This window comes from uncultured Murdochiella sp., from assembly GCF_902488755.1.
Lineage (GTDB): Bacteria > Bacillota > Clostridia > Tissierellales > Peptoniphilaceae > Murdochiella.
The window spans coordinates 1-57671 of the sequence record NZ_CABTXF010000004.1 but is presented as its reverse complement, the minus strand read 5'-3'; the positions used below and the strand labels follow the sequence as shown (position 1 = coordinate 57671).

Below are 57671 nucleotides of genomic sequence, written 5' to 3'. Positions count from 1 at the left end.
ACTCGATGGTCAACGCTTTCATTGGACCGATGATGAAGGAAAGACCTGGTCAATTTCGCTTTCCCTGATGGGCGACTATCAGATGATGAATGCGATAATGGCGCTTAGTGCAATTACGCTGTTGCGTCGGAGAGGAAAGATTTCCGTTGACGATGAAACCATTCTTCGCGGACTGGAGAAAACCGCCTGGAAAGGGCGCTTTGAACGAGTGTTGGATGCGCCCCTCACCATATTGGATGGTGCGCATAATGTCGGCGGTGCAAGGGTGTTCGCCGAATCCGTGAAGGATTTTTTAAGCAATCGCGAGATTGTTATGGTGTTGGGCATATTGGCCGACAAAGAAATTGACAAAATGCTTGCTCTCTTTTTGCCGCTTGCCAAGCATGTGATTACGCTGACACCGGATAATCCGCGCGCGATGTCGGCAAAGGAACTGGCGGAAGAAATTCAAAAGCGTGGGGGCGAGGCAACACCATGTGAGAACCTCGATGAAGCATGGAGGACGACAAAATCGTTCTGCACGTCCAAGAATAGCGCCGTGGTATTCGTCGGTTCTCTATATATGGTCGGCTACGTGCGTAGCTTTCTAAAGCGATAAGGAGTAATTATGAACCAGGAACCTGTTTTTCAGCTGGGGAAACACAGCTTTACGCGGAATGACCGTTGCCGGATTTGTGCCATAGTTAACGTCACACCGGATTCCTTTTCAGACGGTGGCAATTGGGACACGACGGAAAAAGCGGTGAATCACGCACTTTCTCTCATCGATCAGGGTGCGGACATGTTGGATATCGGGGGAGAATCCACTCGTCCCGGATCACATTACATCGAGGTGGAAGAAGAAATTCGCCGTGTTGTGCCGGTAATTGAGACATTGCGCAAAAAGACGGATGTGCTTATTTCCGTGGATACGTGGAAGGCACCGGTAGCAAAAGCTGCCCTCGATGCAGGCTGCGATATGGTAAATGATATCACCGGTCTTATTGGTGATACGGGAATGGCGGAAGTAATTGCTAAGAATAACGCCGGGCTCATTGCCATGTTTAATCCGGTGGTGCTTCGTCCGGATCATCCAAACAGTAAAAAATTCCCCCAATTTGGAGAAGGTTCTGCCTTTACGAAAAAAGAGAAACGCGATTCCGCTAAGGAAGACGACATTCTCATTCTATTAAACCGTTATCTTGATCGCAGTTTGGAAGTAGCCAAAGCGGCAGGCATTGCGCAAAAACATATCCTGCTTGATCCGGGCATCGGTTTCGGCCTTTCAAAACGTGACAATTTACGTTTGATTCAACATTTACCGGCGTTGCATGAGAGAGGATATGGCATTTTCTTAGGCGTTTCGCGCAAACGCTTTATTGTCAATTTGTTGCAAGAGGCGGGATATTCGGTAGATCCGGATACGAAGGAAGGTTTCTCGAATCGTGATTACGCATCCGCCATGCTTACCGCATTGGCAGCCCGTGAAGGCGTCGAAGTTGTTCGTGTGCATACGATAGCGGAACATCGCATGGCAGCCTTAGTTGCCGATACAGTTCGACTGGCAGACCAACAGGAAGATATTAATTTTGCCGGGTATGCACGTTAATTCTCATGAAAAAACAAAGACGGCAGGGAAGATTTCCCTGCCGTCTTTGTTCGATCATTTTTCTTTCAAGGGATGCAATGCGCTATAGAGCTCGCGTATCGACTTTCTGCATACGGGATGGAGGAGGAATGGCGCAATTTCATTCAGTGGCTCCAGAACAAAGTCGCGCTCCGTCATGTAGGGGTGAGGGACGGTTAGTCTATCGGTTTGAATGATTTCGCGATCCACCAGAAGAATGTCGAGATCAATAGGGCGCGGTCCCCAATGCTCATGACGAATGCGACCCATTTCCGCCTCAATTTGCTGCAAAATCGTCAGCACATCTTCCGGTTCTTCAAAGCTTAATACTTCTACCACCTGATTCAAAAAAACGGGTTGATCGGTTTTACCCCAAGCCTTTGTCTCCAGAACGGAAGAGGATTTTTTTACCGTAAGACCGGATGCGATCAGAGCGTTCACGGCATTTTCCAAATTCGCCTGCCGATTCCCCATATTCGTACCAAGCGCAATCCAATACGTACGCCATTTTCGTGTGATGGAAACTTCGGGATAGGCTAGGGGAAGCCCGATGGGCGCGAAAGGTTTTTTGATGGATACGGTCGCTTCACGGACAAAGGGAAAAACGGAAAAGATGTGCTGGACGATGCGGTAAGCACAGGTTTCCAAGAGATCATAGGTATTTTCGGTGAGTAGACGTGTAATATCGTTACAAAGCAGACCGTAATGAACGGATTGTGTCAAATCCTCTTCCTTCGTTGCATTTTTCATATTATAGGCGCAATCCACAGAAACCAGGAATTTTTGCCCCAGTTTTTTTTCTTCCGGAAAGACCCCATGATGTGCCATGATTTCAAGATCCACTATGCGCAAATGATCCATGATGCCTCCTAATAGTGCAGGGTTCGGTTTTTTTTGTCTTCCTGCCAGTGACAGGAAGAAATCGCTGCGCAATAGGCGCAGGGACGGGAAAGTTTATCTGCGCGGTAAAACAGTTCTGTTAACGAATCCTTGCCGTGGGTTCTATGGCTGCGAATGAGGGAAAGAACCGTTTCCTTTTCGTCTTTCGTAAACGTGGAGTTGGCTAAAAACGGCTCGGCTATCTTCGCGGAAGCCTCAGCATGTGCCATACCGGAGGTTATTTCCTCGACACGACCGATATCATGAAGAAGCGCTGCGGTATAAAGCACATCTTTGGAAACGGAAAGACCTTCTTCCAAAGAAAGGATATAGGCGATACGTCCCACGCTTAAAAAGTGATCTAAATCATGCTTGCAGTATACGCGCTCTTTTTCCAGATCATTAAGACGGGTAAGAAGAGCAGCATAGCGAGGATCTCGATAGATACGATTCGCATTTTCCATTGGATTATTTACTGGTTTTACCATATTCATTAGAAATCCATTAACCGATACACTTCATTTTTCAAAGTTTCGTCCTCTTCAATATTGCCTAATGCACAGGCGGTGACGGTTTTTGTACCCGGTTTTTTTATACCGCGCATGGTCATGCAGAGATGTTCCGCCTTTGCGACCACCAATACGCCTTTTGCCCCTAAATAGTCGCGTATTGCTTCGGCAATTTGCTGCGTCATGCGCTCTTGAATCTGCGGGCGCTTGGCATATACTTCCACCGTTCGGGCAAGTTTCGAAAGACCCGCCACTTTGCCGTTGGGAACGTAGGCAATATGAACTTCTCCATAAAAGGGAAGAAGGTGATGTTCGCAGAGAGAATAAAACGGGATATTTTTTTCAATGACGAGATTGTCATTCACAAATTCAAAGGTTTTGGAGAGATGGTTTTCTGCCGTTGTTTCCAATCCGGCGAAAAGCTCTTCACAGGCGCGCGCCACGCGAGCAGGCGTTTCTAAAAGACCTTCGCGGTTTGGATCTTCACCAATGCCTTCTAACAGCAGGCGAACGCCTTGTTCAATCTTTTGGGTGTTCATAGGGTATCCTTTCTGTTGTCGATAGAAGCCGGATATGCCGCTTCTTGCAAAGTGCTTTAATTGTACTCTATTGTACGGTTTCTGTCGCATAAGAACAGAGTAAACCCGTGAATACGTATTCTGGATTCGTTCAAGCGGAGAAGAAGGGAAGTCTTGTTAATCCCCTAAAAATATGCTATGATAGCACCGATAGATGTTGACACGGAACAAGAGCGGAAACCCGCTCTTGTTTTTTTCAAACCGGAAGGAGGCGAGATGAAACAAAGCATGGTAAAAACCTGGCGACCTCGTTTTGATGAGGTAGTTCAAGAGGCTGGTTATGAGTTATTAGATGTCGAATTTGTGCATGAACAGGACGATGCCATTCTGCGCTTTTTCATCTATCATCCGGACGGCATTACCGTGGATGACTGCGAAATAGTAAGCAATGCACTCAGCCCGAAATTAGATGAATGGGACCCGATTGATCAGCATTACCTTCTTGAAGTCAGTTCACCTGACTTATCGCGACCGTTGAAAACCGACCGCCAACTGGAGCTTCATATCGGCGAGGAAGTGGAAATCGGACTGTATAAGAAGGAAAACGGGACAAAGCTGTTGGTCACACCCCTTATCGCGTTTGATGACGATAAAGTTGTGGTAATGGATAACGGGACAGAACGACAGATTTTACGCGCGGACATTGCACAAATTCGTCCGCATATTGCATTTCATGAATGACACATATTGAGGAGGAAAAGCAAGGCACATGAACAAGGAATTATTGCAGGCCCTGGATGAACTGCAGAATACGAAGGGCATAGCCAAAGAAGTCATTTTAGATGCTATGGCAAAGGCGTTGGAAAAAAGTTACGAGAAAAATTTTCAGGATGAAACAAATGTAGAAGTTATCGCGGATGAGATGACCGGTGATTTTCACGTGTATCAGCTGCGAGAAGTGGTGGAAAAGGTGGAAGACCCCATTCGACAGATTCGTCTTGAAGACGCGGTTGTGCGGTATCCCAAAGCGCAGGTGGGCGACAGTATTCGTATTGAAGTACAGCCGGATAATTTCGGGCGCATAGCCGCTCAGACAGCGCGAAACATCATTATTCAGAAACTGCGCGATGCGGAACGCGAAGCAGTATATGATGCCTATATTGACCGTATGAAGGAAATGATTGTCGGTACAGTTCAGCGTATTGATAACAACAATGTCTATATCAATTTAGGCAAGACAGAAGGGGTAATTACCAAGCGGGAACAAATCCCCAGAGAACGTCTGCACGTGGGAGATCGTGTAAAACTGTATGTATGCGATGTTCGAATCTCTTCCCGTGGGCCACAAATCCTGCTTTCCCGTGCGCATCCCAATTTGGTGGCACGTCTTTTTGAACAGGAAGTGCCGGAAATCAGCGATGGCGTTGTGGATATCTATTCGGTGTCTCGGGAAGCCGGATCCCGCACAAAAATCGCCGTTTGGTCGCATGACCCGAACATTGATCCCATCGGTGCTTGCGTTGGCTACAAGGGAAATCGCGTCAATTTGATAGTGGAAGAGTTAGTTGGCGAAAAAATGGACATTATTATTTACAGCGAGGATCCCAAACAATTCATTGCCAATGCGCTAAGCCCTTCCGCTGTGAACAAAGTAATTCTGAATGAAGAAGAACATGCCGCCGTGGTCATTGTACCGGATGACCAGTTATCACTTGCGATTGGCAAAGAAGGGCAGAACGTGCGCTTGGCTGCTCGCTTGACCGGTTGGAAGATTGATATTAAAGGACAGACACAGTACGATGCCGATCCCGTGGCTTTCGGAGAGGATGAACAGGAACAAGAGTCAATAGATCTGTTTGCCCTTCCGACAGAAAAAATCGAAGAAGCCGAAGAAGTAACAGATACGCCGGAAGAAGGGGGCGAGGATGCCTAAAAGAGAACCGCTTCGCAAATGCGTTGTCTGCGGAGAAAGAAAAGAGAAAGCCGATCTTCTCCGCGCGGTTCGTCTGCCTTCCGGGGAAGTCTGTATTGATGAAACAGGAAAAACGAACGGGCGGGGAGCCTATCTCTGCCGTTCTCTGGAATGTGTTGAAAAAGCGGAAAAAAAGAATCGTTTGAAAGCTGCGTTAAAAACGCAAATAGGAGAGACCTTTTATGAAGAGCTGAAACGATCGATTGAGGAATCGAGGTAATGATGAGAGTATATGAGTTAGCCAAAGAACTGGATAAACCAACGGGTGCTTTCCGCGCGCTGGTAAAAAAAGAGTTATCGCTGGAGTTTCCTTCCCATATGTCCGCCATCGAAGATGCCGATGTGAAACGGATTCGTTCGCTTTTTGCGGAGAAGAAGAAAGCCCCGTCTAAAAAAGACACGACGAGTGATGCAAAAAAAGACAGCAAAAAGGAAAGCAAAAAAGAAGCGAAAAAGGACAAGCGTCACGGGCAGAGGGAAGAGGAAGAAAAACCGGCTCATAAGCCGCACAGCGATAAGAAGAAAAAAGACAAGCAGCATGTGCCTGCTCGTGTAATGGAAGCGGAGCAGAAGAAAGAAGAAAATGCTTCTCCTCGTCGCAAACGGAAAAAGATGCCCAAGAAAGAACGGGATGTGGTACAGAATGTCGATACTTCCGAAGAGGTAGACAGCATTATTGAAATTCCTGCCGAAATAACGGTTGGCGATTTTGCTAAGGCGATTCATAAAAATTCGATGGAGATTATCACCGAGCTGATCAAAATGGGCATTATGGCTGGCTTGAATGAGTCCATCACCTTTGAAACCGCCTCAAAAGTCGCGGAAAAATTTGACGTGTTGATTACCGAACCGGAAGCGTCCGATGTGGATGAGATCTTTGAACCGCTCAACGTCCAGGATTCACCCGATCAATTAAAATCGCGTCCGCCGGTAGTGACCGTTATGGGGCACGTGGATCACGGAAAAACATCATTACTCGATGCCATCCGCAAAACGGCAGTTACACGCGACGAGGCAGGCGGCATTACACAACATATCGGTGCTTCGGTTGCTATGGTGGAAGGTAAGCCCATCACGTTTATTGATACACCGGGACATGAGGCGTTTACGCAAATGCGCAGCCGGGGCGCGCAGACAACAGATATTGTTATTCTGGTCGTCGCTGCAGATGACGGCGTTATGCCGCAAACCATTGAAGCGATCAACCATTCTAAGGCGGCGAAAGTGCCTATTATCGTTGCCATCAACAAGATGGACCGACCGGGCGTGGATCCCAATCGCGTGATGACGGAACTGGCGGAACAAGGGTTAGTCGCTGAAGAATGGGGCGGTGACGTGGTCATGATTCCGCTTTCGGCAAAAACGGGAGACGGAATTGACGATTTGCTGCAGATGGTGGTCATGGTCGCAGAGATGGAAGAGCTGAAAGCGAATCCGCATCGCGCTGCCGTCGGCGTTGTGCTGGAATCCCAAATTGAACGGGGACGTGGTGCAACAGCATCCGTATTGGTACAAAACGGAACGTTATATGACAAGGATTACGTTGTCTCCGGACAGGTGAGCGGTCATATTCGATCCATGTTTGATTCGCACGGCAAAAAAGTGCATAAAGCCGGACCGTCTACACCAGTTAAGATTACCGGCCTTTCGGATTTACCCGAAGCCGGTGATGCGATTTATGCGGTTGCCGATGAAAAAGTGGCAAGAAGCTATGCCGAAAAAGTGGCACAGCGTAATCGTGATGAACGCCTGAACAAAACAACGCACATCTCCTTGGATGACCTGCACATGCAGATTTCTGAAGAAGGATTAAAGGAACTCAATCTCATCGTAAAGACCGATGTAAAGGGAACGATTGACGCGCTGGCGGGATCGCTTGCCAAATTGGGCAATCAGGAGGTAAAGGTCAATATTATTCATGGCGCGGTCGGCGGTATCAGCGAAAGCGACGTTATGCTGGCGGTTGCCTCCAATGCGATTATCATCGGCTTTAATGTGCGTCCGAACCAAGGCGCTATCCGTCAGGCGGAACGCGATGAAATCGATATTCGCACCTATCGTGTTATTTACGATGCCATTGAAGATATCGAGCAGGCTATCAAGGGAATGCTTTCGCCGACGATTAAAGAAGAAGTGCTGGGACGCTGCGAGATTCGAGAAACCTTCAAAGTGCCCAATATTGGCACCGTCGCCGGAATCTACGTCACGTCCGGAAAGATTGTGCGCAACGCCGGTGTCCGCTTGTTACGAAATGACGTAGTTATACATGAAGGGACAATTTCCTCTCTTCGTCGATTCAAGGATGATGTGAAGGAAATTGCGACCGGTTTTGAAGGCGGCTTGGGCATTGAGCGCTATAACGATGTCAAAGTTGGCGATATGGTGGAATGCTTCCATGAAGTGGAAGTGCCTGCGGAATAGGCGTTTCGCGGACAGATAGAAAAAAGAAAGTGAGGACGCCATGAATGAAAAACGCTTAGGGCGTATCTCTCAGGAAGTGAAAAAAGCATTGTCGGAAGCGGTTTTTTTCGCCTTGAAGGATCCGAAAATTGCATCGGTGCTGACGTTGTCGGAAGTCCGTGTTTCCAGCGATCTTTCGTATGCTGATATTTACGTCAGCGTGATGGGATCGGATTGGGATAAACGCCAAACGCTGGAAGGTCTCAGCAATGCCGAAGGTTTTTTGAAAAATTATCTGGCGCATCATGTGAAGCTGCGCCAGATTCCGGAACTCCGTTTTCATCCGGATGATTCGATTGAGCACGGCATGTATATGGATAAGCTGATTGCGGATACCATGCGCAAGGATGAAGAAAGCCGTGCGGCAAGAGAAGAAGCAGAGAATCAAGCGGAGGAGGAAGCATGACCAACCGCGAGATGGTGCATCGTGTGCTACAAGAAGCCGAAACGATTGCTATAGCGGGCCACGTTCACCCGGACGGAGACAGTTATGCTTCCGTCCTGGGGCTCGGTCTTGTGTTGCAAGACGCAGGAAAAAAAGTAGATATGTTGGCAGAAGAGCAAATTGCTCATTTCTGTTACCTTCCCCGATTTGCATCGCTGCGGCCTGTTGACGAAGCGAGTAAATACGATCTCTTTATTCGCGTTGATTTAGGTGATACACAGCGTATGGGACGATCAGAAATCGCTCTGGCGAACAGCAAACACAGCATTAATTTTGATCATCATCTAAGCAATGACGGAAGCTGTGAATATGCAATTCTTGACCCAAAAGCCTCCTCCACCTGCGAAATTATTGCCGCTTTTCTTTTAGAACAGAATTGGACCATCTCTCCCGATGCCGCGACTGCCCTCTATGCCGGTATTATCACGGATTCCAATCGCTTTTTATATGATACGGCAAGCGCGCGTACCCTCCGTCTTGCTGCCGATCTCTTGGATTGCGGCGCGGATGCTAAACGCGTCTTTTTTCATGAGTATCAAAATGAGAAGGCGAACCGGATCGCTTTTGAAGGTGCAGTGGTGGAGCAAGCCGAAGCTTTGCACGGTGGCAGGATGCAATTAGCGAATATTACCCGAACGCTTATTGCGCATTACGATTTAGAGATGCCAGAAGCGGAAGGCGTGGTCGACACATTGCGCAATTTGCAGGGTGTTGAAGTGGCTGTTATTCTCAAAGAGCAGACGGAAAACATCCAAAAAGTGAGTTTGCGTTCAAAAGAATACGTGAACGTGGCGGAAATTGCCAAAATCTTCGGCGGCGGAGGCCATACGAAAGCTGCCGGCGCTACGATAGAGGGAACGAACAAGGAAGCGTACGCTGCGCTGCGTAAAGTACTGGAAGGGCTTGAAAAGCCATGATCGGCATTCTTAACGTATATAAAGAAGCAGACATGACCTCGTTTGATGTAGTGGCTATTGTACGTCGGGTTCTACAGACACGTCGTGTCGGTCATCTGGGGACATTGGACCCCATGGCGACGGGCGTTTTGCCCGTTCTGGTGGGGAAAGCCACGAGACTTTGCGAGTATTTTGATGAAAATGACAAGGAATATGTCTTCACTATGCGTTTCGGGCAGGAAACCGATACATTGGATTCCACCGGTACGGTTCTTCGCCAAAGAGACAAAACGCATATCCCAAAGGATTTGCTTCTTTTGCAGGCAGAGCATTTTGTAGGCACCTATACGCAAGAGACTCCTCTTTACAGTGCTGTGAAAGTGAATGGGAAAAAGCTCTATGAGTATGCTCGCCAGGGTAAGAGCGTTTCACGACCGATGCGCACGGTGACCATTTTTTCCTTGAACTTAGAAAAAGTGCTGCCAGACGGTGCTGTTTTTCGCTGTCGCTGTTCAAAAGGTACGTATATCCGTCAACTCATCGCCGATATGGGGCGCGCTTTGGACACATATGCCACAATGACCGCTCTTGAACGAACAAAAGTGGGCGCATTTTCGTTGCAAAATGCTGTACCCATTTCAGCAATCAAAGCGATGACCCGTGAAGAAGCACAACTGTGCTTGACTGGTGCGGATTCAGCGCTTCCGCAACTTCCTAAGGTGATGTTAAATGCCGAAAAGAGCCGGCGCGTGATGCAGGGGCAGGTCGTGTTTCTTACGCAAGACGATGAAAAGGAAGTGGACTCTTCCGCTGTTTTTTATACGTCACAAGACGCGCGGTTTACCCTTCCCGAAGGCAATAGAGAATGGGTTCGTGTGTATGAGGAGTGCCGTTTTCTCGGCATCGGGGTTCGCTGCAACGGATGCCTCAAAATGAAAAAGTTGATTGCCGAATAGCGTAGGAAACGGATAGGATAGCATGAAGGAATTGGATTACGACCAGAACGGATTTCGTCAGGAACAACCGACGGTAATTGCTCTGGGTAATTTTGATGGGGTCCATCGTGGACATCAAAAGCTTTTGGTTACCGCAAAAGAGATTGCGAAGAAACGTGGGCTTTGTCCGTCGGTTTTACTGTTTAAGAACCATACGTCGTCGCTTTTAGAGGCGAAAACGAAACGGTACTTAATGCAGGTAGAGGACAAAATGCGCCGTCTACATGCCTTTGGAATAGAAAACATCTTTCTTTGTACATTTAACGCCGCTTTTGCTGCACAAGAAAAAGAGGTCTTTATACGTGATATTCTGTATCGCGATTTTCAGGTTCGACATGTCATGGTGGGCAAAGACTATCGTTTTGGCGCTCACGCCGCCGGTTCTGTTGCGGATTTGTTGGCGGCAGAAAAGGAAGGTCTTTTTCGCGTGCGTGTGGTGGACGATGTTTGCTATGAGGGAGCGCGTATCAGTTCTACGCGCATTCGAGAAGCTATTCAACAGGGAGAGATTGATCGTGCCAACGCCATGTTAGGATTTCCCTATACGATTTCCGGCAAGGTTGTGCATGGAAAACGGCGTGGACATGGCTTGGGTTTTGCCACGGCTAACCTGGGTATTTCGTTTCCCTATCTGATTCCACATGAAGGCGTGTATTTGACCGAGGGGATCCTTCACGGCAAAAGCCATTTCGGCATGACTTCTGTGGGAACGAATCCCACGTTTCAAGATGGTACAGAAATTCGCATAGAAACGCACTTTTTTGATTTTACGGAAAACATCTATGATGTGCCCATGGAGCTTTCTTTTCTTCGTTTTGCCCGTAAGAATATCCGTTTTTCGGATCCGTTGCAATTGACGAAACAGATGCAACAGGATGAAGCGCTATTGCGCTCTTGGGCAAAAGAATGGCAGGATGCTTTACCTGCGTTACAGTAAGCGAATAAAATTTTGCAATTTACCAACGAATCCGGTATAGTGTACAAGTACTCTTTCTCGGAGACGGGTACTCCGACCCGCTCTTAGAAAGCAGCGAAAGAAAGGAAGAGGAGATGCTTACAAAAGAAAAAAAAGTAGAAATTATCAAAGAATACGGCAAAAATGAAAAGGACACCGGTTCTCCGGAAGTACAGATTGCTCTTTTGAGCTATCGTATTGCCGAGTTGACGGAACATCTTAAAGACCATGCAAAAGATAATCATTCCCGCCGCGGTCTGTATATGCTCATCGGTCAGCGCCGTGGGTTACTGAACTATCTTTACAAAAGGGATATTGAACGTTATCGCAATATCATTGCTCGCTTGAATTTGCGCGGCTAATCAAAGTGAATCTATGAAAGCGCTCGCTTGCCGATTTTGGCAAGCGAGCCTTTTTATGCTTATTTATGAGGAAAAGGAGAGGGAAAACGGCAACAACAAAATAAAAATCCCGCAGTAATTCGCGTCTTTTCGCGCAATTTGATATACTGGAAAGGTCTATGAAAAACGCGAACGACCTCGTCGCAGACGAAGGGTGAGTGTTCATCTAAACCAAGAGGAGGAAAGAATGAGAGAATTCGATTACCGTTCCGAGGTAACGAACAATGCCTTCCATGTTACGATTGGAAAAGTGGCAGAACAGGCAAACGGAGAATGTATTCTGCGTGCAGGAGACAGCGTCGTGTTAACGACTGCCGTTATGAATCGCAATGTCCGTGAAGGACAGGACTTTTTTCCGTTGACGTGCGAATATCAAGAAAAACTGTATGCGGTCGGTCGTATTCCCGGCGGCTATATTAAGCGCGAAGGACGCGGATCCATGGAGGCCACACTCAATGCGCGCCAGATGGATCGTCCGATTCGTCCTTTGTTTCCGGAAGGCTTTAAGAATGATGTGCAGGTGATTGCTACGGTATTGTCGGTTTCTCCCGATGATCCACCGGAGATTTTAGCAATGAATGGTTCATCCCTCGCACTTTCTCTTTCCGATATTCCGTTTGATGGACCGACCGGTGCGGTCATTGTCGGTTACATTGATGGGGAATATATCATCAATCCTTCCGAAGAACAAATGGAACATTCCGAGCTGAATCTAACCGTCTCCGGTACAGAAGAAGCCATTATGATGGTCGAGGCGGGAGCGAACGAACTTTCCGAAGAGCAAATGCTTGGCGCAATTCTCTTTGGTCATAAAGAGATTCAGTCCATCTGCCGATTCTTCAAGAAAATCGCAGCAGAAGAAGGAAAACCAAAATACGAATTTGTCAAGCACGAACCGAATGCCCAGTTGCGTGAACGTGTTGAAGCCTTTTCTAAGGATCGCCTGATTCAAGCATTGCGCTCCGATAATAAAATGATCCGTGAAGACGGCATTACCGAGATCAAAAACGAAACGTTTGAACTGTTCGAGGCCTCCGATGCCGATATCTTCCCAAGCATTCGCAACGATATTGATGCCATTATGGAAGAAATTGTTCGAAACGAAGTGCGTCGCCTGATTACCGAAGACAAGGTGCGTGCGGATGGACGCGCCATGGATGAGATTCGTCCGTTAAGCGCGGAATGCGGCTTGCTTCCTCGTGCGCACGGTTCGGGGCTTTTCAAGCGCGGACAGACACAGGTGCTTTCTGTGGTTACCTTAGGTGGCCCGCGTGATGTGCTCTACATCGACGGACTTCATCAGGAAGAAGTGGTCAAAAACTATTTCCATCAGTATAATTTTCCGCCGTTCAGCGTAGGGGATACTAAACCGCTGCGCTCGCCCGGACGCCGCGAGATTGGTCACGGCTTTTTGGCGGAACGTGCGTTGCTGCCGGTGCTTCCGGATTCGACCACTTTCCCGTATACCATTCGTGTCGTTTCTGAAGTGCTTAGCTCAAATGGTTCGAGTTCCCAGGCTTCTATCTGCGGGTCTACACTTTCTCTGATGGATGCCGGTGTGCCCATCAAAAAGCCGGTTGCCGGTATTGCCATGGGTCTCATTAAAGAAGGCGAGCACATGTCCATTCTTACCGACATTCAAGGGTTAGAGGATCATCTGGGCGATATGGACTTTAAAGTTGCCGGAACGAAAGATGGTATTACCGCTTTACAGATGGATATTAAGATCGAAGGCATCGATAAAGAAGTTATGGAAGTTGCGCTTGCCCAAGCAAAGAAAGCTCGTGCTGAAATTCTGACGGTTCTTACCGATTGCATTGCCGAACCACGCAAAGAGCTGTCCAAATACGCTCCGCGCATCTTGGCACTGGACATTGATCCTGAAAAGATTCGTGAAGTCATTGGTAAAGGTGGAAAAACGATCAATGGCATTGTAGAAGCCACTGGTGCGGTTATTGACACCGAAGATGACGGACATATTACGATTACGTCGCCGGATGGGGAAAGTGGTGAAAAAGCCAAGCAGATGATTTTGGATATCATCCGCGATGTGGAAGTCGGAGATGTTTACGAAGGAACGGTGGCGCGTATCATGAAATTTGGCGCCTTTGTTGACCTGGGCGGCAACAAAGAGGGGATGATTCATATCTCGAAGTTAGCAAATGAGCGCGTAGAGAAGGTGGAAGATGTTGTCGAAATCGGTGACAAAGTCAAAGTCAAGGTCATCGAAATTGACGATAAAGGACGCATTAATCTTTCGCGCAAGGCGTTGTTACCGCGTCATTAATGACACCCGATGCCCTATTACAACCGTAACACGATAAGGCACAAAAATGAGACGGCACCGACACAGATGATTCACTTTCTGTTGTCGGTGCCCCTTTTTATTCTCGTCGATATGGTATACTGATTGATGGTGAGGAGGCAGCATGGCAAAGACAACAAGACGTAGAAAAACGGTAACTAAAGACCAAAAAATGCAGTATTTTCTCGTTGCTTGCTTTATTGCACTCATTATCTGCGCAGCAACGATCTATTTTCGTGCGCAGACGGGCTGGTTTGGAAAAGCAATTGGCGGAGCGGTTTTTCGCCTTTTCGGCGTTACGACGTATGCCGTTCCTCCGTTGACCTTTTTGTTCCTCGTCTCCGCTGTCTCCGGTAATTTACACGGAAAATTGCTGCGTACACTTGTATTTCTCGCTTCTATTTTTTTATGCGTGGCGATGATTATCGGTGTGCGCGATTTGCCTGTAGCGACGGTCAATACGACGGTATCTCTTTCGGCGGAGCGAGGGGAAATCCTACGCGGCGCAGGCATCACCGGAGGACTGCTCAGTCTGCTTTTTCGACGCATTATTGGCGAAATCGGCATTTGGCTGCTTTTTGTCTTTGTGCTTTTTTTCTTTGTTCTGCACTTGTTTGATGTCAAGATGGTGGAATTTTTTACGATTTTAAGTGAATGGATTCGTTCCGGGTGGAAAAAGACAAAAATGACCGGTAAAGCGATGCGAGAAAAAGCGGAACTTCGTCGTCAGGAAAAACGTGTGCTACGTGAACAACAGCATAAGGAAGAATCTATCTCGTTTGATGCTGATCGAGCGACGAAACAAGAGGAACAAACTACTTCCTGGCAGGACGATTCTTTTACTTCTCCGTATATTCCCAAACCATTTGACGCGGATGTTCCTTCCGAGGATGTACCGCTTTCGCATTCCCGTAAACAAGAAAATGCGGTGCCATATGACGGGGCGATTTCGGCTATGGAAACCCCTCTCGAAAAAGAGAAAGAAGAACAGGTATCGGTTTCTTCTCGGAAAGCTTCTTCAACGTCTGAAAAGCAGGAGCAATTCAGCATGGAAAACTATGGTGTATCGATGGATGAAGATAGCGAGAACACTTATATTACGCCACCCATTGAATTGTTGAAATCCGGAAAGAAAAGTGGCGCTGCTCGTGAAACGGATTTGGAACAACGCGCTAAAAAGATTGAATCGACATTAGCGTCTTTTGGCATAGAAGCACACGTGGTCTCTATTCAGCGCGGACCGACAGTAACGCAGTTTGAGTTGCAGCCACAGGCAGGCATTAAGGTCAGTCGTATCACGAATCTCGCCGATGACTTGGCGTTGGCTTTGGCGGCGCAGGATATTCGTATTGAGGCGCCTATTCCTGGAAAGCCATACGTGGGCATTGAAGTACCTAACCGTGTTTCGGATACGGTTTCACTTCGTGATTTATTTCAGTGCGACGCATTTGTGCAAGAAAAGGACGGCATACCCATCGCGCTTGGCAAAAGCATTGATGGTCATCCGGTCATTGCCAAGATAACCAAGATGCCGCACTTGCTGATTGCCGGCGCTACCGGATCGGGAAAATCGGTATGTATCAACACCATCATTATGAGCATCCTCTACAAGTATTCGCCATCGGAAGTACGCCTCATTCTCATAGACCCGAAAGTGGTTGAGCTATCCGTCTATAATGAAATTCCGCACCTGATGATTCCGGTCGTAACCGATCCAAAAAAAGCGGCAAAGGCACTCTACACGCTTGTCAAAGAGATGGAACGGCGCTTCAAGCTATTCTCGCAGTTTTCGGTGCGTGACATCAGCGGATACCGCGAGCAGCAGAAGATTGACGAATCGATGGAGAATCTGCCCTATATCGTGCTCATTATTGACGAGTTGTCTGATTTAATGATGGTAGCCTCTAAAGATGTTGAGGCGCATATTACGCGTCTTGCGCAGATGGCGCGCGCTTGCGGTATCCATCTTATTATCGCTACGCAACGCCCTTCCGTCGATGTCATTACCGGAACGATCAAGGCGAATATCCCTTCGCGTATTTCTTTTGCGGTCTCGTCTTCTATCGATTCACGTACCATTTTGGATCAGAGCGGATCAGAGAAACTCTTAGGAAAAGGTGATATGCTTTATTATCCGTCACATTTTCCCAAGCCGAAGCGTGTGCAGGGAGCTTTTGTTTCCGATGCGGAAGTTTCACAGGTTACGCACTTTCTGACCGACCAGCATGACGTTTGCTATGACAAAGAGCTGATTGCTTCTCTTGAAAAGACGGCGGATGTCGTACAAGAAGACGAAGATGCGCCAAAAGACGCATTAATGGAAGAAGTGCTGGAATTTATCAGTCATGAGGAAACAACGTCCATCAGTGGTCTACAACGCCGTTTTCGGATAGGCTATGCACGCGCCGGACGTATTATCGATGATTTGGAGGCTATGGGAGCTATTTCTCCGCAGGATGGCTCGAAACCACGTGAAGTGTATATTCACGAACAGGAGGATGACGATGAATCTGCCCAATAAGTTGACGATGCTTCGTTTCGCTTTGATTCCTTTTTTCGTTGTGACCTACTTGTTGCTTGAGCCGTCGAGCCCCATTCCGGCGTTGTTATTTATCATCGCATCGGTTACCGACTTCTTAGATGGGTATATCGCCCGTAGAGATCATTTAGTTACTACCTTTGGAAAATTCATGGATCCTTTGGCAGATAAAGTGCTGACGCTTTCCGCCTTTATTCTTTTAGTCGGAAAGGGGCAATTGGCTTCGTGGATTGTGGTGATTATTGTTGCTCGTGAGCTGATGATTACCGGGTTTCGCACGGTGGCGGCATCGAATGGGGTGACGATTGCTGCTTCAAAATGGGGAAAATATAAGACGACATTTCAAATGCTAACCATTATTGTACTGTTACTTGCTCACAGCTGGTTATCATTTATGCAGGATACGCACATTACGGAAATACTCGTAATACTTACCCTGGGATTTACGATTCTCTCCGGCGTTGATTATTTGGTCAAAAATCGTAAGGTATTGGATCTAAACAACATCTGAATGGAGGAAATTATGGCCATTGCAAATATGAAGCAGGAAGACAAAGAAAAAGCGCTAAAAATGGCGTTTAGTAAAATTGAAAAACAGTTTGGCAAAGGTGCCATTATGAAGTTAGGCGAACAGACGGTGCAGGAGATTGATGCCATACCGACCGGTGCCATCAATCTGGATTTGGCACTTGGCGTGGGCGGATTGCCGCGTGGACGTGTCATTGAGATCTACGGTCCGGAAAGCTCCGGAAAAACGACGCTTGCGCTGGAAACCATCGCGCAGGCGCAGAAGCTCGGCGGCATCGCGGCGTTTATCGATGCGGAACATGCTTTAGACGTCGGTTATGCCAAACGTTTGGGTGTGGACACAGATAATTTGGTTCTTTCCCAGCCGGATGACGGCGAATCAGCACTGGAAATACTGGAGAGCCTCGTGCGTTCCAATGCCGTGGATATCGTTGTTTTGGACTCGGTTGCCGCCCTTGTTCCGCGTGCGGAAATCGAAGGCGAAATGGGGGATACGCATGTCGGACTTTTGGCGCGACTCATGAGCCAAGCCCTTCGTAAATTGACTCCGATTGTTGCAAAATCCAATACAACGGTTGTCTTTTTGAACCAGATTCGGCAAAAGATTGGTGTCACGTATGGCAATCCGGAAGTCACTACCGGCGGCGTAGCTTTAAAGTTCTATTCCACCATTCGACTGGATATTCGACGCGGCGAACAAATTAAAGAGGGGGAAAATGTCCTTGGCAATCGCACGCGCGTCAAAGTCGTTAAAAATAAGGTCGCTCCTCCATTCAAACGAGTGGAGTTTGATATTATGTACGGGACGGGCATCTCGAAAATCGGCACGCTGCTCGATACGGCATTGGATTTTGGTATCGTCGAACGCGCCGGTGCGTGGTATAGTTATGATGGAGAGCGTCTCGGACAGGGTAGGGAAAACGCCAAGAAATTTATTGCGGAAAATCCCGACCTGCACAAAAAATTGGAGAAGGACTTACGAGATACCCTCCACGAACAAGCTCAACGCGAAGAGGAAGGCGAGGGTTTTGCGAGCGGCAAACAGAGCGAAACGGTAGATAACGCCCCTCAAAAGGACAGTAAAACCATCACGTTGGACTAACAATGAATGTGTACGAAAAATAGTAAGGAAAGGAGGTACCATGGATAACCTGATTATTCCCGTAGTAGCATTTTTAATCGGCGCTGTACTATTCTTTTTTGTCGGCAATACGTATCGGGCAAAGCAAAACCGTGAAAAGATCGGTTCCGCGAAAACCTTAGCGGAGAAGATTTTGGATGATGCGAATCGCGATGCGGAAACGGCAAAAAAAGAAGCATTGCTTGAAGCCAAGGACGAAATTCATCGTTGGCGTGAAGAGCAGGAAGCGCAGTATGCGCGTCGTCAGAATGAATTGCAGGATGCGGAACGTCGCTTGAACAAACGTGAAGATCTTTTGGACGAAAAGTCCGTGCAACTGGAAAATTTAGAAAAGAAAGTTGCAAAGGATCAAGATCGCGTTAGAAGTAAAGAGCAGCGTGCCGACCAATTAATGACACAACGGCAGAACGAATTGGAGCGGATAGCGGATCTTCGCCCTGAGCAGGCGCGCGAAATGGTTTTAGAAAAAGCGCGTGAAGATGTTGTGCACGAGCGAGCGCAAATTCTTCGTGAAGAAGAAGCGAAAACGAGGGATGAAGCAGAAAGTCGTGCGCGGGAAATCATTACGCGCACCGTTCAGCGTTATGCGTCAGATTACGTTGCTGAAAGCACAGTGACCGTTGTCTCGTTGCCAAACGATGAGATGAAGGGGCGTATTATTGGCCGTGAAGGACGCAATATTCGCGCCTTTGAACAGCTTACCGGCGTAGATTTGATTATTGATGATACGCCGCAGGCAGTTGTTTTATCTTGCTTTGATCCGGTGCGAAGAGAAGTCGCCCGTGTAGCGCTTGAAAAGCTGATTGTTGACGGACGAATTCATCCGACTCGAATCGAAGAGCTGTATCAAAAGGCTGAACAGGAAGTGGAACACGCCATCCGTGAAGCAGGCGAGTTAGCTGTCGATGAGGTAGGAATTCGCAATATTCATCCGGAAATCATCCGCACATTGGGAAAATTGAAGTACCGCACTTCTTATGGACAAAATGCCCTCGGGCATACCATTGAGGTGGCGCAGCTTGCCGGAATGCTGGCCTTGGAGTTAGGAGCCAATGTCAAGATTGCGAAACGTGGCGCATTGCTGCATGATTTAGGCAAAGCGATCGATCATGAGATTGAGTTACCGCACGTGGAACTCGGGGTTCGTTTGGCAAAGAAGTACCATGAGAGCAAAGAGGTCGTTCATTGCATTGAAGCGCACCACAATGATGTGGAACCGACCACGTTAGAAGCCTTTATTGTAAAAACGGCGGATGCGTTATCGGCTGCCCGTCCGGGTGCTCGCCGCGAGTCAACGGAGAACTATATCAAGCGTCTTGAGGATTTGGAAGCCATTGCTAACGCATTCCAAGGCATTGATCAGTCCTATGCGATTCAGGCAGGACGCGAGATTCGTATCGCGGTTAAACCGGAAGAGGTTTCGGAAGATAAAATGGTGGTGCTCGCACATGACATTGCCCGAAAGATTGAGAGTGAACTCGAATATCCCGGGCAGATTAAGATCAATATCGTGCGTGAAACGCGCGCCAGCGACATCGCTAAGTAATCTATTTTCTATTCCAATTAGCAACATATTGAAAAGTCCTATAAGACCTTGTCTTATAGGGCTTTTGCTTTTTGGTTGAAAGTTGTTAGAATGAGTAAGGGAAAGATGTGCGTGCCGTATTGCGCAGACTAACGGGAGAGAAGCGGGAAGAACGATGATTGCTTTTTTTCAACAATTTTTGGTGTTTGCCTTCATAGCCGGCTTTGGCTATATGCTCGCTCGCCGTGGCGTGCTGTCTTCATCAACGACCAATGAGATGAGTCATATTCTCATTTCCTATATTCTACCGCTTTTGCTGTTTCATTCCTTTTTACGCCCTTATGACGCAAGGGAAGCCCTTTGGCTCGCAGGCATTATGCTTTTTACCGCCATTGTACAGATCATTTACATCGTTCTATCTCGTGTGATTTTTGGCGATGATCATCCTATCGATCGTTTTGCGGTTATCTTTAACAACAAGGCCTTTGTTGGTATCCCTATCGCTACATCGCTCTTTGGCCCATCTTGCACGTTCTATATTGCGCCATCCGTGGTGATGTCTACGCTTCTCATTATTCTCTACGGCTCGCCTCTTCTGGATAAAAAAGCAAAATTATCATTGAAATCTTTTCAGGGGATTTATCGTAAGCCAATCTTTCTTGCTTTCTTTTTTGGTTGGCTCATCTATCTCTGTCGGATTCCGATTCCCGATTTTCTCGTTCGTCCGCTAACGTCACTCGTCAGTATCAATTCCACGCTTGCCATGATTCTTCTCGGTGCTTTTATTGCCCAAAAGCCTCTTTCTGGCTTGTTCAGCAATAAACGCGTGTGGTGGGTATCCTTTGTGCGTCTTGTACTTTTTCCACTTATTCCCATCATCCTGCTGGTGCTTTTTCCCTTTGGGTCTTTGGAATTGCGCATGGTAACCGTAGTCGCCTGGAGCTGTCCAACCGCAATCAATCTGGCGCTACAGGCAAAAATGTATGACTATGATCCCTATTATGCGTCACAGATTATTATTGTGACTTGTATCGGATGCGCTTTGACCATTCCGCTGATGCTGAGTATTGCTAAACTGTTAATTCACTGAGTTTCTTTTTCTTCTTCCTCTGCTGCAGAGGAGAGCGTGCCAAGAAGAGTTTTTTGGTACGCCCGAAATGCACTTTTCGTCGGAACGTTGTCCGTTTGATGCAGTGTCTTTTTACAATGCGGACATACCGGGGGAAAGGGAAACATCCGTTTCCCAAGATGGCGATGGCAATATGGGCAACGCCAATAGCGATAATCCAATCGCGCGGAAACGCCAAGCAAGAGAAGGGATAAAAACAGAGGAATCCAAGGGTGTAAACCGGATATCGGAATGCAGGCAAGCACAAATAAAACACTGCCTGCAGTCCTTGATAATAAATTAAGAATTCGAAGTGCGGAATACGTCATCATTTTTGTATAGAAAGGTTTGTCACCATCTTTTGCTTTTTTGCTTTTCTCTCATTTTGCAAGAGAATGAGGAATAAAACGAAGGTGGTGATGGATAGGCTGATTCCCGGTAAAAGCAAAGGAGTACGGAAATGCATCTCTAGGGTATGCTTGCCCGGCGTAACAGGAATTGCCGTAAGGGAATCAAGGACAGAAATTGTCGAGATCTTCTTGCCGTCCAGTTTTGCTGTCCATCCTTCATCATAGGGAAGGGAAAGAAGCAGATAAGGCGTTCCCTCTGCCGCTGTAAACGTACCCGAAAAGGATGTCGATGAGAAATTCGTTAGCTTTAATCCGTGTTTTTGTTGAAAATCAACCGCCTTTCGCAGTGCGTCTTCATCCAAGGTAAACAGTGCGATGGTATTGAGTTGAAACGTATCCTTATCGCGGTGCATTTGAATCGAAAGTTTTTGTGTTTTTTCACCTTCATTTGCCGCAGCAACATTGAGAACTTGAGAAGTAGTGACATTTCCGGAACGCTTGTTGCCAATCTGCTCACCGTCCAAGTAGACAAAAGAGTTATAGGTATTAAAAGTTTCGGAGATGGTGAGATATGCAGAACGCTTGCCCGTGGTGTGAACCGTATAGTTTAAGCGCGCCTTGGTGTCCTTATCTTCTGCGACGCGATGATAGACTTTTATTGATCCTTTTCCGCTTCCTTTGGTGAGGTTCTCTAACTGCGGATGATGCAAGGCAAAATGTTCAAAATAATTGATTTCGCTTCCCGGCCGTCCATCCACCAAATTCGCAAGATGATCTTGAAAATCTAATGGATTCATGTGTCCGGCAGAAAAAGTGGCGATGCTTTCTTCTGCTAACATGCCAAAGGGCATACACCAGGGATTCTCATAAACGCGAATGTGGGGATAGTCGGCGACAAGCGGCATATCCAAAATATCCGGTCGATGGGATTTCGATTTGAAGGTGTTGATGCCTTCCACGAGCCCTTCATCTTGCGGATTATACTTTCCATCCAAATAATAGCGGATTCCAAATAGCGCATCCGTGAATTTTGTGGCATTTCCCCCTGCGGTCGAGGCGCGTCCACGAGAAAATCCCAAGCTGGAAAGCAATTCGATCGTGTTGTATTCGTATGTGGAGTTAAAATGCGTTAATCCGCTGTAATTAAACCGCATTCCATCATTGCTGTCGTGCATAAACGTCTTTTCTATACGATAAAATGAGCCGTTTTTTGGGCGGATGGGCTCCAATGCTTCACGCATTTGTTGATGAAAGAAAGCAAACTCGGTTCTTGTTTCGTATGCAAAACAGGCGGTATAAACCGCTGCATTTACAGAGAGATCGATACAGGTCAACAGTAAAAGGAAAAAGGCTGCCGAACCCATTCCGTGCCGGTTCTTGCTCCAATCCACAAATAAAATGAGAAACACGATGGCAGCAACAAAAGTGCCAATCAGGTGCGCATAAGTGAGAAAGGGAAAGAGCTTGCTGTCGCTATGCATCCGGATTCCGAGATAGATTGCCAACGCAACATAAAAGACAACAACTGCGATGAGTTGAACGAGCCTTATGCGATGCAGGCGCAAAAATCCGCGAAAGGCAATGAGCAGTGTAAAAAAACTGAATAACCAGGAAAAGCGATAATTGTACCATATCGGATATTGCATTCCATGCCAGAGGACATTGAGTTTTTTCATATTCATCGAGAGTAATAGAATAAGAAGAATGCCTAGGGAACAGATGCGTTCGCGGAGAGCAATACGGGGGTTGAAAAAGTAAAACAGTCCCAGGATTGCAGGGGCTATTCCGGTATAGATATTAGCAAATCCGTTGGAAACCTGATCATAGTCAAAGGCGGCGGGAATCAGGCGAGAAAACGGATCGCCCACAGGATAACGGAAGGCGCTATCGGCAACCACTTCATCTTGATAAGGCCCCTTACTGAGCAGGAGCGAATACATATTCGGAAAAATCAGCCATGCCGTCAGCGCACCTGCGATAAAGGAGTAGAGTGTAAAGCGTATAAAGAGCTTACAGCACTGTTTAACCATTTCTCTTCTGGTCTCGCGCATGGCGGAGGATCGGCGAACAATAGCCCAAATGGCATACAGTACAAGAAAAATACAGAGCATGTATGCCATGTAAAAATTAATGATGATGGATAGTGATAGACAAAGAACATAGGGAACGGCGCTTTTCCCATCCATCAACCGTTCCAAAAAGAGAACTACTAAGGGCGTCATATAAAGAAGATCTAACCACATGACATTGAGCATGTTCGCCATAGTGAAGGACATCAACGCATAGCAGGTGGAAAACAGCAGGATTCGCCAGTCGTCTCCGTGTTCACGTCGGATAAGCAGGATGGAAAAGAAGAGCCCGGAAAGGCCTATCTTCACAAGCTGAATAAGCTCTACCGCCAAGGGAAGATTCTCGGAGGGAAAAAGAAAAAACAGCAGATTTAGCGGACTGAGCAAATAATACGCATCCGTTGCACTCATAATCCCACCGGGCCCCTTGGTAAAGTTGTAGAGCAGACTTCCCGGATCAGCCGTAACACGACGCAATGCTTAAAAGAAGCCCACAATCTGATTGCGCAGATCTACCGCAAGTGTCGTATGGTCACCAAACGGGAAAATTCCCGAATACATAAAGGCAGGCGCCAACAAGAGAAGCGGAAGAATAAAACTCATCAGGACAAGAAAGAAGGTATTCTTTTTTGGCGTGATGGACTTGCGATGCGCAAGTAATACACCTCGTTTATCCCGTTGAATGAGCATTCGATAGGACGACATAGTTCCTCCGTTCCGTGTTGCGCCGTCTATTTTTCCGGTGTAAAGCTGTCCCGTAAGGTGACGACGCGATTGTAGATGTGTTTCTCGGCGGTCGAATAATGGCGATCTTCGCAGAAGTATCCTTTGCGCATGAATTGATAGCGGATAGCTTCGTCGTGTTTTTCAGCCAACCAAGGTTCCACTACGGCGTTCGAAATAATCGTAAGCGATTCCGGATTGAGCAGTTCACGATAGTCAGCCTCTTCTCCGTCCGGATTCTCCACAGTAAAGAGACGTTCATAAAGCCGTACTTCTGCGGTTACGCCTTCGCGCATCGGAACCCAGTGGATAGTACCGCGAATTTTGCGTCCATCCGCTGCCGTTCCGCCAAACGAATCGGGATCATAGGTGGCATGAACCACTTTGACATTGCCCACTTCGTCCAATTCATAATCGGTCGCTTTCACAATATAGGCATTTTGTAGGCGCACTTCATTACCGGGGAAGAGGCGATAATACTTCTTCGGTGGATCTATCATGAAATCTTCGCGTTCGATCCAGACTTTCTTTCCGAAGGGAATGGTATGTGTTCCCATGGAAGGATCCTTCGGATGGTTCGCAATCGTACAGATTTCCGTTTTCTCTTCGGGATAGTTATCAATCACGAGAAGGATGGGGTCCAATACCGCCATGGCACGGGGAGCATGGTCATTCAGGTCTTCACGCACGCAATAGTCGAGGAAGCGAGCATCTACCATGCTGTCTGTTTTGGTCATGCCAATTCGTTCACAGAAATTGCGAATACTCTTTGGCGTAAAGCCTCGACGACGCAATCCCTGAAGGGTCGGAAGGCGCGGATCATCCCAACCGTCTACAAGACCATCCTCTACCAGTGTACGCAGTTTTCGTTTTGACATCACGGTGTGACTGAGATTCAGACGTGCGAATTCAATCTGACGCGGTTTATGTGGCATATCTGTGTTATCCACTACCCAATCATATAACGGACGATGATTTTCAAATTCTAAAGAGCAGAGGGAGTGGGTGATGCCTTCCAGAGCATCTTCAATCGGATGCGCAAAATCATACATGGGATAGATGCACCATTTATCGCCTTGGCGATGATGATGCTGATGCGCAATGCGGTAAATAACGGGATCACGCATATTGATGTTTCCGGAAGTAAGATCTATTTTGGCGCGAAGCGTTTTTTCTCCATCTGCAAATTCGCCGTTGCGCATACGTTGAAACAGATCTAAATTTTCTTCTATGCTGCGATCACGCCAAGGACTTGGCTTTCCGGGCTCAGTGAGCGTTCCTCGGTAGGCACGCATCTCCTCTGCCGATAGATCATCCACATAAGCAAGACCTTTGTGAATCAATACGATTGCCGCTTCATACATACGCTCAAAATAGTCTGAGGCGAAATAAAAGCGGTCATCCCAGTCAAAACCTAACCAATGGATATCTTCCTGGATAGATTCTACAAATAGCGTATCTTCCTTGACCGGATTGGTGTCGTCCATACGAAGATTGCAAATACCGCCGTACTTTAGCGCTGTGCCAAAATCCATGTTAATGGCTTTTGCGTGTCCGATATGCAAGAAACCGTTCGGTTCCGGAGGAAAGCGGGTGACAATCTGCTGACCATGCACACGTCCGCCGGGGGCAGACTCTTCGTCAATAATTTGATGGATAAAGTTTGTTGTTTCCCAGTCCATAGTTTCCTCCTTGTTGATGACCATCCTTGCGATGCCCATATTATAGCATTAAATGTCCTGCTGCTTGTAGACGTTACTCTTCAAACGTTTCAACGGCACAAAATAATGGAAAACGGTTACAGAAAGAGTTTTCGCATGATAGATTTCGAGAATAGTCGAGTAAAAAGGTACAATATATTGTACGCTGCACTTGCCATTAATTATCAGAAATCGATGAGGAAAATAGCCGATTTGATGCGTTTTCTCTGTTTTTACAACGAATAAAAGGGAACTTGTCTTTACTTTTTCGCCCCTGCACAATATACTAAATCTGACTCTTAGAGGTCGATCCTCAAGAGGAAAATCGTTTTTTCAAGATAATCACGAAGATCGCATAAGCGATCAACCAGAGAAAGAAAGGAATGTTATGAAACCCATTCAAGTAACCAGTGAGATTCAGCCCCTCAGGAAAGTCTTAGTGCATCGTCCGGGCGAAGAGCTCAAATACCTTACGCCGGATACACTCGCCGAATTGCTCTTCGACGATATTCCGGATTTAGTGAAAGCGCAGAAAGAACACGATGCGTTTGCCGACATTCTTCGTAATGAAGGCGTTGAGGTGGTTTACCTTGAAGATTTAATGGCAGAAACCCTTGATGCGAATGAGGGACTCCGCGAAAAATTTATCGACGAATATCTGAATGATGCCGGTATTTATACCGAAACGTATCATAAGATTTTGAAGAACTTCTTTGCAGGCATTAAAGACACTAAAGAATTTGTCATGAAAACCATGGCAGGCGTTTCCTTCCAGGAATTAGGAGACATTGAAACGAACTTCCTGATTGATGAACTGGAACATCCGTATCTGCTCGTGAATCCGATGCCGAACCTCTACTTCACACGCGACCCGTTCGCTTCGGTCGGCAATGGAGCCGTCATCAACAAAATGTTCTCCGTTACCCGCAACCGTGAAACCATCTATGCGGATTACATCTTCAAATATCATCCGGAATACAAAGGACAGGTCAAAGACCTCTACGGACGTCATAACCACTTCCATATCGAAGGCGGCGATGTCTTTAACGTAGATGAAAAGACCTTATTCGTTGGTATTTCGCAGCGTACCACCGCCGACGCGATCCAGCAGTTGGCGATGAACCTCTTCTTTGATACGGTAGACAATAAGATTGAACGTATTTTTGCCTTCAATATTCCGGTATCTCGCGCATTCATGCACCTTGACACCGTCTTTACGATGATTGACAAGGATGCCTTCACCTATCATCCGGGCATCACCGCAACGCTTCGTGTGTTTGAACTGACAGCGGATAAAGCAAAGCATGATGTCAAGATTGAAGAGCATAAGGGATCGCTTGGCGAAATCCTTGCCGGCATTCTTGGCGTCGAAAAGGTTCGTTTGTTCCCCTGCGGCGGTGGAGACGACATGGCTGCCGAGCGTGAACAGTGGACAGATGGTTCCAACACCTTGACACTGGCTCCGGGAAAAATTGTGGTTTATAAGCGCAACTTTGAGACTAACAAGATGCTCAAAGAAGCCGGGTTTACTGTTATTGAACTCGATTCCGACAACTTGACCGTCGGTCGAGGCGGCCCGCGCTGCATGTCCATGCCGCTTGTCCGTGAAAACTAATAGAACAGAATAGCAATCCATTCCGTAGACCGGTACACCCCGTGGCGTACCGGTTTACGGCTTGATGGATTTATGATGGATTCGATTATGAAGGAGTTTTTATGACTAAAAAACGGATTGTTGTTGCTCTGGGTGGCAATGCACTGGGCAACACGCCGAGCGAACAGCTTCAGTTAGTGAAGCATACCGCAAAGACCATTGTGGATCTTGCCGAAACCTATGATGTGATTATCGGTCACGGTAATGGTCCGCAGGTGGGGATGATCAATAACGCCATGTCATATTCGGCAGAACACGGTGGCAATACGACGGAGATGCCGTTTCCGGAATGCGGTGCGATGAGCCAGGGATACATTGGCTATCATCTGATACAATCCATTCAGGCGGAGCTTGCTTCTCGTCAGCAAAGCGATCGCAAAGTCGCCTGTGTGGTAACGCAAGTCGTGGTAGACGAAAAAGATCCAGCTTTTGAAAAGCCAAGCAAGCCGATTGGCAGTTTTATGGATAAAGAGACGGCGGACAAATTGGCTGCGGAAACGGGTTATACCTTTGTAGAAGATGCCGGACGCGGATATCGTCGCGTTGTAGCAAGTCCTCTTCCGAAAAAGATTGTGGAACTGGATGTCGTGAAACAGCTTGTTGACCTCGGCGATATTGTGATTACCGTTGGTGGCGGCGGAATTCCCGTTGTGGAAGAGAACGGCGCGTATCGTGGCGTTGCTGCGGTAATCGATAAAGATCGTTCTTCTGCCCGTTTGGCGCTGGATATTGATGCGGACATGCTCGTTATTCTTACCGCTGTTGATCAAGTTGCGGTAAACTTTAATAAACCGGATCAGAAAGCCATTGCGAATATGGATGTTCAACAGGCGAAACAGTATATCGAAGAAGGACAGTTTGCTCCGGGATCAATGCTGCCGAAAGTGGAAGCCTGCTTAGATTACGTACAACAACGTGAGGGCGGCAAGGCGCTTATCACGTCTCTTGTGAAGGCAAAAGAAGCATTGGAAGGAAAGGCGGGAACCATTATTACACGGTAATCCGTCAGCAACCGAACATCGGTTCGGAGAAAAGAATTGAAAGGAGTTTTTTATGGCTGAAATGAATAAACAGCCGAACGCCGAAATGGCACCCGCAAAAAAGAAGCGTCACTCGCTATCGGCATTCACCATCCTTGTCATCATTCTTGCCGTTCTTTGCATTATTTCCGTTTTGTTGAACGGTGCAGAAATCAGCGATTCGATTATCAAAACGCTGGATCCGGAAAAATATGGGGATTTATTGGAAATGGTAGATGGCGGCGAACACGTGTCTGTGGTTGCTGCAAAATTACAGGACTTCGTCATGGCGATTCCGAACGGCTTTACGGATGCTTCGGACTTATTGATGTTCATCGTCGCCTTGGGCGGCTTCCTGAACGTCGTAATGAAGACCGGTGCCTTGGAAGCCGGTATCAATGCCTTGGTGCATAAGATGCACGGAAAAGAAGAATGGCTGATTGTTGTTCTGATGTTCCTGTTCTCCTTAGGTGGAACGACGTATGGTATGGCAGAAGAGACCATTGGTTTCTATGCCTTCATCACATCGGCTATGGTTATTGCCGGTTTCGATTCCATCGTTGCGCTGGCTACCGTACTTGTCGGTTCAGCATCCGGTTGCCTCGGTTCGACCATTAACCCGTTTGCGACGGGCGTTGCCATCGGCGGTCTGAATGCCATCGGCATTGAGCCGAACAGTGGTCAGATTTACCTCATCGGCGCGATTCTTTGGCTTGCCGTTGTCGCGATTGCCATTGCATTTACTCTTCGTTATGCGAAAAAAGTAAAAAGAGATAAAGGATCGACGATCCTCTCTCTGCAGGAGCAGGAGATAATGCGTGAACACTTCGGCGAAGAAGATCCGAATGCAAAGATTGAATTTACAGGTCGTCATAAGGCCATCCTTTGCGTCTTTGCTTTAATGTTCGTCGTGATGATCGTCTCCCTGATTTCCTATCAGGATCTTGTTTTCGGTGGTGATGAAGAAGCCTACCTCGCCGCATTGGGCTGGAGTGATTTCTTGACTGGTGAGCCTCTTGGCTGGTGGTACTTCCTGCACTTGGCGGCATGGTTCATCATCGGTTCCATTGTAATCGCCCTTATTGGCGGATACAGCGAACACAGCTATATCGAGACGTTTATTGATGGTTCGAAAGACCTTCTCTCAGTTGGTATCATTATCGCCGTTTCCCGTGGAATTACCGTTGTTATGGGCAAAACGCACATGGATTTCTGGATTTTGGATCAGTGCACACGCATTCTTCAGGGTGTTCCGGGCGCGGTATTTATCCCGCTGTCCCTCGTGGTCTATATCCTCTTGAGCTTCCTCGTTCCGTCGACGTCCGGTCTTGCCGGCTTGTCGATTCCGGTTATGGGCGGTCTTGCTGCGCAACTCGGATTTAACCCCAACATCATGGTCAATGTTTTCACCGCCGGTTCCGGTGTTGTGAATATGGCAACTCCGACTTCCGGTGTCGTCATGGGTGGTGTCGCGGCAGCGCGCGTCGAGTATGCGACATACTTAAAGTGGGTATTCAAGCTGCTCATTCTCATTGCTGTAGCCTGCGCAATCATCTTGACCATCGCAGAAATGATTCTGTAATTCGTTTTACAATGAAAATAGTTTCGCTGAGGGAACCTTGCCATCCGTCAGCGGAAAGGGGGGAGACTTCGGTCTCCTCCTTTTTGTATCCCCTTTGAAAAGGATGGGTATAAACAATAGAACAAGAAATGGAATCGATAGGGGGTTAACATGCTTGGACAATATGATGATTTTTGGCGACTGGTGACCGATACCACCATTGTGGACGAGCAGGATGGTGCCTATATCTTTGCGGATACGGTTTTTTGGGGAGAAAAAGGCGGAATGCCTGCGGATCGCGGTACTATTAATGGATTGACGGTAACCGATTTGTTTTGGCAGGATGGAAAATTGTGGCATCGCGTAGAGGGGACACTTTCCGACCCGATACACATGGAGGTGGATGAAGATACGCGCCTCACCAATACGGCTGCACAAAGCGCTCTACATTTGTTTGACGGCTACTTTCGTCGACGTGGACATGTCATGATCGCAGTTGGCGTGCATGAAGAGAATCAGTGGTTTGAGGTTGATCGTGGAGAATTTAGCGAAGAAGAAATGGCGGATATGCAAGAGTACATTAATCAGGCTATTCGTGATGCTGTACCGCTTTCCATTACCTATGTAAAGGGAGAGGAATACTCGGATCCGGCATATCAGCAATTCGACACGGTACGTATGGTGCGTTATGGGAATCTTGATGAGCAGCCTTGCGGTACGCCGCATTTGCATAACACAGTAGAAATTGGAAGTTTTGTCTTGCTGGGGCAGGAAAAGACTTCACGAGGGGTTCGTGTGCATGTCGCGATTGGTCCGGTAGTAGGAAGAGCCTTGAAAGAAGCGCATGATTTGTTGCGCAACCTCGAAGGAACATTAAAAGTCAGCCGTAAAGAATTGGCGGATCGCGTGTTGGCGATGGCGGAAACCGAGCGAAAGCAAAAAGAGACGATCAAATCGTTACAAGAGGCATTAGCCGAAGCCAAGGCAACGATGCTCGCTAAGCAAGATGATTTTATCGTAATGTTATCTGCCGAAGAAGCGGAAATCCTTCGTCCGATCGGGCAAAAGCTCTATTCCGAACATAAGTGTTCAAAAATACTATTGGCAGAAAAACAAGGGGGTTCGTCAATTGTATTCGCCTCTTGTGAAGGAAAAGCTCGTGATTGGCTTGCTTCGGTAAAAGACATTGGACAGGTGCGCGGCGGAGGAACGCCGCAGTTCGTGAATGGACAGTCTGCGCTTGTACCAGAAGAGCTAAAGAAAATCCTATGCGATACAGTGGAAGATGTGCGGCAATAGAATGTTTTCTACGCCGCACCTTCTTCTTTTCGGACATTTTGGAATCAGAGGGAAATATTGGTATCTACGCTGCCATCTGCTTGCTGAAAATGGACTTGCTTGCGAAATTCGGTAGGGGAGGTGGAAAAGGTCTTACGGAAATAGCGATAGAAGGTTTTCAGTGTTTTGAATCCCACAATCAAAGCAATTTCCGTTATCGGCAATTCGGAACGGAGGAGAAGTTCAGAGGCGCGGTTAATGCGCAGCGAAGCGATAAACTCCGTCGCGGAGCGTTCCACATAATACAGAGTAATTCGATTCAGCTCTGCAAGGGAAAGTTGGTGTTTTTCCGCTATCGCTTGCGGGGTGAGCAAGGGATTCTGATAATTGAGAAGTATATCATTGACAACTTTCAAGGCGGAGGACGATTCTGATGCTTTCAAATGGGTTTTGCGTTCAATGGCGGATGTGAAATTCTGCCGAAATTCGTTAGGAGTCATGTCTTCCATCGCTTCAAAAGAGTGCACAAGGTGGGCGGCATCATTCATGCCGACTAATTTCGCAATCTCTTGAAGGCTAAAATCGGTATACGTGAGAAGATCCATCGCTTTGTAGATGCGCATGGCGGTGATGAGCTCCTGGAAGGTGTACCCCAAGGTTTCTTTTAGACGTTTGGAAATGGTAGATTGGCTGACAAAGAAGATTTTGTTAAGCCGTTCCAGCGTAATTTTCTCCTGCAAATGGCTGTAGAGAAAATTGAGCAAATCACCGATAAAGAAGGTGGAGCCACTGGGATCTGAAGAGCAATCGGTATTTGGTTTGTCGCCTTCTTTTGTAGCATCTAATGTGCGAACAAAAAGAACGAGCAGCTCAATGACCAAAGAGACGGTATACATTTCACTGAAGGTCTCTTTGTCCTGCGTCTTCTGCTGATCGGAAAATACGCTCTCCACGCCGACTTCGTTGCGCAGGCGTTCAATGGCGCAATGAATGTGCTGCGCTTGCTTTTTGTCCGCATGAATGACTGGGTTTTGGCGGATGCGATGCCAAAGAGCGAAAAATTGCTTATTTGGGTTATAGTCAGAACGCAGATAGAGATTGATGAAATTCAGATTATAAATGATGCGTTCATAGGTAATGGGCTTTTCAATGGCGATAATTTGTGTTACATCCCAGGGAAGGATAGCAATCATGGTACCCGGTGTCATGGAATAATCGTTGCCGTTAATACGAATGGTCGCTTTTCCTTCGGTTACGTAAAGAAAACGGCTCATGCTGTGAATAAGCATCATCGTGGTTTCGTGATTGGTTTCCTGGTCGTAACTCGCAATACGATCGGGGTTCAACAAGGACGTAAATTTCGATTGAATGATACTGATACTCATGCCGGCTCCTGTAGTACTTTCTTATTTCTATTACTTATACAGTATACGTTTTTTTTATTCGTTGTTCAAAAATTTGTTTTTACTACAAAAGTGTGTTATCATATCCAAGTCGGGTGCCATTAGCTCAGCTGGATAGAGCGTCTGGCTACGGACCAGAAGGTCTGGGGTTCGAATCCTCAATGGCACGTCGTCGAGTCGCAACGGTTGTTGCGGCTCCTTTTTTTTGTCTTTCCGTCTGTCATAGGGCATGGAATGCGTACGTCTTGGTGTGGTACAATAATAGTGTTTATCGATTTAGGTACTCTTTTCGTGGAAAAAGAGAAAAGCAAAGGAAAAGGCGGAGAAATATGACGAATGAAGAAAAACTGAGCAAACTGATCAGCGATGTTCTCGAAGAACACTATTCGTTGAAGCTGGATTCGATTCCGATTGAAGTACCGCGCAATACGGAATTCGGCGATTATGCAACCACCGTTTGTATGCAGCTTGCCAAGCAATTAAGGCGTGCTCCGCGTCAAATCGCCGAAGAGCTGGCACAATTGCTCCTGGAAAAGTCGGATTTGCTGGAAACGGCAGAAGTGGCGGGTCCGGGCTATTTGAATTTCCGATTAAAAAAAGACTCCTTGGCGCAGGTTGTGAATAAAGTTCTTGAACAGGGAGATAAATATGGGCAAAACTACAGTGGAAAACGGCTGCCTATCTTAGTGGAGTATGTCAGTGCAAACCCGACGGGAGACTTGCATCTCGGGCATGCGCGCGGAGCTGTTTGGGGAGATGTCATCTGCCGTCTCTTAAAGGCAAGCGGTTATGATGTACTGCGTGAATACTATATTAATGATGCCGGCGCACAGATGACCAATCTCGGTTTATCAGTTTATGCACGCTACGCACAGTATTTCGGCCGTGATGTGGAAGTGCCGGAAGATGGCTATAATGCGGAAGATGTTAAACAGATTGGCGAGAGATTAGCGAAAGAATTAGGCGATGTTTGGCTCGATAAAGAAGAAGGCCGTACTGAGTTTTTCAAGCAAAAAGGATATAAGGAAGAGCTGCAGAAGATTGAAGAAGTTCTTCGCGATTTCCGCTGCGAATTTGATTCGTGGGTCAGCGAACAGTGGCTCTATGATTCCGGAAAAGTGGATGATGCCATTGAGAAGATGAATGCCTTAGGCATCGTTTACGAAGAAGATGGTGCGCTTTGGTTAAAAACAACGCGGTGGGGGGATGATAAAGATCGTGTTCTCCGCAAGGCAAATGGGCTGTTAACCTATATGACGCCGGACATTGCAAACCATTTGTACAAATTCGACCGTGGCTATACGAAACTGGTCAATCTGTGGGGTGCCGATCATCATGGCTACATTAACCGCATGAAGGCAGCATTGATGGCATTTGGCTATGAGCGCGACGACCTTGAAGTGGATATTATTCAGATGGTTCATCTCGTGGAAAACGGGGAAGAGGTGAAAATGTCGAAGCGTTCGGGTAATGCCGTAACGATTCGTGAACTCATTGATGATGTCGGCGTGGATGCAGCGCGTTATTTCTTCATTAGTCGTGCGGTAGAAGCCCAAATGGATTTCGATATTGGACTGGCCAAGAAAGCTTCGAACGAGAACCCGGTCTATTACATTCAGTACGCCCATGCCCGCGCCGCCGGTCTTTTGGATCGTGCGCCGCAGTTTAAGGCACAGAAAACCTATACGCATTTAACGAGTGAAAAAGAAGTGGTTTTGCTTAAGCTGCTGGATTCTTTTCCGGATGTCGTGGCAGAAGCGGCAAAATTGCGTCAACCGAATAAGATGACGAATTTCCTGATGCAGCTTGCCTCGGCGTTCCACAGTTTCTATGGGGAAACAAAAGTGGTGGATGAAAACGATCCGGAAGCGACCAACGAGCGCATCGGTCTGGTTTTGGCGGTAAAAAACGTATTACACAACGCTTTAGACCTGATTGGTGTATCGTCACCGGACAAGATGTGATATAAAGACATTGGTGCGTTTTCTCTTTACAGCGCATAGATCATTCAACTAAACTACGATAAAAGGAGTACAGTATGCCAATCAATCTGCAAGGAAGAAGTTTTCTCACATTGTCGGATTACACGCCGGCGGAGATTCAGTATCTCATCGATCTCGGTCAGAAGTTCAAAGATTTGAAGATGACCCACACGCCGCATCGTTATCTCGAAGGAAAGAACATCGTTCTTTTGTTTGAAAAAACCTCTACGCGTACGCGCTGCTCTTTTGAGGTTGCCGGACGCGACCTTGGCATGGGCGTAACGTATTTGGATCCGGGTTCGAGTCAGATGGGCAAGAAGGAATCCATTTCCGATACCGCCAAGGTTCTCGGTCGTTTCTACGATGGTATTGAATATCGCGGCTTCGATCAGAAGATGGTGGAGACCCTTGCTGAAGATTCCGGTGTTCCGGTTTGGAACGGCTTGACGGATGATTTCCATCCCACACAGATGATTGCGGACATGTTGACCGTTCAGGAAAACTTCGGTTATTTGAAGGGACTCAATTTTGTCTTCATGGGCGACTGCCGCAATAACGTGTCCAACTCATTGCTGGTCACCTGCGCAAAATTAGGCTTGAATTTCACCGGTTGCGGCCCGAAAGAATTGATGCCGACGGAAGAGTTGATTAAGAAGGCGGAAGGATTTGCAAAAGAATCCGGCGCTACCATCCGTTTCACCGAGAACGTTGAAGAAGGAACCAAGGATGCCGATGTTATTTATACGGATATCTGGGTCTCCATGGGCGAACCCGATGAAGTTTGGGAATCTCGCATTCACCAGCTCTATCCTTATAAGGTCAACCAGAAGGTGATTGATAATGCTTCTGATGATGTTATCTTCCTGCACTGCCTGCCGTCGTTCCACGACCTGAATACCACCATTGGAAAAGAAGTGAACGAAAAATTCGGCAAAGACTTTGATCTCGATGGCATGGAAGTTAACGATGAAGTATTCCTTGGCAAACACTCCAAGGTCTTTGATCAAGCGGAAAACCGTATGCACACGATCAAAGCCGTAATGTTCGCTACGTTAAAGTAGTCGAAGGCAACCGTTCAAGCGTTTAAGAAAGAATAGACGCTTGAAATGGTAGTTTAAAATCGATACTGTTGTACAAGAGGGGAGTCCGGAAACGGTCGTTTCCGGACTCCTTTTTACATTGTAGATATCTCCGATTTTGATGCGTAATTTATGTCACAAAATCAATATTTTGTGACAAAGCAGGGCGCGCGTGTGTCTATTCTTGTATGTCGTGCTTGTTTCTTGCCAAATAAAAACAGAGGCGTTTCCACCTCTGTTTTTCCTGTTGGTTGCTATGATTGTATTGTGCCGTTCGTTTACTGCCACGGTCTTCCTTTTACTGACCAGACATCCTTTGCGAACCATTTCCACCGGGATGTTTTATTCTTATATTGCATCGTCAGCATGACATACATCTGATGCAACAGGTGTAACATTTCTTCGCTCGGTTCCTGCTGACCATAGCGAACGGCTTCAAGAGCGGTAATCCATTCTTGCTTCTGCATTGCTACCATATCATCTATCTTGCTTAGCGCGAATACCAAATCACGTAAGGTGTCACTTGGTGCAAGATCAATTTCATTTTGTTTTGCTAAGCGATGGATATGGTGCCATATCATGTGGAAGCGTTCCATGGGATTTTGACCGGCTAAGGTCAAATTGCTGTCTTTTAGGCGTTGTTTCCATGTCTGATATTGACGAAATGCTCGTATTGCGACTAAAAGCGCGATTACGGACAATATAGCACTAAGCCATAGAATCATACCTATTTTCGATTTTGCATCGCTTATAGGCGGTTCTGTGACCTTCGCATTGTCCGATCCTATGGAAGATTGCTCCATCGTATCCGCGGGAGTCGATTCCTGCGAAGCAGAGGATGATTTTTCTATAGCGGAGGATTCGGCAACAGAACTCTCTGACGAGGAGGCACTCTCTGAGGAAACTTCTTCTGTATTTTCCGATGCGGATACCTGTGGTTCCATCACATCCAATTCGGTTGGCGGAACAAATTCAGGTTGCGTTTTCTGCGCGGTATTCTCATTTAAGCCGCTAATTTCCGACAAATGCGCAGACGGCGTGGCTTCAATAGGAATCCATCCCATAGAATCCAAATAGATTTCTGTCCACGCGTGCGCTTGTTTTGCCGATAATTGTCGTGCGGTAATTTTTGAGCTTGTGTCCTTCGCTTGTGGAACGATGAAACCTTCTGCATATCGTGTGCTGTAACCAATATCTTTTAGAAGAACACTATACGCTGTAGCAAAGTATACACAGTAGCCTTCTTTATTTGTTAAAAAATAGTCAAGGAAACCGGTTTGATCTTCTATTTCATCCACATCCAAGCGATAGTGATACTTCGCTTCAAAATGCGCCCGCATTTTCTGAACTAAGGCAGAAAAATCCTTGTTGTCATTATCATAAAGAATTGCAGCTAATTCAGGGTCGCGAGAGCGTACCAGATCTCGATACTTTTGCTCTCCCCTTCCTTTGACCGGATTGATACTCTCCTGCACCTGTTTATTCCAATAGTTGGCTACGAGAGGGACAAAGTCGAGATTTACGATGCCGTAATCATTATAATCCGAGGCAGCGGCAATCATGCCGGAAGGACTATAAAAGAACGCTGTACCGGCATTATAGTTTTTCAGCAGCTTTTGCGTGTCGGTTCCTACAGGAACTTCGCTTTTCAGATGAACCACGGATGCCGGCTTGCCACCATGAAATACAATGCGCGTCGGATTATACGCCTTCAAAAAGTAGAATGTAGGACGAAAGAGTCCTGTTTGAATGGCCGTATCGCGTGAAGCAACATTGGCAAACCAGAACGTTTTCGCCTGCTGGGAATCAAATTCATCATAATATTGTTCGGAAAAATGCAGCGGAAGGAGCGTTTGCGGCGTGGAAAGCGACCAGCTTTTTCCATCAAAGGCATCAAAAGAAGAGCCGCGCAAATAGAATGCCGGTGCTTCCGCATGAATAGTGAGATAAGGTGTATTTTTCAGCGTAACCGGTCCGCCAATACGAAGTTTTCCCTGCGGATAAAAGCCAAGATCCGCCAAAGAGAACGTCGATATTTCGGTGCCCGTTTGCGCAGGCATAATTTGGCGAAGACGCTGCGAAATAGATTCATGAAAAAAGAGTTTCGGCGGAAGAATTAGCTGCAAAACCATTGTTGCGGCGAGAAGAACCGCCGCAAAAAAGAGTGGCGGACGTTGATCCCGATGTTGCGGATCCTGACGAAATGCGTAAGAAGCGTACACGCAAAACAGTCCAGCCATCAACCAGAGCAACCAGAAAGGGTCATCTGTCAGATGGTCAAGATAAAAAAGCGGCGCAACCAAAAAAAACATATTGAGAATCGGAATCGGAAGCGCCCAATTGGAAAGTACGGAGAGAAATGCCACAACAATGGAGAACAAAGGCAGAAATAGAGGCGGCATGGGTCCCTTTTCTGCATTCAGTGTTATTGCCCAGCGAAATGCTACTTTTGTACCGTGCCAAATTGTACTCCACCAATCGGCTCCTACAATGGGCATCGTTGAGGATTGATGAAGCAAGCGTTGTGCTACTACGCAAACAAGGAGAACGCCTGCCGCGCCGAGTGTAATTTTCCAGAAGCGTAAGGCAAGAATGAATGCCAAAACAAGACCAAGGTAAAAGAGAACCTTGGTGAACAAGGAACCTTCATTTTGACCAAGCAAAAGCAACGTAAAATGGCTGATGACCATGGCAAATAAGCTCGTCGTCAACCAGGCTTGCAGCATCTGAATATGTTCTTGTTGATTTATTCGTTTCATATCACTCCTGGCCTTCCTCATCGAGCCAATATACATTCAGACTCGAACGGGATAAAGCGGAAAGTATTTCTTGGGTTTGCTGCGCACGTTCACTAAAGATGAGAAAATCGATGCCTAAGCGTTCATACTGTAAAAGACTGCCCAGTGTCGCCTCATCAATCACCTGTATCCAAATGAATTGCCGACGATCCGGCGTTTGACTCAGACGCCATGGTTGCGGAATACCGGAAAAAGGTAAATGCGCAATCCAGACGCCTAAGGATTCCGCCTCTGCAGCGGATTGAAGATGAATAAGATGGGAATAGCGATCACCGGCATCAATAAAAACACCGTTTTCCAAGAAGGTGAGCGCCATCGTATAAAAACGGTCTAAAAATGCCGTACGCAAAGCAAGTTCGTCTTCGACCGCGGGATCCATCTTCGTCTTTGTACCAATAAAACGAGCGGCACCATCATAGGAAACGGGTTTTACGTCCACTATGAGACGAATCGGTTGCTGTTGTACGTCGGAATAATGCTTAATCATCCATTTTTGCAGACGACTACTCAATTTCCAGTGGGTATGCGAGAGTGGTTCTCCTTGCTGAATCGGATCAACTGAAAACAGGTCATCGGTGACCATCGTCAAGGAGCGACGTTCCAAAACACTCCCCTCTTCTTCATCGGAAGCACGCAGGAAGGACATACCAGCTACTCTTTGCGGCAGAGCAAAGCACTCCGCTGTGCGCGTACCACGCCCGGAAAACTGCAATTTGAAAAAGCCAAGCAAGTCCTCAAAAATAGGCTCTCCGGAGGAAAAGGTGTACGTTCCTGTGTACGGCGCTGTGAACGGAAAGGATAAGCGTTTCACTTCACCCGGGGCAATCATCACTTCCGTCGTTGATTTCCCTTGTGGAGAAGGAAAGGGAAAATGCAGAAAAAACGGTAGCAAGGACGAATCATTGCGCAATTCTAAAATCCATTCCCCCTCTTCCCCATGCTGCAAGCGCAGCGGATTCAGCTCTTCCTTTCGGGAGATATGCCGTCCGGAAATATAGCTGAATGTTACGGAAAGAAGCGGCAAAAGCAGCCAAAAGAGAAAGAGAATATGCGGAAACGGGCGCAATTTCGTATTGGCAAGAAGAAACAGACCCACCGCTCCCATCAGCCAGAAGAAGAAACGCAGGCGAACGCCTTTCATCGGGGAACCACCGTATTATTTACAATGTCGGCAATGACTTCGTGTGTTGTTATACCTCGACCGCGACTTTGGGGCTTTAAGATGATGCGATGATCCAAAACATCATGAACAAGCGCCTGTACATCTTCGGGCACAACGTAGGAACGACCATTGAGCAGAGCCAGCGTCTGGGCGGCAGAGAATAGCATTTGTCCGGCACGCGGACTCACTCCCAATTCGATGAGATCTTCTTCGCGCGTTTTCCGTGTAATGTCGAGCATGTAGCGTTTGACTTCTTCCGTCACCTCCACTTGCGGAATCTGTTCACGCAACCAGCTAATCACCTCTTTTTCGGCGACTACATTCACATCTTTCTGAATGCGACGCATCGCATTCGTGGAGATAATTTCCATTTCTTCTTCTACGGAGGGATAACCAATGGAAATACGCATCATAAAACGATCCATTTGGGCTTCCGGCAAAGGATAGGTTCCGACGTTTTCTACGGGGTTTTGCGTCGCCATAACCATGAACGGCTTCGGCAACGGATACGTAACGCCTTCAACGGTCACCTGTCCCTCCTGCATGGCTTCCAGCAGAGCGGATTGCGTACGCGGTGACGAACGATTGATTTCATCGGCTAATAGAATTTGTGTATTAACGGCGCCTTCGCGGAATTCAAATTCTGCCGTTTTCGGATTATACATGTTAAAACCGGTAACATCAGAGGGCATCAAATCCGGTGTAAATTGTATACGCTGAAAATCTAAACGAACGGACTTTGCCAGCGCATGAACGAGCGTTGTTTTACCGATGCCCGGAACATCTTCCAGAAGAACGTGTCCTCCGGCTAAAAGACAAATCAACATTTTTTTTGCCGGTACTTCTTTTCCGACAACCACGTGCCCGATACTACTTAATACATCATCCCCGAGTTTGCGGCAAATAGCAGCCGCCTCTTGGTGTAAACTCATTTTATTCTCCATTCATCAGGCGTTACAAAAGAAAACGCCAATAGGAATCATCCTGCATTGATGCCAATGTAACCTTTTTGTATTATATTATGTAGATGTTGGGTTTGCAATTTTCCTGAGGGGGAAGGCATGGAGTTACCGATTATTTTAGAGGACTATATCAACTACATAAAAACAGTGCGTGGTCTATCGCCTCGTACGATTCGGGAGTATCAATACGATCTGGTACGCTTTTTGCGCTTTCATGTACGTCGCCATGGCAATGGTGCGGCACGGAAAGCGCCTCTGGAATTGGTTGATATTTCGTCGGTCGATGTTGCCCTCCTGCAATCGGTCGATATTAACGATTTATTAGCCTTTTTAGCCTATTCCGAACAAGAGGAAGGACTTTCCGGAAGTCGTCGCGCCCGCATGTCTTCCGCCATTCGTTCCTTTTTTAAGTATTTAGTGAACATTCAAGAGTATTTTGAAAAGAATCCGGCAGAAAAACTGACTACACCTAAACGAAAAAAACGCCATCCCGTCTATCTGACGCTGGAGGAAGCCCTTACGCTCATTGAAGCGGCGGCAAAAGAGGAGAATCCCTTCTTTCGCACACGGGATGTCGCCATTGTCGTCACGTTTCTAACCACGGGAATGCGATTAAGTGAGCTTTGCGGTCTAAATGTTACCTCTCTTAGAGAAGGACGATTTCATGTTGTGGGAAAGGGAAATAAAGAACGACTGATATACCTGACAGAATCCAGCGAAGCCGCTATTCGCGCATATCTCGCAAAGCGACCCATTGTGCCGGGCGAAGAAGCTCTTTTTCTCTCGACGCATCATCGGCGCATCTCCCCACGCGCCGTACAACACCGCATAGAGGGCCTTTTGCGTGAGGCGGGATTTGATGTCTCAATCTACTCAACGCATAAACTGCGCCATACCGCTGCTACACTCATGTATCGCGAAGGGGTGGACATTCGTACCCTGCAGCGCATTCTGGGGCACGAATCCCTACAGACGACGCAGATTTATACGCATGTGGAAGATGCGATGGCGCGTGAAGCCGTTGCTCGTAATCCCCTTGCGCATCTTTCGCTAAACGATAAAAAAAGCGCACCGAACGAATAAATTGTTTGATGCGCTTTTTCTTTCTATCGACGATTACCCTTTTAATCCGCGAGATTGCCGATCCATGTCTTCTACGACGATGTCAAAGATTTCTCCCAATGTGCGGCAGTATGCCAACACTTTCCAAGGCTCATTCGTGTGATAGTGAATCTTAATCAGGTTCTCATCTCCTACTGCCAACAGGCAGTCCCCGTCAAAATGTTCTACAAAATAGTCATTGATGCTGTCCTCGTCAAGATTTTCTCCCTCGATGAGAAGCTGTGTATCATAACGATACGTGATGGATTGTTCCATAGTTTCCTCCTTCGTTCTATGATGTTTTGTTCTTTTTCAGCTGTTTTAATAAGGTCACAACGGTTTCTATCAGAAAAACGCCAAGCGCGATGGAAGCCGCCATAATAAACGTCTGTATGGCATATACGCTCGCTTGATCCATGCGTTCATAGAAAAAGGCATTTACACAACGGTATATGAGTGCACCAGGAACCAAAGGATACAAGGAAGGAATAATAATCATCGTGACCGGTGTTCGATACCAGCGGGCACCAATCTGCGCCGAAATAGCAACCACGAGCGTTGCGAGAAACGTAGCGGAGAAATTGGTCCAGCCGAAATCCAGAAAAAGAGCATAAGTATCCCAACTGATAAACGATACTGCCGAATTAAAAAGAGCTATTTTCTTCCCTGCGCCAAGCATGATGGTAAAAGCGAATACCGCCAGAAAAGCGCCCAATCCCTGCATCACGTATTTAAGCCAAAGTGGGTCATTCAATGGGTTGAAAAATAAGGAAACCATTCCCGTAGCGGTAGGACTCATAAAAAGAACCCTCCTGTTAGCGTTAAGGCAAAGAACGTGCCGACCGCAAGCGCCATACTGGAGATTATCGCCGCAAGAAGGTTGCCGACACCGGTTAAATAATCCGCGCGCATGGTATCGCGTATCCCATTGGTCAGTGTTGTCCCGGGGAAAAGGCTGATTAGTGCACCGATTGCCATCCGGTCAATGCGTAGAACCGGAAAAAAACGCACAGAAAGCCCTAAGACAAAAATCATGACAAATGCCTGTAAAAAAGAAGGTACAAAGCTACCGCCAAGACGATTTCGCACAATTTTGTTGGTGAGAAGAATACTGCTTGCCGCCAATCCGGCAAAAAGACTTTCCATCAAATTCGCTCCGGACATCAACGCGAAGCCTGCTGCAGCAATGGCATGATACATCTTCGAAAAACGTATGGAATCGTGATTATCAGCTAATGCCTTAAGCGTGAGATAGGCATCTTCTACCGATAAATCATTCTTTGCCAACCGACGGGAAATGGTGTTCACATCGCGAATACGATCTAAACGGAATGTACGATTTTTAATGCGACGCACCGCCGTAAGAAAAGAATGGTCATCAAAAGTGAGCGTGACATAGAGTCCTGTAAGAAGAGCGATGACGTCCATGGAACGATGTGTGCTTAGGCTTAAAATGCGTTCCACGGTATCTTCCACACGATAGGTCTCTGCCCCATTCTCCATCAAAATCACGCCAGCATATAGAGCAAGATCAAAAATCATTTTATTATATGCATCCTCTGCCAAGGGATGAGTAATGGCTATTGGATTGTTCTCTGCTAAACCTTGCGTGCTTTCCATGCTCTCTCCTTTGTTTCTCTCCGCTATTATAGCATAGGGGTACGATGGGAATCCGTCACGGCTGTAAGAAAGTTTTTCGAAAAGACTTGCGAGGAATAAAAGATTCACGTATAATAGCCATGTTGTTCGCAGGTGTGGCGGAACGGCAGACGCGCTAGTTTCAGGGACTAGTGGGAGCAATCTCGTGGGGGTTCAAATCCCTTCACCTGCATTTTGGTCTCGTAAGAGACCTTTTTTTGTGCTAAAACAGAAGAAAAAAGGGGATGCCATCAGGCATCCCCTTTTTGTTATTCGATGGGAAACATCGCACTTATTTGACGTAATTTAGCGTAATATTCGTGTACGGCTTCATGATTAACGTCGGATCACCCATTTCGGTGAAGCTCAGGCTCGGATCAATTTCCGGCATGTTTTTCGCAATGCCGTCTTCATCCTTTTGGATTTTTTCAAAGATGGCTTTATATTCGTCTTCTTTGAATTGCTTAAAGCGAGAGAAATCATCCGAAATCTGAACGCCGTTTTCTGCAGCGGAGAGGCGTGTTACTTCGCCGCCTTTGAATTCGCCGGATACAATGGTTTTGCAGGTCTGATATACAGCGCTCTGCAGGTTCTTCATCGCCGAGGTAATGACCTGTTCGCCCATATCTTTTTGATCTACGTCAACGCCGATCATCTTGCCGTTGTTATCCTGTGCCGCCTTAAGGACAGAAGAAGCGATACCACCGCCGCAGGAGAAGATGATTTCAGTTCCGTTCTTATACCATGTCGCAGCGAGCGTCTGAATTTCCGGCTTCGCAGTGAAGGAACCGGTGTAGTTGTACATCATTTCTACTTTCGTATTCATTTCTTTCGCCGCATAGTCTGCACCGGCGATAAATCCAAAGCCGTAGCGTACTACTGCCGGAACGGCAAGACCGCCCGCAAAACCAAGTTTGGTATAACCGTCTTTAACCGCTGCATAGCCAGCTAAGAAACCCGATTCCTGTTCACGGAAAAGGATGGAAGCCGTGTTTTTCTCGAAGTAGGTTTCCGTTACCGGAGAACCGTCTTCATTTGTTTTTCCTTCGACGACACGTTTGGGCTCAAAGTCCACAGCGATAAACTGCACATCCGGATGTTCTTTTTGGGCAATGCCAACGGCGGTTTCAAACAGAAATCCAGGGGTTACCACAATTTTGGCACCTTTTTGAATCGCTTGTTCGATGGCTTGCAGATAGACCTGGTCGCCCTGATCCTGCGGACGCAAATAGTTTGCTTTTACGCCGATTTCCTCTGCAAACTGTTTAAGTCCTTCAAAGGACCCTTGGTTAAAGGATTTGTCATCAATGGTGCCCAAGTCGGTAATCAGATAAAGCGAATTATCATCATACTTGACTTCACCCGTTGCTTGGGATGTCTCCTCGCTTGTCGTTGCAGAGGCGTCTTCCATAGAAGTAAGGCTTTCTTCCGAATTGGTATTCTTGCCGCCGCAAGCGGTAAGAACGAGCGCCAAAACGAAAAGTGTACTCAAAAACGTAACCAACTTTTTCATCGTATCTCCTTCTTTCTTCAACCTTGTTCAAACAAATTTCGTTTCCCCTATTTCGTAATAGTAGTGTAAACGAAATATGTTTTTAATACAACCGCCGAACCGGAGACCTTAGCGTTGCCCTTTATCAAACGGCTTGCCTTCGGCTGCCGGTGCGCGTGTTTTTTTACTCGTAAACGCCAGTAATAGAATCGTAATCACATATGGCAATATCTGATAGACGAATTGCGGAATACCCAAGTTGTACAGGAAAGGAATTCCAGAGTAAATGGATGAAAGTGCTTTCAGCAGCCCAAAGAAAAAGGCGGCAAGACCAATCGAAATCGGGTTCCATTGCCCAAAGATTAAGACAGCAATGGCTAAAAATCCGTATCCTGCCACGGTGCCATTAAACTCTGTGGACACGGGAAGGATGTAGGCTAAGCCACCCAGTCCGCCAAGCGCTCCGGAAAGCAGAACTCCTGCCCAGCGGATACGTGCAACGGAGATGCCGGCGGCATCTGTTGCTTGTGGAAATTCACCGGCGGAGCGAAGACGCAGTCCAAAGGAAGTCTTATAGAGCAAAACGGTGGATGCTACCCAAATCGCCAAAACAAGATACGTTGTAACGTACACGTTTTGAAAGAGGATGGGCCCAATTAAGGGAATTTCGCCTAAAACCGGTACTTTGGAAATCATAAATTGACCGGTAAACGAAATTTGCTGAATGCCAATTAAGGAACGAGCGATAAAAATGGCGAATGCGCCCGCGAACATGTTAATGGCTGTACCGGAAATGGTTTGATCCGCAAACATATTGATTGAGGCAAAAGCATGAAAGGCGGAATACGCCGTGCCTGCGAGAATGGCTATCACAATGGCTATCCAAAGGTGAAGCAAGGTAACTTCCTGACCGCTTTCGTTTGCAAAGTGTAGAAAGAGAGTTCCAGCGAATGCACCCATAACCATGATACCTTCGAGACCAATATTGATTACCCCGCTGCGTTCTGAGAACATGGCGGCCAGCGCAACGACTAAAAGAGGAACAGCAAAATTCAGCATTTGCTGAAAGATAAATACCAAAATATCCATTATTTGCTTTCCTCCTTTTTGTGTACTGGTTGTTCAGGCTTTCCCCCATCATTGTCCTCACCGCTTCGACGACTGAGTAGGCGACGGAACAGAATGGATAGTGCCGAAACGTAGAGAATAAAGGAAATGATGATGGTAATTAATTCCGGAGCATAGCCAAGCGTTTGAATGGCTTGTCCTCCCATATTGAGATAAGAAAAGAACAACGCCGAAAACAGAATTCCGATAGGCTCACTGAGTCCGAGAAGCGCGACAGCGATTCCATCAAAACCTTGTTGGGGCAGGACATCCGCAACAGCAATAGCGGTACCTGCGCCGGAGAGATAGAACAATCCCCCGCCAAGCCCTGCCATCGCACCGGAAATCGCCATGGATTTAATGATGCTGGCGTTTTCATTGATTCCGGCGTATTTTGCCGCATGACGATTAAGTCCCACCGCCTGCATTTCAAAGCCGAACGTCGTCTTCTTCAGAATCAAATGAAGAAGAATGACCATCGCGACACCAATGAGAAAACCTCCACCGGCAAATGTACCTGGAAATAGCACATCAAAGCCAAAACGCGGTACGGCGGTATTAATTGCCACCGTGGTGTTGCGGAACAGATTATAAATGTTCAGGCGTTTAATCAAATCGTTAACGAGATACATGGTAGTGTAGTTGAGCATGATGCACGTAATAACCTCGTTGACATTACGATACGCTTTAAGCAATCCAACGATGGCACCGAGAAAAGCGCCGGCAAGAGCAGAGATGAAAAGTGCCATAGGCCACATGACGAAGGCAGGGACGTAGCGTTCAAGGCGATTGCATAGAAGAATAACCATAAAACCGCCTAATAAAAACTGTCCGGATGCACCGATATTAAACAGCCCAGTCTGAAAGGCAAAACCAACAGCAAGACCGGTCATTAACAGTGGCGTTGCGTAGTAAAACAGATTTCCTACGCCGGCCATACCGTTCAAAAATGGACCGCGGAAGAAATCCGGAATTGCCTCCCCCGCTACAGAAGGGTTAGTAAAAATAATGATGCCAATACCGACCGCCAATCCGATGAGTATGGCAATGAATGAGGGCAGCGCTTTTTGCAAGCCCGGTCGCTTAGTCTTCATAGTGCACCTCCATGCGTTTGGCTCCGGACATGTAAAGCCCCAGTTCTTCTTCCGTCGTCTCCTTCGGCGTCAACTCCGCAACAATTTCGCCATGGTGCATGACCAAAATACGATCGGAAATGCCCAAAACTTCGCTCAACTCAAAAGAGACCAGTAATACGCCCTTTCCCTCATCACGCTCGGCAATAATCTGCTGATGAATGTAAGAAATAGCGCCGACATCAAGACCACGCGTAGGTTGAACGGCGATTAAGAGATCATGAGCACGTTCCATTTCACGAGCAACAATGGCCTTTTGCTGATTTCCGCCGGACATGGATCGCGCAACAGTACGAGCGCCTCGACCGGCGCGCACATCATACATGCCAATTAACGATTGTGCATATTGATCCGTTTCTTCAAATTGGATCCAGCCTCCTTTTTGGAAGGGGGCTTCAAAGTAATTTTGCAGAACAAGATTCTGTCCCAGATCATAATCCAGTACCAAGCCATAGCGATGACGATCCTCCGGAACATGCGCCATGCCATGCGTATTTCGATAGCGAATAGAACGATCGAGTACTTCTTCGCCGTTTAGGACAATGGAACCATGCACGTTATCAATAAGGCCTGTTAATGCATACACGAATTCGGACTGCCCATTGCCATCCACTCCGGCAATGCACACAATTTCGCCTCTACGCACGTTAAGATTGACATGGGAGAGCGTCTTCTGCCCTTCTCTCGGATGATCGAGCGTTAAATCACGCACCTTAAGCACCGTTTCGCCCAACGGCTTTGGCTCCAGCGTAAAGGAAAGATTGACTTTATGCCCCACCATCATGCGACTCATTTCTTCCACGCTGACCGCCTTTACGGAAACCGTGTCCACGACTTTTCCTTTGCGCAATACAGTGACCGTGTCGGCAACCGCTTTAATTTCATTTAGCTTGTGCGTAATGAAAATAATCGACTTTCCTTCACGTACCAGAGTTTTCATGATTTCCAGAAGCTCATCAATCTCCTGGGGAGTAAGAACGGCTGTCGGTTCGTCAAAAATCAGAATATCGTTGTCGCGATAAAGCATTTTGATGATTTCTACGCGTTGTTGCTGCCCGACGGAAATATCCTCAATCTTATCGTCCGGATCAATCTGAAAATGATAGCGTTCCGAAAGCGCCATCACGCGTTTTCGCGCTTCTTGCATTTGCAAAAAGCCCATCTTTGTCGTCTCTACGCCGAGAACAACATTCTCCAAAACCGTAAAATTCGGGACTAACTTAAAGTGTTGATGCACCATACCGATGCCGTAGCGCGTGGCATCATTTGGGTCTTTGATTTTCGTCGGTTCACCATTGACCAAAATGTCTCCGCTGTCTGCTTCGTACAATCCAAAAAGAATGGACATCAATGTGGATTTTCCTGCTCCGTTTTCGCCAAGAAGAGCGAGGATTTCTCCTTTATGCAAGGCGATGGAAACGTCGCTGTTGGCAACGACACCGGGGAAGGTTTTGGTAATATGGCTCATTTCGATTACTGTTTGCGCCATGGACTCCTCCTCAAGAATGATGATAACGTTATCTTTGAGTATTATAACAGACATTGTTGTCGTTTCTGAAAAAACATAGAAAAACGAGGAGCATTGGCTCCTCGTTTCTGTTTCTGGATTCAAGGGTTAATTACTACGACGTTTAGCGTAGTGGAATACATAGGGTCTGTCCTGGATGAATACCGGATGACCCCAGCTGATTTATGCGATATATTTCGCGCACAATATCACGAATATCTTTTCCATTTCGTTTTGCCACCGGTTCTGCTAAATGCCAAACCGTATCCCCTGCCCTGACGACGATCGTTTCCTCCTGCTTCAACGAAGCCGCGGAAGAGGATTTTTCGGAAAGGAAGCTGAATATAAAAGTAAGCCCCAGTGCCATGAGTAGGATGCAAAGAATGACAAAGGTATAAAAGCGTTTTGGGTGAATAATTACAGTGTGTTTCATAAGCCCTCCTGCAACGAACATTTGTTCTTTATGACCATAGTATAAAAGAACATTTGTTCGTTGTCAAGCAATATTAAAAAAAAGAAGGGGCGAATATCGGTCAGATTGACCGTTCCCCTTCTTTGCTACCTTATTTGTATAGAACTTTTAATGCGACTTCTTTTCGGATTGTGTCAACGCTTCTACACTTAGTAAACATGCTAATTTTGCTTGCTCATAAACCACGCCTCCCTGATAGTAGACAATATATGGCTCACGCATCGGCCCGTCTGCACTAACTTCAATGGAAGAGCCGTCAATAAATCCGCCCGAAGCCATCACAACCGGATCGCTGTATCCGGGCATATCCCACGGAAGAGGAACCACGTCTGCCCCTACGCTTGCCGCTTGTTGGACAGCTCGACAAAAAGCCTTAACTTTCTCCCCATCACGGAGTGTTATCGCCTCAATTATATCGCTTCGCGGATCTGTTGAAGAAGGCAAACAGGAATAGCCTAACGCTTCATAGACTTTCGAAAATAGAAGCGCACCTTTTAAAGCTTCTATCGTGACATGCGGAGCAAAGAATAATCCTTGTAAAGTGAGTCGAGTAGTACCAAAGCTTAATCCGGTATCGTCACCCAGTCCCGGAGCAACGAGATGATTTCGACAGCGGGTAACAAGTTCCTTTTTACCGGCAAGATAACCGCCGCTTATGGCAATTCCACCACCCGGATTTTTAATCAGGGATCCGGCAATGATATCAGCTCCCACTTCTAACGGCTCTTTTTCCTGCGTAAATTCTCCGTAACAGTTGTCCACAAAAACGATGGATTCGGGAGAATGTTTTTTAATTAGCGAAATCGCCTCACCCAGTTCTTCCACGGTAAAAGCGCGACGATCTGTATATCCCGTGGAGCGCTGCAATAACACAAGATGCGGATGACAAGAAAGCGCATCGGGAAGTGACGCGAGATCGATCTTGTCCTTTTTTAGCGGCAACATTTCGTAGTGTACACCCCGTTCTTGTAGTGTTCCTATTTCGCTCCCTTTAATGCCAATGACGGATTGCAGCGTATCATAAGGATGTCCGGTAACCGCTAACAGCGTATCGCCGCTTTTGGTTAGCGCATAGAGAGCGGTAGCGATGGCATGCGTTCCGGAGGTGATTCCAGCGCGCACAAGAGCATCCTCTGCGCAAAAAACATCGCGGAAAATACGTTCCGTTTTTTCCCTGCCGGTATCGCCGTAACCATATCCGGTCGGTGAGTAAAAGTCCGATTGACTAAGGCCATTTTGTTGCATGGCATGTAATACTTTAAGTTGATTGGCGCTGCGCAGCGCGTCCAGAGCAGAAAAACGATTTGCAAGTTGTTCTTCTGCGTGATCAATACGCTGTAGCGTTTCCGGATGAAGCGCATAATAGCGTTGATAACATTGATTATTCATCGTCTTTTCCTTCTTCTATCATAACCATCATTGCTTTACGTTGAGAAAGGCAAGAATTTCCTGTTTTGCCCGTTCTATACGCTTTTTAGGATTTTCTTCCTCTATCCACAGAGCTTCCTTCGTCTTTCTATACCACGTATATTGCCGCTTCGCGTATTGACGAGAAGCGCGTTGAATAAGACGAATCGTTTCTTCTTCAGTAAGTAAGCCGCGAAAATACCACACGTATTCACGGTAGCCAATGGCGCGCATAGCCTGTGACTCCGGCGGAACACCCTGATGAATCAGGGCATGAACTTCCCGAGCAAGACCGGCGTCCACCATGCGCAGTACACGGGCATTGATTGCCTCATATAGTTGTTCTCGTGGAAGGGAAAGAACCAAGACTAAGCTCTTCCAAGTTTCATTTTCTCGGTCACGACGAAGAAGAGACGGAGCTTGTCCGGTTCGTCGTAGTATTTCTACTGCTCGCAAAAGGCGAGGTTTATCGTTCGGCGTTAGTCGTTTTGCGGTTTCCGGATCATGAAGGGTTAGCTCCTGATAAAGAGCAATGCCCTGATCTTTTCGATATTCTTCTTCTAATACGCTACGCCATGAAGAAGTCGTATCCATGCCGCTAAATTGATAATTCATAAGAAGCGCATTCAGATAAAGCCCTGTGCCGCCAACAAAAATAGGAAGTTTACCTCGTGCGAAAACTTTGTCCTCTGCTTTTTCTGCGTCTCGTTGATAATCCGCAACCGTATACCGTTCACTCGGCTCTGCAATATCCAGTAAATGATGTGGGACGATATGCTGTTCTTCGATGGTCGCTTTAGCCGTTCCGATATCCATCCCTCGATAGATTTGCATAGAATCCAGCGAAAGAATCTCCCCTTGCAGATCTTTTGCCAGGTGAAGGGCTAATGCACTCTTCCCCACACCCGTGGGACCGACAATAAAGATTCGTTTTTTTTCCTGCTTTAGGGAAGTTATTTTATCCGCATGAACCATTTTTCAAAATCCTTTTTTTCGCGTCGAATAACAGTCGGACGACCGTGCGGACAGGTTAACGGATAACGACAGAGACACAGTTGTTCATAAAGAGAAAGCACTTCCGCATCGCTTAGCCTATCCCCCTGCTTTACGGAAGCTTTGCAGGCTTTCATCGCCATTTGATCGAGCAGTTGATCATAATCTTCCGCGTTATCAACAGGCAAGTCCAACAAATCTAAGAGAAGCTGTGCTTCATTCGCACAGCGAAACAGAGTCGGTACCGCACGAAGCACAACACGCCCTTCGCCGAACAACGCTACATCAAAGCCAAGATCAACAAGCACCTTATGTCGAGACGAAAAGAGGACTTCTTGCTCATCCGTTAACGGCACGACAAGGGGTTTTACCAGACGTTGCTGAACAATGGTTGCCGTTGTCGCCTGCTTGACGAAGCGCTCATAATTAATTCGTTCATGCGCCGCGTGTTGGTCAATAATAAGCAGACCGTCTTTACCTCGTTCTTCAAAAAGAAGGAATACATGGAAGAGGTTACCCAAATAACGAAGAGCGGTAAAAGGCGGCAAAAGTTGTTTATCTTTCGTATTTTCCGAAGAAAGAAAACACGACTGTTCAGGAAGGTAAGCATCCTGTGTCGCTATAGAAGACGATGTCTCTCGATTCTCGGTTTGCATTTGTTTATTCTCGTCGTCCGGGCGAAAGTGTTTCTCTTCTTCCGACACCGTATCGCATTCTTCTTCGATAGTAAGATCGGGTTCGCTTTCTTCCGCTTCTTGAGGAAGCGCATTCGTATTCGACGGAATCGGCTTTGTAGGACTCGTCCAAGCATATTGCGCAAGAATGCGACGATAACTTTCTTCCGGAGAAGAAAAGAGATCGTTTTTTTCCTCTCCGGGAAGCGAAGGCTTGCGATACAGTGCTTCTTGCACAGCTTGATGCACCATCTTTTGCAGTCCGTCCATATCGGTAAAATGGATCGTCATTTTATTGGGATGAACATTGACATCTATATTTTCCGGATCCGTTTCCAGAAAAAGCTGAAAAGCCGGAAAACGTCCATTGGGAATCATTGCACGATAACAGGATTCCACGCTTTCCCGTATCGCATCAGCCATAATGGCGCGACCGTTGACATAAAGAAATTGCATCTGCCGATTTGCGCGATAGTAGGTGTTGTTGCCAATGACCCCGGTTAGACGATACATTCCATCCCCTTTAACCGGAACAAGGGCTTCATGATAGCTTCGACCGTAGAGCACTAAAAGAGTTTCCTCTAAGGTCTGCTCCTTTCCTGTTTGCAGGATGCGTTTCTCATCACGATAAAACCGAAAAGAAATCTCCGGATGACCAATTGCCATGGTATAGAGATAACGCGATACGGCATTACTCTCTGCAACATCGCTTTTTAGGAATGTGCGACGAACGGGAATATCGGAAAATAAATGCGAGACAACAATACGCGTTCCTCTTGCCATAGCAACGGATTTTCGCTCTGTTATTTTTCCCTGTTCATAATAAAGCGCATGACCAGTCTCTTCCTCGGCAGTTTTGGATTGCGCTTCGACATTGGCCACCGCAACGATGGAAGCCAGTGCTTCTCCACGAAAGCCGAGAGAATGAAGTTGATACAGATCTGAAAAGGAGGTGATTTTCGATGTAGCGTGTGGTAAAAAAGCGGTCTCCATCTCCTCTTTGGCGATACCGCAACCGTTATCCGAAACGGAAATAAGTGTCCTTCCTCCGTCTCGAATTTGCACCTGAATTTCGTCCGCTCCGGCATCCACCGCATTTTCCACGAGTTCCTTCACCACGGACACGGGACGTTCAATGACTTCCCCGGCAGCGATACGTTTGATCGTTTCTTCATCCAATTGGCGAATCATGATGACGTTCCTTCCTGTTTAGCCTCACGAATTAAGGCATCTAATTCCATAAACGCCTCCATCGGGGAAAGCGTGTTAATGTCCAGCTCTTTCAATTTCCGAATGAGCGTGTTCTCTTCTTTCTTTTTTTCTATCTTGGGTGCAATTGGTAAGGAAGAAGCGTCCTTTGCAAACAAGGTGGCGGCAGAAATGGGCACATCTCCCTCGTCGATGGAAGGTGTTCCTTGCCGGTCCAAATGGAATAGAAGTTCTTCCGCGCGTGTAAGAATTTCCTCCGGCATACCGGAGAGGCGAGCCACCTCAATGCCGTAACTGCGATCTGCGGCACCTGCCTCTACACGATGCAAAAAGACCAACCGTCCGTCCTCTTCTTCAATTTGCACGCGACGATTGGAAAGATTCGGTAGGCTGTCTGCAAGGGTAGTTAATTCATGATAGTGCGTAGCAAACAGGGTTTTGGCAGGAAGAGATTGTGATAAGTACTCCAGAATCGCACAGGCGATGGAGAGTCCGTCATTAGTACTCGTTCCTCTGCCGACTTCATCTAAAACGAGAAAACTCTGTGCGCTCGCTTCATGAAGAATATCTGCCATTTCTTTCATTTCCACCATAAATGTGGATTCACCTTTGGCTAAGTGATCCCTTGCGCCGATACGCGTAAAAATCTGATCCACAATAGGCAAGTGGCAAGACTTGGCCGGCACAAAAGACCCCATCTGTGCCATAATAATAAGCAGCGCATTCTGCCGAATATAGGTAGATTTTCCTGCCATATTCGGACCGGTAATCACCTGAATGCGATTGTTGTCTTCTCCGATATGCAAATCATTGGCAATGAAATCCACATCCGGTTGTGCGGAAACCACCGGATGACGCCCGTCCACGATATGTATCGGTTCTTGTTCTGTCACAAAAATGGGACGAACATACGCCTGCTCATCTGCCACTTGGGAAAGAGAGAGTAAAGCATCCAGGTCGGCAAGCGTATCCGCGACGCGCTGAATCCGTACAGCCTCTGCGGCGACCTCATCGCGTAAAGCCTGAAATAAAGCAAATTCCATAGCTTCTATCTGTGCAGAGGAACCGATAATACGATTGGCTTGCATTTCCAAGTATGGTGTAGTATAACGCTCTGCATTTTTTAAGGTTTGTCGACGTTGGTAATCCTCCGGTATTTTATCCAGATTCGAACGGGTCACCTCCAAGAAATAACCTTGATTTTTACGATATACAATACGAAGATTGCGAATACCGCTGCGTTCCCGTTCCTGCTCCTCGTAGGCAACAAGGGCTAAACGGGCTTCTTCCCCGCCACATTTGAGTGCGTCAAGTTCTTTACTGTATCCATCTCGAATCATATTTCCTTCGTTGACCGAGATGGGCGGTTCTTCGACAATGGCTTCGAGAATATGCGCACGAAGACTTGTCAGTGGATCCAGCCCTTCCAACAGAAGGCTGACACAATCGTTCTTCTGCGAAGAAAGCGTGGAAATAATCCGTGGAAGTGTGGAAAGCGACTGTGCAAAACGAAGCAAATCACGGGCATTTCCACGGCGAAAGCTCAGTTTGCTCAGAAGGCGTTCCAAATCATAGACATTTTCTAAAGCCTCACGAAGGGTAAAGCGAGTTGAGAGTTCATGAGTAAACAGTTCAACCACATTTTGCCGCGCTTCAATAGCTTTTTTATCTACAAGAGGAAAGGCAATCCAATCGGCTAATTTTCGCGAACCCATGGCGGTTTTAGTACGGTCCAGAACAGAGAGAAGCGTATGCCGTCTTGTTGCATCCTCTAAATTGCGTATTAACTCCAGATTTTCACGCGTGGCAGCATTCATGCGCAGATAGCGGCGTGGCGTCACCCAGCTAACACTGGACAGGTGTTCAAGAGGTTTATTCTGGTAGGCATATACGGTTTCTAAAAGTGCATAGAGTGCAATCTGCGCAACCAAATGACGACGAAAAATCGAAGGAATGCCGCCGGGAAGCCGGTCACGTAATCCCTCATGGAGATCGCGAATATGAATATGTCCGCGATTCTGTCGAGAAAGAAAAACCTTTTTTCCCGAAAGATATTCGTGAATGGAATCATTAATTTCCTGATTTTCTTCATCGTCTAAGAGAATCACTTCGGCAGGTTGCAGAGATTCCACCCAGTCCAAAACCGTCAGCGCAAAACGTTCTACGGGCGCAATTTCTGTCGCTTCAAGGCGACCTGTTGAGAGATCTGCATAACATAGACCCAGTGTTTGATGGTAACTATAGACCAATAGAAGATAATTATGTTCCGACCGTTCCAGATTATCCGCATCGGTCACTGTGCCCGGCGTTATGATGCGCGTAATGCCACGCTTAACCAGTCCAACCGCTTCACGTGGATCTTCCATCTGTTCTACGAGACATACTTTGTATCCGGCGCGAACGAGTTTTGCTGTGTAGCTATCCACTACGTGATGCGGAACGCCTGCCATAGGACAGCGTTCATCAAGACCGCAATCACGACCGGTAAGCGTGAGTTCAAGGATGCGGGAACCAACGAGTGCATCGTCAAAGAATAGCTCGTAAAAATCACCTAAACGATACAGAATAAGGCAGTCAGGATGTTGTTCTTTAATTTGCACATAATGCTGCATCATCGGCGATAGCTTTGACCGATCAATGTTTTCCCAGACCATAGTCCCTCTCTTCTATGCATCGTGTTCGAAAACGCGAATATCTTTTCTTTATTATAGTCGAAATATGTTACTCAACCCGTTCCCCGAAGAGGGAAAAGGAGTTTGCCTCCTGGATGCGAACCGGAATCATTTTCCCTATAAGAGAATGATCGCCGTGAATGTGGACAAGTCGTCCCTGCGCATCACGGCCCGACAAGCGTGTCGCATCTGTTTTGCTGATACTTTCAATCAGCACTTGTACAGTATCCCCGATCGCCAAACGATTCTTTCGATTAAAAATAGGATACAAAACATCCAGCAATTCCTGAAAACGGCGGCTTTTCGTTTGTTCGTCGATATGATCGCTTCGTTCATACGCTTTTGTACCCGGCCGCGGTGAATACAGAAAGGTAAAAGCAGTCGTAAACTCGACTTCACGGCAAAGAGCAAGCGTCTGCGCGTGGTCTTCTTCCGTCTCGCCCGGAAAACCCACGATAATATCCGTTGACAGCGCAATATCCGGCATGGCCTGACGCAAACGACTCGCCAAATCCAAATAGTGTTCACGGGTATAATGACGATTCATTTCCCGAAGAACTTTGTTTGATCCGGATTGCAACGGAAGATGAAAATGACGTTCAATTGTAGGATGCTCCGCCATAACAGCAATCAGACGATCGGATAAATCTTTGGGATGCGAAGACATAAAGCGAACTCGCAATATACCGTTAATTTCAGCTACTTTGGCAAGCAACGTCGGAAAGTCCATGTTGCCATCGGAATAGGAGTTCACATTCTGACCAAGGAGCATAATCTCCCGGTATCCCCTATCCGCAAGCGTGCGCACTTCAGCAAGTATTTCTTCTGATGGACGACTCTTTTCTCTGCCTCGTGCATAGGGCACGATGCAATAGGAGCAAAAATTATTGCAACCGGTCATAATATTCACATACGCGAATGCAGAATCGTTGCGCACATAAAGCGCATCGCGGTCTTCCTCGTATGAGGATATATCCACGATTCGCTCTCCGGTTTCTTTCACCTGTTCAACAAGTTGCGGCAATCGAGCAATATTATGTGTGCCAAAAATCAGATCTACCTGTGGGTAGGATTGTAAAATGACATCCTTCGCACTGCCGGTTTGCGTCATGCAGCCGCATAACGCTAATATTCTATTTGGGCGATCTGTCTTCCATTTTTTTAATGCCCCGATTTGCCCAAAGACCTTCTGTTCCGCATTTTCGCGTACAAGACAGGTATTCATCGCAATGAAATCCGCTTCGTCGGTCTTTTCCGTAGCCTGATAGCCCATCGTTTCCATCAGATACGCCATACGCTCGGAATCATGTTCATTCATCTGGCAACCATGTGTAATAATTTTATACTTCATATCTCTCCTCTGCGTTCTAAGCTATTGTATCAAAGAGCGCGCAAAAAAAAGAGACCTTTCCGCGAAAGGTCTCTTTTTAAGATGGATCAAAGATTATTCTTCCGGCTTTTCTTCGGCAGCTTCTTCCGATTTTTCTTCTGCCGACTCATGCACCAGATCACCGATCTGCGCCGTAGTGTTGCTCTTTTCTTCCTTTTGTTCCGATTCTTCCAGCGGAGATTCTTCGACTAAGTTCATCTGCGCAGCAATCAGGTCGCCCAAATTCGTTCCAATGTCGTCGCTCTGGTCAAAATTGAGCAACGCTTGCGGTTTACGGCGTTCACGTGGCTGCTTCGGCTGTTTTGCTTTTGGAGCGGCTTCACGGCGCTCAAACTTCGAAGCATCAATTTGACG

General features: G+C 46.9%; 48 protein-coding genes and 2 tRNA genes (1 of these 50 running past the window's edge). 26 read left to right on the top strand and 24 right to left on the bottom strand.

What is annotated here, in order from left to right; translation table 11 throughout:
- The coding region annotated (locus tag RDL68_RS01050) for a glutamate ligase domain-containing protein (protein ID WP_308539811.1) crosses the window boundary (this coding region is incomplete at its 5' end): on the top strand, positions 1 to 598 show 598 of its 796 nt. The annotated region extends 198 nt beyond the left edge of the window.
- A gap of 9 nt (positions 599 to 607) precedes the next feature.
- Complete coding sequence (locus RDL68_RS01045) at positions 608 to 1588, top strand: dihydropteroate synthase (RefSeq protein WP_308539810.1); 981 nt, start codon at positions 608 to 610, stop codon at positions 1586 to 1588.
- A 54-nt stretch (positions 1589 to 1642) separates the two neighbouring features.
- Here RDL68_RS01045 and folK read toward each other — a convergent pair whose 3' ends face one another.
- Genes folK through folE form a run of 3 tightly spaced genes read right to left on the bottom strand, consistent with a single transcriptional unit; the run spans position 1643 to position 3533 of the window.
- On the bottom strand, positions 1643 to 2467 hold the full coding sequence (gene folK / locus RDL68_RS01040; protein ID WP_308539809.1) for a 2-amino-4-hydroxy-6-hydroxymethyldihydropteridine diphosphokinase: 825 nt from the start codon (positions 2465 to 2467) through the stop codon (positions 1643 to 1645).
- An 8-nt stretch (positions 2468 to 2475) separates the two neighbouring features.
- Positions 2476 to 2973: an HD domain-containing protein gene (locus RDL68_RS01035; protein ID WP_308539808.1), complete on the bottom strand. Its 498-nt coding sequence runs from the start codon at positions 2971 to 2973 to the stop codon at positions 2476 to 2478.
- A gap of 5 nt (positions 2974 to 2978) precedes the next feature.
- The gene (gene folE, locus RDL68_RS01030) at positions 2979 to 3533 is read right to left on the bottom strand and encodes a GTP cyclohydrolase I FolE (RefSeq protein WP_308539807.1); all 555 of its coding nucleotides are present in this window, start codon (positions 3531 to 3533) and stop codon (positions 2979 to 2981) included.
- Positions 3534 to 3788: 255 nt separating this feature from the next.
- On the opposite strand from folE, the gene rimP reads away from it, so the two are divergent.
- From rimP to RDL68_RS00955, 15 genes are all read left to right on the top strand, one after another.
- Positions 3789 to 4253: a ribosome maturation factor RimP gene (gene rimP / locus RDL68_RS01025; protein WP_308539806.1), complete on the top strand. Its 465-nt coding sequence runs from the start codon at positions 3789 to 3791 to the stop codon at positions 4251 to 4253.
- A gap of 28 nt (positions 4254 to 4281) precedes the next feature.
- Positions 4282 to 5445, top strand: a complete 1164-nt coding sequence (gene nusA / locus RDL68_RS01020; protein WP_308539805.1) for a transcription termination factor NusA — start codon at positions 4282 to 4284, stop codon at positions 5443 to 5445.
- Positions 5438 to 5704: an RNase P modulator RnpM gene (gene rnpM, locus RDL68_RS01015; protein ID WP_308539804.1), complete on the top strand. Its 267-nt coding sequence runs from the start codon at positions 5438 to 5440 to the stop codon at positions 5702 to 5704. Before nusA ends, rnpM begins: the two co-directional genes overlap by 8 nt.
- Positions 5704 to 7905 (top strand): translation initiation factor IF-2, encoded by a 2202-nt coding sequence (infB, locus tag RDL68_RS01010; RefSeq protein ID WP_308539803.1) that lies wholly within the window; start codon positions 5704 to 5706, stop codon positions 7903 to 7905. The genes rnpM and infB overlap by 1 nt, the downstream gene beginning before the upstream one ends.
- A gap of 40 nt (positions 7906 to 7945) precedes the next feature.
- The gene (gene rbfA, locus RDL68_RS01005) at positions 7946 to 8350 is read left to right on the top strand and encodes a 30S ribosome-binding factor RbfA (RefSeq protein WP_308539802.1); all 405 of its coding nucleotides are present in this window, start codon (positions 7946 to 7948) and stop codon (positions 8348 to 8350) included.
- Positions 8347 to 9306 carry a bifunctional oligoribonuclease/PAP phosphatase NrnA gene (locus tag RDL68_RS01000; protein ID WP_308539801.1) on the top strand — a complete coding sequence of 320 codons (960 nt, stop codon included), beginning with the start codon at positions 8347 to 8349 and terminating at the stop codon, positions 9304 to 9306. Before rbfA ends, RDL68_RS01000 begins: the two co-directional genes overlap by 4 nt.
- A complete protein-coding gene (gene truB, locus RDL68_RS00995; protein ID WP_308539800.1) occupies positions 9303 to 10241 on the top strand; it encodes a tRNA pseudouridine(55) synthase TruB in 939 nt (312 codons plus the stop codon). The genes RDL68_RS01000 and truB overlap by 4 nt, the downstream gene beginning before the upstream one ends.
- Positions 10242 to 10263: 22 nt before the next feature.
- Positions 10264 to 11217, top strand: a complete 954-nt coding sequence (locus RDL68_RS00990; protein WP_308539799.1) for a bifunctional riboflavin kinase/FAD synthetase — start codon at positions 10264 to 10266, stop codon at positions 11215 to 11217.
- 113 nt (positions 11218 to 11330) lie between these two features.
- Positions 11331 to 11597, top strand: a complete 267-nt coding sequence (gene rpsO, locus RDL68_RS00985) for a 30S ribosomal protein S15 (RefSeq protein WP_308539798.1) — start codon at positions 11331 to 11333, stop codon at positions 11595 to 11597.
- Positions 11598 to 11823: 226 nt separating this feature from the next.
- Entirely contained in the window at positions 11824 to 13923 is a 2100-nt protein-coding gene (gene pnp / locus RDL68_RS00980; RefSeq protein ID WP_308539797.1) for a polyribonucleotide nucleotidyltransferase, read from the top strand.
- Positions 13924 to 14065: 142 nt separating this feature from the next.
- Positions 14066 to 16462 carry a DNA translocase FtsK gene (locus tag RDL68_RS00975; RefSeq protein WP_308539796.1) on the top strand — a complete coding sequence of 799 codons (2397 nt, stop codon included), beginning with the start codon at positions 14066 to 14068 and terminating at the stop codon, positions 16460 to 16462.
- Positions 16446 to 16991, top strand: coding sequence for a CDP-diacylglycerol--glycerol-3-phosphate 3-phosphatidyltransferase (gene pgsA / locus RDL68_RS00970; RefSeq protein ID WP_308539812.1), 546 nt, complete (start codon positions 16446 to 16448; stop codon positions 16989 to 16991). The genes RDL68_RS00975 and pgsA overlap by 17 nt, the downstream gene beginning before the upstream one ends.
- Positions 16992 to 17003: 12 nt before the next feature.
- A complete protein-coding gene (gene recA / locus RDL68_RS00965) occupies positions 17004 to 18110 on the top strand; it encodes a recombinase RecA (protein ID WP_308539795.1) in 1107 nt (368 codons plus the stop codon).
- 40 nt (positions 18111 to 18150) lie between these two features.
- Positions 18151 to 19695, top strand: a complete 1545-nt coding sequence (gene rny, locus RDL68_RS00960) for a ribonuclease Y (protein ID WP_308539794.1) — start codon at positions 18151 to 18153, stop codon at positions 19693 to 19695.
- A 154-nt stretch (positions 19696 to 19849) separates the two neighbouring features.
- Positions 19850 to 20764: an AEC family transporter gene (locus tag RDL68_RS00955; protein ID WP_308539793.1), complete on the top strand. Its 915-nt coding sequence runs from the start codon at positions 19850 to 19852 to the stop codon at positions 20762 to 20764.
- A gap of 346 nt (positions 20765 to 21110) precedes the next feature.
- Here the strand turns inward: RDL68_RS00955 and RDL68_RS00950 are convergent, their stop codons facing one another.
- Genes RDL68_RS00950 through RDL68_RS00940 form a run of 3 tightly spaced genes read right to left on the bottom strand, consistent with a single transcriptional unit; the run spans position 21111 to position 25606 of the window.
- Positions 21111 to 23678 carry a YfhO family protein gene (locus RDL68_RS00950; protein ID WP_308539792.1) on the bottom strand — a complete coding sequence of 856 codons (2568 nt, stop codon included), beginning with the start codon at positions 23676 to 23678 and terminating at the stop codon, positions 21111 to 21113.
- Between the two features lie 3 nt (positions 23679 to 23681).
- Positions 23682 to 23906, bottom strand: coding sequence for a hypothetical protein (locus tag RDL68_RS00945; RefSeq protein WP_308539791.1), 225 nt, complete (start codon positions 23904 to 23906; stop codon positions 23682 to 23684).
- A gap of 26 nt (positions 23907 to 23932) precedes the next feature.
- Positions 23933 to 25606 carry a glutamine--tRNA ligase/YqeY domain fusion protein gene (locus tag RDL68_RS00940; RefSeq protein ID WP_308539790.1) on the bottom strand — a complete coding sequence of 558 codons (1674 nt, stop codon included), beginning with the start codon at positions 25604 to 25606 and terminating at the stop codon, positions 23933 to 23935.
- A 406-nt stretch (positions 25607 to 26012) separates the two neighbouring features.
- Here RDL68_RS00940 and arcA point away from each other — a divergent pair, with 406 nt between their 5' ends.
- From arcA to RDL68_RS00920, 4 genes are all read left to right on the top strand, one after another.
- A complete protein-coding gene (gene arcA, locus RDL68_RS00935; protein WP_308539789.1) occupies positions 26013 to 27239 on the top strand; it encodes an arginine deiminase in 1227 nt (408 codons plus the stop codon).
- A gap of 101 nt (positions 27240 to 27340) precedes the next feature.
- Positions 27341 to 28279, top strand: coding sequence for a carbamate kinase (gene arcC, locus RDL68_RS00930; RefSeq protein ID WP_308539788.1), 939 nt, complete (start codon positions 27341 to 27343; stop codon positions 28277 to 28279).
- Between the two features lie 52 nt (positions 28280 to 28331).
- Positions 28332 to 29879 (top strand): YfcC family protein, encoded by a 1548-nt coding sequence (locus RDL68_RS00925; RefSeq protein WP_308539787.1) that lies wholly within the window; start codon positions 28332 to 28334, stop codon positions 29877 to 29879.
- A 150-nt stretch (positions 29880 to 30029) separates the two neighbouring features.
- Complete coding sequence (locus tag RDL68_RS00920; RefSeq protein WP_308539786.1) at positions 30030 to 31157, top strand: hypothetical protein; 1128 nt, start codon at positions 30030 to 30032, stop codon at positions 31155 to 31157.
- Positions 31158 to 31201: 44 nt separating this feature from the next.
- Here the strand turns inward: RDL68_RS00920 and RDL68_RS00915 are convergent, their stop codons facing one another.
- A complete protein-coding gene (locus tag RDL68_RS00915; RefSeq protein ID WP_308539785.1) occupies positions 31202 to 32521 on the bottom strand; it encodes a helix-turn-helix domain-containing protein in 1320 nt (439 codons plus the stop codon).
- 113 nt (positions 32522 to 32634) lie between these two features.
- Between RDL68_RS00915 and RDL68_RS00910 the strand changes: the two genes are divergently transcribed.
- The 3 genes from RDL68_RS00910 to argF all read left to right on the top strand — a co-directional run bounded on the left by RDL68_RS00910 (position 32635) and on the right by argF (position 35582).
- Positions 32635 to 32708: transfer RNA gene (locus tag RDL68_RS00910), tRNA-Arg, on the top strand.
- Between the two features lie 160 nt (positions 32709 to 32868).
- The gene (argS, locus tag RDL68_RS00905) at positions 32869 to 34503 is read left to right on the top strand and encodes an arginine--tRNA ligase (RefSeq protein WP_308539784.1); all 1635 of its coding nucleotides are present in this window, start codon (positions 32869 to 32871) and stop codon (positions 34501 to 34503) included.
- A 74-nt stretch (positions 34504 to 34577) separates the two neighbouring features.
- Positions 34578 to 35582, top strand: a complete 1005-nt coding sequence (gene argF / locus RDL68_RS00900) for an ornithine carbamoyltransferase (protein ID WP_308539783.1) — start codon at positions 34578 to 34580, stop codon at positions 35580 to 35582.
- A 296-nt stretch (positions 35583 to 35878) separates the two neighbouring features.
- On the opposite strand, the gene RDL68_RS00895 is transcribed toward argF, so the two are convergent.
- Genes RDL68_RS00895 through RDL68_RS00885 form a run of 3 tightly spaced genes read right to left on the bottom strand, consistent with a single transcriptional unit; the run spans position 35879 to position 40492 of the window.
- Positions 35879 to 38359: a transglutaminase domain-containing protein gene (locus RDL68_RS00895; RefSeq protein ID WP_308539782.1), complete on the bottom strand. Its 2481-nt coding sequence runs from the start codon at positions 38357 to 38359 to the stop codon at positions 35879 to 35881.
- A gap of 1 nt (position 38360) precedes the next feature.
- Positions 38361 to 39539, bottom strand: coding sequence for a DUF58 domain-containing protein (locus RDL68_RS00890; RefSeq protein ID WP_308539781.1), 1179 nt, complete (start codon positions 39537 to 39539; stop codon positions 38361 to 38363).
- Positions 39536 to 40492 carry a MoxR family ATPase gene (locus tag RDL68_RS00885; RefSeq protein WP_308539780.1) on the bottom strand — a complete coding sequence of 319 codons (957 nt, stop codon included), beginning with the start codon at positions 40490 to 40492 and terminating at the stop codon, positions 39536 to 39538. The genes RDL68_RS00890 and RDL68_RS00885 overlap by 4 nt, the downstream gene beginning before the upstream one ends.
- A 129-nt stretch (positions 40493 to 40621) precedes the next feature.
- Between RDL68_RS00885 and RDL68_RS00880 the strand changes: the two genes are divergently transcribed.
- Positions 40622 to 41605, top strand: coding sequence for a tyrosine recombinase XerC (locus RDL68_RS00880; RefSeq protein ID WP_308539779.1), 984 nt, complete (start codon positions 40622 to 40624; stop codon positions 41603 to 41605).
- A gap of 33 nt (positions 41606 to 41638) precedes the next feature.
- Here RDL68_RS00880 and RDL68_RS00875 read toward each other — a convergent pair whose 3' ends face one another.
- From RDL68_RS00875 to RDL68_RS00865, 3 genes are read right to left on the bottom strand one after another with little or no spacing between them, the layout of a single operon-like run.
- On the bottom strand, positions 41639 to 41899 hold the full coding sequence (locus RDL68_RS00875) for a kinase to dihydroxyacetone kinase (protein ID WP_308539778.1): 261 nt from the start codon (positions 41897 to 41899) through the stop codon (positions 41639 to 41641).
- Between the two features lie 16 nt (positions 41900 to 41915).
- Positions 41916 to 42422 carry a threonine/serine exporter family protein gene (locus tag RDL68_RS00870; RefSeq protein ID WP_308539777.1) on the bottom strand — a complete coding sequence of 169 codons (507 nt, stop codon included), beginning with the start codon at positions 42420 to 42422 and terminating at the stop codon, positions 41916 to 41918.
- Positions 42419 to 43243 carry a threonine/serine exporter family protein gene (locus RDL68_RS00865; protein WP_308539776.1) on the bottom strand — a complete coding sequence of 275 codons (825 nt, stop codon included), beginning with the start codon at positions 43241 to 43243 and terminating at the stop codon, positions 42419 to 42421. Before RDL68_RS00865 ends, RDL68_RS00870 begins: the two co-directional genes overlap by 4 nt.
- A gap of 128 nt (positions 43244 to 43371) precedes the next feature.
- Between RDL68_RS00865 and RDL68_RS00860 the strand changes: the two genes are divergently transcribed.
- A tRNA-Leu gene (locus RDL68_RS00860) sits at positions 43372 to 43454 on the top strand.
- 99 nt (positions 43455 to 43553) lie between these two features.
- On the opposite strand, the gene RDL68_RS00855 is transcribed toward RDL68_RS00860, so the two are convergent.
- The 11 genes from RDL68_RS00855 to RDL68_RS00805 all read right to left on the bottom strand — a co-directional run.
- Complete coding sequence (locus RDL68_RS00855) at positions 43554 to 44774, bottom strand: BMP family ABC transporter substrate-binding protein (protein WP_308539775.1); 1221 nt, start codon at positions 44772 to 44774, stop codon at positions 43554 to 43556.
- A 108-nt stretch (positions 44775 to 44882) separates the two neighbouring features.
- A complete protein-coding gene (locus tag RDL68_RS00850) occupies positions 44883 to 45842 on the bottom strand; it encodes an ABC transporter permease (RefSeq protein WP_308539774.1) in 960 nt (319 codons plus the stop codon).
- Entirely contained in the window at positions 45842 to 46954 is a 1113-nt protein-coding gene (locus RDL68_RS00845; protein ID WP_308539773.1) for an ABC transporter permease, read from the bottom strand. Before RDL68_RS00845 ends, RDL68_RS00850 begins: the two co-directional genes overlap by 1 nt.
- A complete protein-coding gene (locus RDL68_RS00840) occupies positions 46944 to 48482 on the bottom strand; it encodes an ABC transporter ATP-binding protein (protein ID WP_308539772.1) in 1539 nt (512 codons plus the stop codon). The genes RDL68_RS00845 and RDL68_RS00840 overlap by 11 nt, the downstream gene beginning before the upstream one ends.
- A gap of 142 nt (positions 48483 to 48624) precedes the next feature.
- Entirely contained in the window at positions 48625 to 48933 is a 309-nt protein-coding gene (locus RDL68_RS00835; RefSeq protein ID WP_308539771.1) for a LysM peptidoglycan-binding domain-containing protein, read from the bottom strand.
- A gap of 147 nt (positions 48934 to 49080) precedes the next feature.
- Positions 49081 to 50361: a methionine gamma-lyase family protein gene (locus RDL68_RS00830; protein WP_308539770.1), complete on the bottom strand. Its 1281-nt coding sequence runs from the start codon at positions 50359 to 50361 to the stop codon at positions 49081 to 49083.
- 27 nt (positions 50362 to 50388) lie between these two features.
- Complete coding sequence (gene miaA / locus RDL68_RS00825; protein WP_308539769.1) at positions 50389 to 51354, bottom strand: tRNA (adenosine(37)-N6)-dimethylallyltransferase MiaA; 966 nt, start codon at positions 51352 to 51354, stop codon at positions 50389 to 50391.
- On the bottom strand, positions 51333 to 53237 hold the full coding sequence (gene mutL, locus RDL68_RS00820) for a DNA mismatch repair endonuclease MutL (protein WP_308539768.1): 1905 nt from the start codon (positions 53235 to 53237) through the stop codon (positions 51333 to 51335). The genes miaA and mutL overlap by 22 nt, the downstream gene beginning before the upstream one ends.
- Positions 53234 to 55909, bottom strand: coding sequence for a DNA mismatch repair protein MutS (mutS, locus tag RDL68_RS00815; RefSeq protein WP_308539767.1), 2676 nt, complete (start codon positions 55907 to 55909; stop codon positions 53234 to 53236). The genes mutL and mutS overlap by 4 nt, the downstream gene beginning before the upstream one ends.
- Before the next feature lie 67 nt (positions 55910 to 55976).
- Positions 55977 to 57278 (bottom strand): tRNA (N6-isopentenyl adenosine(37)-C2)-methylthiotransferase MiaB, encoded by a 1302-nt coding sequence (gene miaB / locus RDL68_RS00810; protein ID WP_308539766.1) that lies wholly within the window; start codon positions 57276 to 57278, stop codon positions 55977 to 55979.
- Positions 57279 to 57371: 93 nt separating this feature from the next.
- Positions 57372 to 57671 (bottom strand): hypothetical protein (locus RDL68_RS00805; protein ID WP_308539765.1); only part of this gene is annotated, 300 nt, incomplete at its 5' end.

Bases quoted from the DNA above. Each gene is read 5' to 3' on its own strand.
- RDL68_RS01045 (WP_308539810.1), top strand. From the start codon at position 608: ATGAACCAGGAACCTGTTTTTCAGCTGGGGAAACACAGCTTTACGCGG.
- folK (WP_308539809.1), bottom strand. From the start codon at position 2,467: ATGGATCATTTGCGCATAGTGGATCTTGAAATCATGGCACATCATGGG.
- RDL68_RS01035 (WP_308539808.1), bottom strand. From the start codon at position 2,973: ATGGTAAAACCAGTAAATAATCCAATGGAAAATGCGAATCGTATCTAT.
- folE (WP_308539807.1), bottom strand. From the start codon at position 3,533: ATGAACACCCAAAAGATTGAACAAGGCGTTCGCCTGCTGTTAGAAGGC.
- rimP (WP_308539806.1), top strand. From the start codon at position 3,789: ATGAAACAAAGCATGGTAAAAACCTGGCGACCTCGTTTTGATGAGGTA.
- nusA (WP_308539805.1), top strand. From the start codon at position 4,282: ATGAACAAGGAATTATTGCAGGCCCTGGATGAACTGCAGAATACGAAG.
- rnpM (WP_308539804.1), top strand. From the start codon at position 5,438: ATGCCTAAAAGAGAACCGCTTCGCAAATGCGTTGTCTGCGGAGAAAGA.
- infB (WP_308539803.1), top strand. From the start codon at position 5,704: ATGATGAGAGTATATGAGTTAGCCAAAGAACTGGATAAACCAACGGGT.
- rbfA (WP_308539802.1), top strand. From the start codon at position 7,946: ATGAATGAAAAACGCTTAGGGCGTATCTCTCAGGAAGTGAAAAAAGCA.
- RDL68_RS01000 (WP_308539801.1), top strand. From the start codon at position 8,347: ATGACCAACCGCGAGATGGTGCATCGTGTGCTACAAGAAGCCGAAACG.
- truB (WP_308539800.1), top strand. From the start codon at position 9,303: ATGATCGGCATTCTTAACGTATATAAAGAAGCAGACATGACCTCGTTT.
- RDL68_RS00990 (WP_308539799.1), top strand. From the start codon at position 10,264: ATGAAGGAATTGGATTACGACCAGAACGGATTTCGTCAGGAACAACCG.
- rpsO (WP_308539798.1), top strand. From the start codon at position 11,331: ATGCTTACAAAAGAAAAAAAAGTAGAAATTATCAAAGAATACGGCAAA.
- pnp (WP_308539797.1), top strand. From the start codon at position 11,824: ATGAGAGAATTCGATTACCGTTCCGAGGTAACGAACAATGCCTTCCAT.
- RDL68_RS00975 (WP_308539796.1), top strand. From the start codon at position 14,066: ATGGCAAAGACAACAAGACGTAGAAAAACGGTAACTAAAGACCAAAAA.
- pgsA (WP_308539812.1), top strand. From the start codon at position 16,446: ATGAATCTGCCCAATAAGTTGACGATGCTTCGTTTCGCTTTGATTCCT.
- recA (WP_308539795.1), top strand. From the start codon at position 17,004: ATGGCCATTGCAAATATGAAGCAGGAAGACAAAGAAAAAGCGCTAAAA.
- rny (WP_308539794.1), top strand. From the start codon at position 18,151: ATGGATAACCTGATTATTCCCGTAGTAGCATTTTTAATCGGCGCTGTA.
- RDL68_RS00955 (WP_308539793.1), top strand. From the start codon at position 19,850: ATGATTGCTTTTTTTCAACAATTTTTGGTGTTTGCCTTCATAGCCGGC.
- RDL68_RS00945 (WP_308539791.1), bottom strand. From the start codon at position 23,906: ATGTCGTCCTATCGAATGCTCATTCAACGGGATAAACGAGGTGTATTA.
- RDL68_RS00940 (WP_308539790.1), bottom strand. From the start codon at position 25,606: ATGGACTGGGAAACAACAAACTTTATCCATCAAATTATTGACGAAGAG.
- arcA (WP_308539789.1), top strand. From the start codon at position 26,013: ATGAAACCCATTCAAGTAACCAGTGAGATTCAGCCCCTCAGGAAAGTC.
- arcC (WP_308539788.1), top strand. From the start codon at position 27,341: ATGACTAAAAAACGGATTGTTGTTGCTCTGGGTGGCAATGCACTGGGC.
- RDL68_RS00925 (WP_308539787.1), top strand. From the start codon at position 28,332: ATGGCTGAAATGAATAAACAGCCGAACGCCGAAATGGCACCCGCAAAA.
- RDL68_RS00920 (WP_308539786.1), top strand. From the start codon at position 30,030: ATGCTTGGACAATATGATGATTTTTGGCGACTGGTGACCGATACCACC.
- RDL68_RS00915 (WP_308539785.1), bottom strand. From the start codon at position 32,521: ATGAGTATCAGTATCATTCAATCGAAATTTACGTCCTTGTTGAACCCC.
- argS (WP_308539784.1), top strand. From the start codon at position 32,869: ATGACGAATGAAGAAAAACTGAGCAAACTGATCAGCGATGTTCTCGAA.
- argF (WP_308539783.1), top strand. From the start codon at position 34,578: ATGCCAATCAATCTGCAAGGAAGAAGTTTTCTCACATTGTCGGATTAC.
- RDL68_RS00895 (WP_308539782.1), bottom strand. From the start codon at position 38,359: ATGAAACGAATAAATCAACAAGAACATATTCAGATGCTGCAAGCCTGG.
- RDL68_RS00890 (WP_308539781.1), bottom strand. From the start codon at position 39,539: ATGAAAGGCGTTCGCCTGCGTTTCTTCTTCTGGCTGATGGGAGCGGTG.
- RDL68_RS00885 (WP_308539780.1), bottom strand. From the start codon at position 40,492: ATGAGTTTACACCAAGAGGCGGCTGCTATTTGCCGCAAACTCGGGGAT.
- RDL68_RS00880 (WP_308539779.1), top strand. From the start codon at position 40,622: ATGGAGTTACCGATTATTTTAGAGGACTATATCAACTACATAAAAACA.
- RDL68_RS00875 (WP_308539778.1), bottom strand. From the start codon at position 41,899: ATGGAACAATCCATCACGTATCGTTATGATACACAGCTTCTCATCGAG.
- RDL68_RS00870 (WP_308539777.1), bottom strand. From the start codon at position 42,422: ATGAGTCCTACCGCTACGGGAATGGTTTCCTTATTTTTCAACCCATTG.
- RDL68_RS00865 (WP_308539776.1), bottom strand. From the start codon at position 43,243: ATGGAAAGCACGCAAGGTTTAGCAGAGAACAATCCAATAGCCATTACT.
- RDL68_RS00855 (WP_308539775.1), bottom strand. From the start codon at position 44,774: ATGAAAAAGTTGGTTACGTTTTTGAGTACACTTTTCGTTTTGGCGCTC.
- RDL68_RS00850 (WP_308539774.1), bottom strand. From the start codon at position 45,842: ATGGATATTTTGGTATTTATCTTTCAGCAAATGCTGAATTTTGCTGTT.
- RDL68_RS00845 (WP_308539773.1), bottom strand. From the start codon at position 46,954: ATGAAGACTAAGCGACCGGGCTTGCAAAAAGCGCTGCCCTCATTCATT.
- RDL68_RS00840 (WP_308539772.1), bottom strand. From the start codon at position 48,482: ATGGCGCAAACAGTAATCGAAATGAGCCATATTACCAAAACCTTCCCC.
- RDL68_RS00835 (WP_308539771.1), bottom strand. From the start codon at position 48,933: ATGAAACACACTGTAATTATTCACCCAAAACGCTTTTATACCTTTGTC.
- RDL68_RS00830 (WP_308539770.1), bottom strand. From the start codon at position 50,361: ATGAATAATCAATGTTATCAACGCTATTATGCGCTTCATCCGGAAACG.
- miaA (WP_308539769.1), bottom strand. From the start codon at position 51,354: ATGGTTCATGCGGATAAAATAACTTCCCTAAAGCAGGAAAAAAAACGA.
- mutL (WP_308539768.1), bottom strand. From the start codon at position 53,237: ATGATTCGCCAATTGGATGAAGAAACGATCAAACGTATCGCTGCCGGG.
- mutS (WP_308539767.1), bottom strand. From the start codon at position 55,909: ATGGTCTGGGAAAACATTGATCGGTCAAAGCTATCGCCGATGATGCAG.
- miaB (WP_308539766.1), bottom strand. From the start codon at position 57,278: ATGAAGTATAAAATTATTACACATGGTTGCCAGATGAATGAACATGAT.